44 protein-coding genes and 6 pseudogenes are annotated in these 46,557 nt (G+C 48.7%); 14 read left to right on the forward strand and 36 right to left on the reverse strand.

All coding sequences use genetic code 11. The features are described from left to right. Positions 1–171 precede the first annotated feature (171 nt). The 3 genes and pseudogenes from adhE to JCM11969_RS08770 form a co-directional block, all read right to left on the reverse strand. Positions 172–2,802, reverse strand: coding sequence for a bifunctional acetaldehyde-CoA/alcohol dehydrogenase (gene adhE, locus JCM11969_RS08755; protein WP_156319314.1), 2,631 nt, complete (start codon positions 2,800–2,802; stop codon positions 172–174). A gap of 316 nt (positions 2,803–3,118) precedes the next feature. Then, positions 3,119–3,643 carry a DUF1836 domain-containing protein gene (locus tag JCM11969_RS08765; RefSeq protein WP_054710563.1) on the reverse strand — a complete coding sequence of 175 codons (525 nt, stop codon included), beginning with the start codon at positions 3,641–3,643 and terminating at the stop codon, positions 3,119–3,121. Between the two features lie 322 nt (positions 3,644–3,965). After that, a pseudogene (locus JCM11969_RS08770) lies at positions 3,966–6,297 on the reverse strand (cation-translocating P-type ATPase). A gap of 148 nt (positions 6,298–6,445) precedes the next feature. Between JCM11969_RS08770 and JCM11969_RS08775 the strand changes: the two are divergent. Next, positions 6,446–7,300 carry an aldo/keto reductase gene (locus JCM11969_RS08775; RefSeq protein WP_156319315.1) on the forward strand — a complete coding sequence of 285 codons (855 nt, stop codon included), beginning with the start codon at positions 6,446–6,448 and terminating at the stop codon, positions 7,298–7,300. Between the two features lie 708 nt (positions 7,301–8,008). On the opposite strand, the gene JCM11969_RS08780 is transcribed toward JCM11969_RS08775, so the two are convergent. The 5 genes from JCM11969_RS08780 to JCM11969_RS08800 form a co-directional block, all read right to left on the reverse strand. Then, entirely contained in the window at positions 8,009–8,434 is a 426-nt protein-coding gene (locus JCM11969_RS08780) for an Hsp20/alpha crystallin family protein (RefSeq protein WP_054710568.1), read from the reverse strand. Positions 8,435–8,554: 120 nt separating this feature from the next. After that, positions 8,555–8,971, reverse strand: coding sequence for an Hsp20/alpha crystallin family protein (locus tag JCM11969_RS08785; protein WP_054710570.1), 417 nt, complete (start codon positions 8,969–8,971; stop codon positions 8,555–8,557). A gap of 584 nt (positions 8,972–9,555) precedes the next feature. Then, entirely contained in the window at positions 9,556–9,843 is a 288-nt protein-coding gene (locus JCM11969_RS08790; RefSeq protein ID WP_082409245.1) for a rhodanese-like domain-containing protein, read from the reverse strand. Positions 9,844–9,917: 74 nt separating this feature from the next. Next, positions 9,918–10,445, reverse strand: coding sequence for a MarR family winged helix-turn-helix transcriptional regulator (locus JCM11969_RS08795; RefSeq protein WP_054710575.1), 528 nt, complete (start codon positions 10,443–10,445; stop codon positions 9,918–9,920). Positions 10,446–10,545: 100 nt separating this feature from the next. Beyond that, on the reverse strand, positions 10,546–11,160 hold the full coding sequence (locus JCM11969_RS08800) for a TetR/AcrR family transcriptional regulator (RefSeq protein ID WP_156319316.1): 615 nt from the start codon (positions 11,158–11,160) through the stop codon (positions 10,546–10,548). Between the two features lie 103 nt (positions 11,161–11,263). Here JCM11969_RS08800 and JCM11969_RS08805 point away from each other — a divergent pair, with 103 nt between their 5' ends. Next, a complete protein-coding gene (locus tag JCM11969_RS08805) occupies positions 11,264–12,214 on the forward strand; it encodes an alpha/beta fold hydrolase (RefSeq protein WP_054710580.1) in 951 nt (316 codons plus the stop codon). Between the two features lie 141 nt (positions 12,215–12,355). Here the strand turns inward: JCM11969_RS08805 and JCM11969_RS08810 are convergent, their stop codons facing one another. Together JCM11969_RS08810 and JCM11969_RS08815 are read right to left on the reverse strand one after the other, a co-directional pair. Continuing rightward, on the reverse strand, positions 12,356–13,057 hold the full coding sequence (locus JCM11969_RS08810) for a TVP38/TMEM64 family protein (RefSeq protein WP_054710583.1): 702 nt from the start codon (positions 13,055–13,057) through the stop codon (positions 12,356–12,358). Positions 13,058–13,431: 374 nt separating this feature from the next. After that, positions 13,432–14,600: pseudogene (locus JCM11969_RS08815) on the reverse strand (iron-containing alcohol dehydrogenase). Positions 14,601–15,187: 587 nt separating this feature from the next. Here JCM11969_RS08815 and JCM11969_RS08820 point away from each other — a divergent pair. Further along, positions 15,188–15,562 carry a hypothetical protein gene (locus tag JCM11969_RS08820; RefSeq protein WP_054710587.1) on the forward strand — a complete coding sequence of 125 codons (375 nt, stop codon included), beginning with the start codon at positions 15,188–15,190 and terminating at the stop codon, positions 15,560–15,562. Positions 15,563–16,009: 447 nt separating this feature from the next. Next, complete coding sequence (locus JCM11969_RS08830; protein ID WP_054710591.1) at positions 16,010–17,392, forward strand: hemolysin family protein; 1,383 nt, start codon at positions 16,010–16,012, stop codon at positions 17,390–17,392. 144 nt (positions 17,393–17,536) lie between these two features. Here JCM11969_RS08830 and JCM11969_RS08835 read toward each other — a convergent pair whose 3' ends face one another. Beyond that, a complete protein-coding gene (locus tag JCM11969_RS08835; RefSeq protein WP_225353201.1) occupies positions 17,537–18,988 on the reverse strand; it encodes an aminotransferase-like domain-containing protein in 1,452 nt (483 codons plus the stop codon). A 36-nt stretch (positions 18,989–19,024) separates the two neighbouring features. On the opposite strand from JCM11969_RS08835, the gene JCM11969_RS19845 reads away from it, so the two are divergent. Together JCM11969_RS19845 and JCM11969_RS19850 are read left to right on the forward strand one after the other, a co-directional pair. Then, a complete protein-coding gene (locus tag JCM11969_RS19845; protein WP_263850038.1) occupies positions 19,025–19,321 on the forward strand; it encodes a LysE family transporter in 297 nt (98 codons plus the stop codon). Then, complete coding sequence (locus JCM11969_RS19850; protein ID WP_263850039.1) at positions 19,273–19,638, forward strand: LysE/ArgO family amino acid transporter; 366 nt, start codon at positions 19,273–19,275, stop codon at positions 19,636–19,638. The genes JCM11969_RS19845 and JCM11969_RS19850 overlap by 49 nt, the downstream gene beginning before the upstream one ends. A 582-nt stretch (positions 19,639–20,220) precedes the next feature. Here JCM11969_RS19850 and JCM11969_RS08845 read toward each other — a convergent pair. Then, entirely contained in the window at positions 20,221–20,784 is a 564-nt protein-coding gene (locus tag JCM11969_RS08845) for a TetR/AcrR family transcriptional regulator (protein ID WP_054710593.1), read from the reverse strand. A 155-nt stretch (positions 20,785–20,939) separates the two neighbouring features. Between JCM11969_RS08845 and nrdI the strand changes: the two are divergent. From nrdI to JCM11969_RS08865, 4 genes and pseudogenes are all read left to right on the forward strand, one after another. Continuing rightward, positions 20,940–21,406 (forward strand): annotated as a pseudogene (gene nrdI / locus JCM11969_RS08850) (class Ib ribonucleoside-diphosphate reductase assembly flavoprotein NrdI). Between the two features lie 12 nt (positions 21,407–21,418). Further along, positions 21,419–22,168, forward strand: coding sequence for an NADPH-dependent oxidoreductase (locus JCM11969_RS08855; protein WP_054710595.1), 750 nt, complete (start codon positions 21,419–21,421; stop codon positions 22,166–22,168). A gap of 335 nt (positions 22,169–22,503) precedes the next feature. After that, positions 22,504–22,716: a helix-turn-helix domain-containing protein gene (locus JCM11969_RS08860; RefSeq protein ID WP_054710597.1), complete on the forward strand. Its 213-nt coding sequence runs from the start codon at positions 22,504–22,506 to the stop codon at positions 22,714–22,716. Positions 22,717–22,725: 9 nt separating this feature from the next. Further along, positions 22,726–23,244 carry an IclR family transcriptional regulator domain-containing protein gene (locus tag JCM11969_RS08865; protein WP_082409242.1) on the forward strand — a complete coding sequence of 173 codons (519 nt, stop codon included), beginning with the start codon at positions 22,726–22,728 and terminating at the stop codon, positions 23,242–23,244. A 70-nt stretch (positions 23,245–23,314) separates the two neighbouring features. On the opposite strand, the gene JCM11969_RS08870 is transcribed toward JCM11969_RS08865, so the two are convergent. The 3 genes from JCM11969_RS08870 to JCM11969_RS08880 all read right to left on the reverse strand — a co-directional run bounded on the left by JCM11969_RS08870 (position 23,315) and on the right by JCM11969_RS08880 (position 25,986). After that, positions 23,315–24,118, reverse strand: coding sequence for an MFS transporter (locus tag JCM11969_RS08870; protein ID WP_054710601.1), 804 nt, complete (start codon positions 24,116–24,118; stop codon positions 23,315–23,317). Then, positions 24,085–24,492 (reverse strand): MFS transporter, encoded by a 408-nt coding sequence (locus JCM11969_RS18940; RefSeq protein WP_225353202.1) that lies wholly within the window; start codon positions 24,490–24,492, stop codon positions 24,085–24,087. Before JCM11969_RS18940 ends, JCM11969_RS08870 begins: the two co-directional genes overlap by 34 nt. 138 nt (positions 24,493–24,630) lie before the next feature. Beyond that, on the reverse strand, positions 24,631–25,986 hold the full coding sequence (locus JCM11969_RS08880; RefSeq protein ID WP_054710606.1) for an MFS transporter: 1,356 nt from the start codon (positions 25,984–25,986) through the stop codon (positions 24,631–24,633). A 191-nt stretch (positions 25,987–26,177) separates the two neighbouring features. On the opposite strand from JCM11969_RS08880, the gene JCM11969_RS08885 reads away from it, so the two are divergent. Continuing rightward, positions 26,178–26,420 carry a MarR family transcriptional regulator gene (locus JCM11969_RS08885; RefSeq protein ID WP_054710608.1) on the forward strand — a complete coding sequence of 81 codons (243 nt, stop codon included), beginning with the start codon at positions 26,178–26,180 and terminating at the stop codon, positions 26,418–26,420. Between the two features lie 842 nt (positions 26,421–27,262). Here JCM11969_RS08885 and JCM11969_RS08890 read toward each other — a convergent pair. The 3 genes and pseudogenes from JCM11969_RS08890 to JCM11969_RS08900 all read right to left on the reverse strand — a co-directional run bounded on the left by JCM11969_RS08890 (position 27,263) and on the right by JCM11969_RS08900 (position 29,757). Further along, positions 27,263–27,466, reverse strand: coding sequence for a hypothetical protein (locus tag JCM11969_RS08890; RefSeq protein ID WP_054710610.1), 204 nt, complete (start codon positions 27,464–27,466; stop codon positions 27,263–27,265). A gap of 4 nt (positions 27,467–27,470) precedes the next feature. After that, positions 27,471–28,632, reverse strand: a pseudogene (locus JCM11969_RS20705) (MDR family MFS transporter). Positions 28,633–28,731: 99 nt separating this feature from the next. After that, positions 28,732–29,757, reverse strand: a complete 1,026-nt coding sequence (locus tag JCM11969_RS08900; RefSeq protein WP_054710641.1) for a zinc-binding alcohol dehydrogenase family protein — start codon at positions 29,755–29,757, stop codon at positions 28,732–28,734. Positions 29,758–29,952: 195 nt separating this feature from the next. Between JCM11969_RS08900 and JCM11969_RS08905 the strand changes: the two genes are divergently transcribed. Both JCM11969_RS08905 and JCM11969_RS08910 read left to right on the forward strand, forming a co-directional pair. Beyond that, positions 29,953–30,291: a hypothetical protein gene (locus JCM11969_RS08905; RefSeq protein WP_054710612.1), complete on the forward strand. Its 339-nt coding sequence runs from the start codon at positions 29,953–29,955 to the stop codon at positions 30,289–30,291. 12 nt (positions 30,292–30,303) lie between these two features. After that, positions 30,304–31,131 carry an SPFH domain-containing protein gene (locus JCM11969_RS08910; RefSeq protein ID WP_054710614.1) on the forward strand — a complete coding sequence of 276 codons (828 nt, stop codon included), beginning with the start codon at positions 30,304–30,306 and terminating at the stop codon, positions 31,129–31,131. A gap of 769 nt (positions 31,132–31,900) precedes the next feature. On the opposite strand, the gene JCM11969_RS08915 is transcribed toward JCM11969_RS08910, so the two are convergent. From JCM11969_RS08915 to JCM11969_RS08980, 18 genes and pseudogenes are all read right to left on the reverse strand, one after another. After that, positions 31,901–32,698 (reverse strand): Ig-like domain-containing protein, encoded by a 798-nt coding sequence (locus JCM11969_RS08915; protein ID WP_054710616.1) that lies wholly within the window; start codon positions 32,696–32,698, stop codon positions 31,901–31,903. Positions 32,699–33,333: 635 nt separating this feature from the next. Then, entirely contained in the window at positions 33,334–33,588 is a 255-nt protein-coding gene (locus tag JCM11969_RS08920) for a hypothetical protein (RefSeq protein ID WP_054710618.1), read from the reverse strand. Position 33,589: 1 nt separating this feature from the next. Beyond that, positions 33,590–34,120 (reverse strand): shikimate kinase, encoded by a 531-nt coding sequence (locus JCM11969_RS08925; protein WP_054710620.1) that lies wholly within the window; start codon positions 34,118–34,120, stop codon positions 33,590–33,592. 3 nt (positions 34,121–34,123) lie between these two features. Continuing rightward, positions 34,124–34,990 carry a prephenate dehydrogenase gene (locus tag JCM11969_RS08930; protein ID WP_054710622.1) on the reverse strand — a complete coding sequence of 289 codons (867 nt, stop codon included), beginning with the start codon at positions 34,988–34,990 and terminating at the stop codon, positions 34,124–34,126. A gap of 4 nt (positions 34,991–34,994) precedes the next feature. Further along, a pseudogene (gene aroA, locus JCM11969_RS08935) lies at positions 34,995–36,289 on the reverse strand (3-phosphoshikimate 1-carboxyvinyltransferase). A gap of 519 nt (positions 36,290–36,808) precedes the next feature. Beyond that, positions 36,809–37,975, reverse strand: coding sequence for a chorismate synthase (gene aroC, locus JCM11969_RS08940; protein ID WP_054710624.1), 1,167 nt, complete (start codon positions 37,973–37,975; stop codon positions 36,809–36,811). 20 nt (positions 37,976–37,995) lie between these two features. Beyond that, positions 37,996–39,135, reverse strand: a complete 1,140-nt coding sequence (locus tag JCM11969_RS08945) for an MFS transporter (RefSeq protein WP_439709736.1) — start codon at positions 39,133–39,135, stop codon at positions 37,996–37,998. Between the two features lie 29 nt (positions 39,136–39,164). Continuing rightward, the gene (locus JCM11969_RS20710) at positions 39,165–39,503 is read right to left on the reverse strand and encodes an MFS transporter (RefSeq protein WP_439709737.1); all 339 of its coding nucleotides are present in this window, start codon (positions 39,501–39,503) and stop codon (positions 39,165–39,167) included. 960 nt (positions 39,504–40,463) lie between these two features. Continuing rightward, entirely contained in the window at positions 40,464–40,805 is a 342-nt protein-coding gene (locus JCM11969_RS19855; RefSeq protein ID WP_263850042.1) for a dihydropteroate synthase, read from the reverse strand. Beyond that, a complete protein-coding gene (locus JCM11969_RS19860) occupies positions 40,703–41,077 on the reverse strand; it encodes a dihydropteroate synthase (protein WP_263850040.1) in 375 nt (124 codons plus the stop codon). The genes JCM11969_RS19855 and JCM11969_RS19860 overlap by 103 nt, the downstream gene beginning before the upstream one ends. Before the next feature lie 8 nt (positions 41,078–41,085). Next, entirely contained in the window at positions 41,086–41,412 is a 327-nt protein-coding gene (locus JCM11969_RS19865; protein ID WP_263850041.1) for a dihydropteroate synthase, read from the reverse strand. Positions 41,413–41,601: 189 nt separating this feature from the next. Next, entirely contained in the window at positions 41,602–42,201 is a 600-nt protein-coding gene (locus JCM11969_RS08955; protein ID WP_054710626.1) for a non-canonical purine NTP pyrophosphatase, read from the reverse strand. Then, positions 42,194–42,742: a glutamate ligase domain-containing protein gene (locus tag JCM11969_RS18955; protein ID WP_225353205.1), complete on the reverse strand. Its 549-nt coding sequence runs from the start codon at positions 42,740–42,742 to the stop codon at positions 42,194–42,196. Before JCM11969_RS18955 ends, JCM11969_RS08955 begins: the two co-directional genes overlap by 8 nt. 32 nt (positions 42,743–42,774) lie before the next feature. Beyond that, positions 42,775–43,518 carry a bifunctional folylpolyglutamate synthase/dihydrofolate synthase gene (locus tag JCM11969_RS18960; protein WP_225353206.1) on the reverse strand — a complete coding sequence of 248 codons (744 nt, stop codon included), beginning with the start codon at positions 43,516–43,518 and terminating at the stop codon, positions 42,775–42,777. 6 nt (positions 43,519–43,524) lie between these two features. After that, positions 43,525–44,094 (reverse strand): GTP cyclohydrolase I FolE, encoded by a 570-nt coding sequence (gene folE, locus JCM11969_RS08965; RefSeq protein ID WP_054710628.1) that lies wholly within the window; start codon positions 44,092–44,094, stop codon positions 43,525–43,527. Next, the gene (gene folK, locus JCM11969_RS08970) at positions 44,087–44,590 is read right to left on the reverse strand and encodes a 2-amino-4-hydroxy-6-hydroxymethyldihydropteridine diphosphokinase (protein WP_054710630.1); all 504 of its coding nucleotides are present in this window, start codon (positions 44,588–44,590) and stop codon (positions 44,087–44,089) included. Before folK ends, folE begins: the two co-directional genes overlap by 8 nt. Continuing rightward, positions 44,587–44,994, reverse strand: coding sequence for a dihydroneopterin aldolase (gene folB / locus JCM11969_RS08975; protein WP_082409244.1), 408 nt, complete (start codon positions 44,992–44,994; stop codon positions 44,587–44,589). Before folB ends, folK begins: the two co-directional genes overlap by 4 nt. A 72-nt stretch (positions 44,995–45,066) precedes the next feature. Then, positions 45,067–45,558 carry a hypothetical protein gene (locus tag JCM11969_RS08980; RefSeq protein ID WP_156319318.1) on the reverse strand — a complete coding sequence of 164 codons (492 nt, stop codon included), beginning with the start codon at positions 45,556–45,558 and terminating at the stop codon, positions 45,067–45,069. A gap of 156 nt (positions 45,559–45,714) precedes the next feature. Here JCM11969_RS08980 and JCM11969_RS08985 point away from each other — a divergent pair. Next, a pseudogene (locus tag JCM11969_RS08985) lies at positions 45,715–46,217 on the forward strand (phosphatidylglycerophosphatase A family protein). Positions 46,218–46,557: the final 340 nt, after the last annotated feature.

Consider the following 46,557-nt stretch of genomic DNA (forward strand, 5'->3'; position numbering starts at 1 on the left):
GATCCATTCGAGTACTGCGCAGCAGGAATTGAATTAGCTTCATCGCAAGCCACTTCAGCGGAGTGCCAATTTGTGGAATGCAACGAACACCCCCACAACCCAAAAAGAACCACCACATCCATAAAACCTGATGTGGTGGCTCTTTTTAAATCCTAGTTAAAACGCAGCTAGTTATTTTTCAACGCCTTTACCGTCGTATTCATCGATCATGATCTGACGCAGTTCACCGATCAATGGTTCCTTAGGGTTGGCAGTCGTGCATTGGTCTTCGTAGGCCAGTTCAGCAAGCTTGTCGACACTAGCATCAAAGTGCTTCTTGTCAACGCCGTTTGCCTTCAAGCTCAAGGTCGTGTCAACGGAGTGAGCAAGGTCGATGATCTTGTTGACCAAGGCTTCTTTGAGTTCTTCCTTGTTCTTGCCAGTCAGGCCGATGTAACGAGCAATCTCAGCGTAGTCTTCATCAGCACGGAAGTATTCGTACTTAGGCCACATCGTGAGCTTGCGAGGTTCCTTAAAGTTGTAACGAATCACATGTGGAAGGGTGATGGCAATGGCTAACCCATGAGGCAAGCCGAATTCACCACCCAGTTTGTGAGCGATGGAGTGGTCAACACCCAAGAAGGCGTTGGCAAAGGCCATCCCGGCTAAAGTAGCCGCATTGTGCATCTTTTCGCGGGCGTCAATGTCGCCGTTGTATGATGCGGTCAAGTTTTCAAAGACTAATTTGATTGCTTGTAGTGATAATGGACGAGTGTAGTCTGACGCCATGTTTGAAACGAATGATTCGATGGCGTGGGTCAATGTATCCAAACCAGAGTAAGCAACGGTCTTCTTTGGTACCGTTTCAACGAATTGAGAGTCGACGATAGCAACGTCTGGGGTCAATGCGTAGTCTGCTAATGGGTACTTAACGTGGGTTTCTGAGTCAGTGATAACAGCGAATGGGGTGACTTCCGAACCAGTCCCTGAAGTGGTTGGAATAGCAACGAATTGCGCCTTAGCTGGCTTTTCTAACTGGTAAGTCCGCTTCCGGATATCCAAGAACTTCTGCTTTGCACCGAAGAAGCTTGCGTCTGGATGCTCGTAGAATAACCACATGCCCTTAGCGGCGTCCATTGGTGAACCGCCACCCAGTGCGATGATCGTATCTGGGTTGAAGTTGTTCATCTGTTCAGTACCCTTTTCTACTGTGTCAGTAGTTGGGTCTGATTCAGTCACTGAGAACAACTGGTATTCAATTTCGTTTGACCGACGCTTCAATTCACCAAGCACCTTGTCAACGTAACCGTGGGAGATCATGGCAGGTGAGGCCACGATGAAGACCCGTTGAACGCCAGGCATTGAGTTGAGGTAACGAACTGATGTCTTTTCAAAGTAAACTCGAGGTAATTTAATCCATTGCATATTGTTCCGCCGCTTTGCGATTGTTTTGATGTTTAACAGGTCAAATGATGAAACGTTGTGGGAGATGGAGTTCTTGCCCCATGAACCAGTCCCAAGGGTCAGTGAAGGAATCATTTCGTTATAAATGTTCCCGATCCCACCAATGGCTGATGGTGTGTTAACAAGCACACGGCTGGCCTTCATCTTGATCCCAAATTCAGTAGCGAGGTCATCGTCCATCGTATGGATGGCTGCGGTGTGACCGAGACCACCGAAGTGGAGCAGGTCGTTACAGATACTGAAGCCTTCCTTGTGGTCAGCTGACTTGAAGATTGAGATCACTGGGCAAAGCTTTTCAGCTGATAACCAGTTCTTAGGCCCAACTTCGTGAATTTCAGCAGCCAAGACTTTAGTGTCTTCAGGCACTTCAATGCCGGCTAACTTAGCGATTGCAACGGCTGACATCCCAGGAATAGGACCCTTAACACCGCCGCGCTTCGTATCAAACATCGCATCAGCAAGTGCTTGTTGCTGGTTCTTCTTAATGAAGAAGACTTTGCGTGCTTGCATTTCCTTCTTCACATCGTCGTAAATATCAGCATCGATAACCGCGCTGTTTTCTGAAGCACAAACCATCCCGTTATCAAACGTCTTTGAAAGGACGATATCGTTAACGGCCCGCTTGATGTTGGCCGTCTTTTCGATGTAGGCAGGACCGTTACCAGGACCAACACCCAAGGCTGGCTTCCCAGTTGAGTAGGCAGCCTTCACCATGCCGGGACCACCAGTTGCCAATACTGAGGCAACCATTGGATGGTTCATCAAGGCGTTCGTAGCTTCCAAACTAGGCTTGTCGATCCACTGGATAACACCTTTTGGCGCGCCGGCAGCAACCGCAGCATCACGAACGATCCGAGCGGCTTCAACAGATGACTTTTGTGCTTGTGGGTGGAAACCAAAGATGATTGGGTTCCGCGTCTTAACAGCAATTAATGATTTGAATAAAGTAGTAGAAGTTGGGTTGGTAACAGGTGTAACACCGGCTAAGATCCCCAGTGGTTCAGCAACGGTGATGAGTTGACGTTCGCGGTCATCATTGATGATGCCGACCGTCTTATCATTTTTGATGCTGTTCCAAATTTCTTCAGTGGCAAACATGTTCTTGATTGCTTTATCTTCGGTAACCCCACGGCCCGTTTCTTCAAATGCCATCTTGGCGAGCTTCATGTGGTTGTCCAGACCTGCGATTGCCATTTGGTGCACAATGTGGTCTACTTTTTCTTGAGAAAAATCATCCATGGCACAAAGTGCATCGTGCGCCTTGGCAGTCAACCGGTCGATCATTTGATCAACGGTTTCTTCTTTAGTAGTAGTTTTAGTTGTTTTTTGGTTTTTGTCTTGGTTCATTTCTTTTAACATTTTCCGACCTCCGTCATGAAAACTTCTTTGTTTTTTCTTTCACATGTATTACTATAACACCTATTTTTTGAATGTAAACAGTTTTTATAGAACTTTTTTTAGCGTCTTGCTCATCAATATGCAATACTGTTATATCAGCGATTACATCATTTTCATAGAAAAATAGGCAATGAAAGCGCTTTATATTTTTGATTGTGAATCGAATTACGAACTCAAAAATTATTTTCATTTTTTTGACTGTTTGATTTTCATTTTAAGTCATCAAAAAGACCCAACTAACGATTAAATTAGTTGGGTCTTAATTTTAGTGTTTTTGTTAGATTTTCTTCACGCGGCGAGCCGGTTTTTGAATCATCGTCAGTAATTTTTCGGATTGGATCCGGCTGATCACGGCATCAATTGCGACCTGCATCAGTTTTTCGTTCAGAGTCGTAGCAACTTTCACGTCGTGTTGTTCACCAATGTGTGCCAGCGCGTCGTTTAATGCATCCACGAAGTTATCGTAGGCCTGCTTAGGAAAATCGCCCGCCGTCACCTGATCGATTCCGTTGCGGATCGTATCTGTGCTAAAGAGCGGTTTTAACAGCCCAATCAGCAAAAGATCGGCCAGATGCATGGTCTGATACTTCTTTTTAACAGGCGACAAGATCACCTGATGCTTGACGTAATTGTTGATCATCGCTGGTGTCATTGGATCAACACCGAGTGGCCCCAGGGCGTCGTTTATAAACGCAATCACCTGGTCCATGTATAAATCAAATTTTGGTAATTCGCTCCAGTGCGGTATCCGCAGCTCGCGAATCTGGTTTTCCCAACGATGATACTGATCAAACTCAGCCATGTCTGTCACCCTTCCTGCTTCCTCTTTACTCAATATCTTAATGATAACACGACAATCTAGTTTTTAAAACTAGCTAATCCAAAGTTGTGACTATTTGGATAGAATCTGATACTAACAGAGTGTGCGCCTCTTTTAATTCTTTGCTACCTTAGTTGTTAAACTCACAGAATATACCAAAGCAGTTTTTTCATATGGTAGGGGATGGTCCGTTGCATTCCGCAATTTGGCATTGCGGAGCTACACTTTTACATTGTCGAAAACGTGTTCCGCAGACCAATCGCGCAACGCCACGAAATGGCTACCAGACCGTCCTTTTGCAAAGTTACCGCCATCTTATTCGACTAAACAGCCGCTTTCCAAGCAGTTCCTGCACCAGGTAAAAGAACGGATAAACCGACGCCAATAGTGGCAGATAGAACATTGCCAGTTGAAGATTGAAGATGGACGACAGTGAGAACAGGTTCCCAAAGAACACAAAGATCATGACGAAGCAGACCAGCATCAGGACTACCAGTCCCACCTTCAGTCGGTTCAGCGGTCTTGCGCACATGATCAGCGCCATGAAGCAGACCGCGCCCGTCATCATGACACTCAGCGTTGAGGTCTGGACGTACGGCATCTGAAGCTGCACACCGCCGACCAAGAAGATGAACATGATATAGGAAACAATACAGATTGCCGCTGGAGCTGCGATAACCATAACTTGCTTCATAAATTGGCCACTTAACCGTTGATGGTTCGGCTCCAGCGCCAAGAAGAACGACGGAATCCCCACCGTAAACATAGAGATCGGCGTCAGTTGGATCGGCTGAAATGGGTAGCTGCTGGCCATGAAGATGAAAATAATACTAAGCGCCACCGAATACATCGTTTTAATGAGGTAAAGCGAGGCCACACGTTCAATGTTGTTTACAACTCGACGTCCCTCGTTTAACACGTGCAGCATGGCATCGAAGTTGGAATCAATCAGCACAAAGTCCGCGATACTCTTGGTTGCCTCGCTCCCGCTAGCCATGGCAATGCCGCAGTCAGCCTGGCGCAACGCTAAGATGTCGTTGACCCCGTCACCGGTCATCGCAACCGTGTGATCTGCCCGTTGCCAAGCCTTCACCAACTCCCGCTTCTGTGTGGGCGTGACCCGGCCAAAAACGGTATACGTTTCAACTAAATGGTCGTAGTCGATAGGCTCTGGCAGCGTGCTCATATCAACATGGTGCTCGCAGCCCGCAATCCCTGCGCGGCTGGCGATATTTGCCACCGTTGTTGGATTATCGCCGGAAATGACCTTCAACGCCACATCCTGATTTGCAAAGTAGGCAAACGTGTTGGCGGCATTGGGCCGCAGTTCATCCGTGATCAACACCAACCCCATCGGTGTCACCGTACCCAGATCATCCGCAGACAGGTGACTCACACGTGCCACAAAGAGCACCCGGTAGCCCTCAGCGGCATATTGGTGCACACGTTTTTGAAGCGCGGGATCCGGCTGTGGCAGGATAAACTCCGGCGCACCCAGTACATAGGCCCCCTGCTCAAACGCTGCCCCGCTCCACTTACGAGCGGAAGAAAACGGCATGACCTGTGTGGCTGTCCAGTTGGGATTCGGCCAGGCAGTTTTGAGAGCCATGGCGGTTTCGTTATCGTCACCAATCGCGTGAATCAGCCCACTGGTAACGGTTTCAAGTTCCCCTTTAGTCGTTTGACCAAGTGGGACGACTTGGTCTAATTTCAATTTGCCGCTCGTAATCGTTCCTGTTTTATCCAGACAGAGCACGTCCACGCGGGCGAGGCCTTCAATGGCTGGTAATTCTCGCACCAGCACGTGGCGCCGCGCAAGATTCATTGCAGAAACGGCGAGTGACATGTAGGTCAATAACACGAGCCCTTCAGGAATCATCCCGACCATTCCGGCAACCGTTCCTAATATGGCGGCGTTTAATGAATTCCCGTTGACAAGTTTTGAAATAAAGAGTGCGGCCTCCAACGGCACAATGACGATCGTCAAAATTTTAATAATGCGGTTAATTGTTGCCAACAACTGACTGTGGCTGGCGTGCTCGGTCTTGACCTCACTCGATAGTTCGCGAATAAAGCTCTGACTGCCGACAGCTGTCACCTGAGCGACTGCCTGCCCGCTGACCAGAAAGCTCCCGGAGGTCAGTGAATCGCCGACCTGTTTGGCAATCGGCGTCGACTCCCCAGTAATTTGCGACTCATCGACTTCCAACCCCTTCGTTGAAACGATATGGGCGTCCACCGGCAGCTGATCGCCGCGGGTTAAAAAGATCAGGTCGTCTTGCACAATGGCGTCCTGATGGACTTGGATAAGTGCACCATCCGTTTAAGCTGATACGTGGCTTCCGACAACAGACTCATTTTATCGATCTGTCGTTTCGAGCGAATTTCTTGAAAGATTCCAATTGCCGTATTGAAAAGCGCAACCCCAAAGAACAGCATATTCTTATAGCTGCCGGTAAAGAACACTAAGGCTGCCAGTAAAATGTTAATTAAGTTGAACCAGGTCAGGAGATTATCGCTGAAAATGCGTTTCACTGACCGGGTCACGCGGGCGCCGGGTCATTCTGCTGACCCGCATCGATTCGTTGCTGTACTTCTGTCTTCGTTAAGCCCGTCTCTAAATTAGTGGGTGTCATCCCAGCGCCTCCTGTTCATTATTCATTACTTATATTGTAACTAAATTTCCCACCATTTGGCCGAAATATGCTGTCGTCTTAAATAAAAGCCAAGAAATGAAAGCGGTTTGATATAATGGAGAGGACGAAACAAATGGAGGATGAGGATATGACGACAAAATTAGACACAGTGAAACTCGCTGATGGCAATGAAATGCCAACGGTCGGCTTCGGAACTTACCTGATCGACACGCAAGAGTTAATGGATAGCACGATCAAAACAGCGTATGAAACGGGATATCGCCTCTTTGATACCGCGCAGTTGTACCGCAACGAGGATCTGCTGGGTGATACCCTGGCCAAACAAAGCATTCCACGAGATCAGATTTTTATTACCTCAAAGGTTGCAGAAATCAGCCAGGGCTTCGACAATGCGATTGCCAGCATTGATGATTCACTGAAACGTTTAAAAACGTCCTACTTAGATTTAGTGATGGTCCACTGGCCAGTTCACGATCATTTTTTTGAAACTTGGAAGGCGCTGGAACAGCTTAAAAAGGACGGCAAGGTCAAATCAATCGGTGTCGCAAACTTTGAGCTGTCCCACCTTGAACTACTAAAGACCCAGGCCGAAGAGATGCCCGTTGTTAACCAGATTGAGTGCCACCCTTACCTGAGTCAAAAACCACTTATTGAATTCGATAAGGAAAATGACATCGTCACGCAGGCCTGTAGCCCCCTTGGTCGCGGCGTTGTTTTGGATGACCCCATGCTCAAGAAGATGGCGGCTCACCATAACGTTTCCGTCGCGCAACTTGTCCTCCGCTGGCACACCACAAACGGCGTCACGATCATTCCAAAGTCTAAAACACCAGAACGTATCCAAGAAAATATCCAGCTGGACTTTGACCTCACCGAAGACGAGATCGACATGATCAACATCATGAACCGCAACCAGCGAACTGGCCGCGAACCTGAACTCGTTTATGAACTTGGGAAACAGTATAAACTGCGGAAGGATTAGTGCTTTGCAGTCGCTGCGTTGCGCCGGTCGGCCCTGCAGGCTGTAGTGGGTCGCTACGGAGCTATTGAATTTCTTTCAGAAATTCAAGGATCTCCTCCGTCTCCCGTGTTTGTAGGCGAGGAAAGGACCCTCACCAACAAACACCGACACTACTGCCTGCAATGCCGACCGGCGCCACTCCGCTTACTATTTGCGAAACGATTAAAATTCCGATGCACGGTTACATCAACTATCAGAACGTTGACCTCAGCATAGTCGCTTAATTCAAGCTCATACCGTATTGCATAATGGTTTACTGTCAGTGGTTAATCAGCAGTTGAGCGCGGATAATCTGCAAACTAGTTTTGACTGAATTTTTGATACTTAGCCGCTCTCAACAGTTAGCTCACAGTCAGTGGAATGGCGCGATTTGGCACGGAGTTGTGGTGTCGATATCACTTGGTGGGCGAGGTCTTCGGCCACCTAGTGATATGCGAGTCGAATGAGATCCACTCGAGAGCCGCACAGCGGAAATCGAGTTAGCTCATTCGCGAGCCACCACTGCGGAGTGCCAAATCGTGCAATGCAACGGACAGATACATCTCATGACAGCATCAGCCTTTAAAAGAAAGTGGCTGTAAAAAAACACCCCGACGAAACCGCCGGGGTGTTTTTGTGTCTTAGTTAGGTTAGATGAGTGTGTGTGTCTTGTTGATTAGCGCGAGTTGATTAGTCGATTTCAATGTGGTGGCTGTCTTTTTGATCTTCAGCAACCTTTGGTAAGGTCAGGGTCAAAATACCGCCATCGTACGTTGCTTTAACGTTATCCTGATCAACACCTGGCAGGTAGAAGCTGCGCGTGATGTTGCTGGAGCTGCGTTCTTGACGTAATACCCGGCCATCTTCGTCCTTGTCTTCCTTTGCAACGTCATGGGAAGCGTTGATTCTTAATGTGTCATCACGGTAGTCAAGGTGAATCCCATCCTTCTTGAAGCCTGGCAATTCAGCCTTTACTTCATAGCCCTTGTCTGTTTCGTTAATATCGGTCTTCATCGTGGAGTTGCCGTTGAAGAAGTTGCGGCCAAAGTTGCCCATGTCGTTGAAAATGTTCATTGGATCAAACTCATTGTTCCGGTTGATTAAATAACGTGCCATAATTAAAACCCCTTTTTTTAGTTTTTAATTTAGCAATCTAATATTTAGAGTGCTAACGTTAGTCAAAATTTATCCCGCCGCTCTTTTATCTGCGGGGGTTGTCGTTAAGTTGCTTAGTGTTTAGTTGATATCAATGTGGTGACTGTCTTCAGTTTCCGGAGCCCGCTTTGGCAACGTCAACTTCAGCAACCCACCATCGTAAGTTGCGGCGATCTTGTCAGCATCCGCGCCTGGCAGGTAGAAACTGCGGCTGATGTTACGTGAAGACCGTTCCTGACGCAACACGCGACCTTGTTCATCCTTATGCTCATGAGTCAGATCGTGGTTCGCGTTGATCCGCAACGTATCATTGTTATAGTCCAGGTGAATGCCATCCTTCTTGAAACCAGGTAACTCAGCTTTCACTTGGTAGTCGTTCTCGGTTTCTTTGATATCGGTCTTCATGGTGGTGCTGCCCCCAAAGAAGTCCTGGTCGAAGTCATCAAAAACGGTCATTGGATCAAATACAGTGTTTTCATTTGGTAAATAACGCATCATGTTAAAAACCCCTTTCAGCATCTTCATCTACGTTCGGTCGGTCATTGGAAATAACCCTTAACCAACCTTGCAAGATATATAATAGTCAGTATTGGTCAAAGTTTCAAGCATTTAGCACTCTTTTATTTAGAGTGCTAAAATTAATTTTGCTTGATTGCTTTAAAGCACTGTTATTAAGGCGTTTATACGCATAAATTATTTTCAAAGAATTAGTTAAATAAGGTGAAATTGGAATCGTTTAAAAAATAAAGGTCAATTAATTTATGCATCTGTTCCTGTATGAACGCATAAAAATGCCGATGCGTTTTTGTGCGCATCGGTCTTTTTATTTGCTTTATGATCTGTCTTTCTTGGCAACCGTTCCGAAATGAGCTCCACAAGGCACGGGACTAACGTGTAACGGACTCTGGCCAAAAAGTCAGGCCCGGACTTTTCGGCCAGAGTTGACTTTCTTTGCAACCGTGCCGAAATGAGCTTCGGAAAACTGAGGGCTACTGCCTAAGCCACTCTGGTAAAAATGCCAAACCCAGGCATTTCTACCAGAGTGGCTTAGGCTCCGCCCTCAAACCGTTTTCCTCCGCTCTCTAGATCTCTTCAATCGGTAAATTCATACCTTTCCAACCTTCCAAAGCGCCGGCTAATTCAAAGGCTTTGAATCCCGCAGACAGCAAGGTTAACAATGCTTCCTTACCTAGGGTCGTCCCAGCATTCCAATCGTACACGACGTAGGTCTTAGACTTATCCAATTCGTCTAAATGGTCGGCCAAATCCTTTGCAGCCAACGCAACAGCACCCTTGATCTGATTCTTCTTGACCTGAGCTGGCGCGTTACGGACATCCAGCACCACCATTTCAGGGTCAGCCTTCTTCATATCGGCTAAAACGGCAAAGTGACTGATGTACAAGCTCAAATACGTTTTTAAAAATTAATTTTCTGTTTCCATGGTTAAGACTCCATTTCTGTTTTCAAATTTGAGGTACCCTGATTGATCTTGTTCAACAACGACGCAAATGTTTTCAGTTCGTCTGGGGTCAACTGACCAAAGAGCGTCTTGACGGCCGCAAAGTTGGCGGGCAAAAATGCATCCAGGGTCGCCTTACCAGTTGGGGTCAACTGCATGTACGTTGCCCGTTTGTCCGTCTCGGAGGCTCTTTTTTGTACCCACCCATCAGCCGCCATTCCGCGCAGCAGCTTGCTGACGGTGGCTCTCGTGGCGCCCAGCTGATCCGCAATTTCAGACGGCAATAACTGTTGGTCTGTCGCTTCTGACAAAAACATCAGGATGATAAAACGTGATTCCGTTAAATGATGCTGCGTCAAAACAGCATCATATTGTCGCTGCATGCCACGGTAGGCCCACTGAAAATTGAGGAACTGTAATACGACTTCGGTATCAATATCCGACAGCGCACTGTTTTTCGTCAGTTCAATACGTGCCGCGTTCGGGCGGTTGTTAAAGTTAAATTTATCCATGTCGTCACATCTTTCAATCTAATTAGCCGGCTAACTATATTGGGTAGTATACGCCGGTCATCTTGAATGTCAATCTTTTTGGTTTTAAAAAATGACGAGCCTAATTTTCGTCGTTAGTCTTGGGTTGTGCCTCATGAGTTAGTCGAGTCCCCGCTTGCCGCATCTGGTCGAGGACTGGCGGCTCACCAAACAGGCCGTTCAACTCAGCGACCACTTCTGCCGGTGAATCGTCCGGAAAGACGGTCATAGCCACGCGTAAGCCGGTCATCATCATCGCCGACCGTACCTCAATGAAGTAGCGCCAATCCCGCTGGGCAATGTGCCCGCTCTCGCGTAGAAAGCCCAATTTGTCAGCTAACAGCTCCGCTACCATCTGCTGAAACTGATCAAATAATTTAGCCGCCATAAGTGCATTAAACAGCGGCTTCTGATCCAACCAGCCCTGCATTAAGGCCGTCATCACCGTCTGCGTACTCGTCTGCCATGAGGTTTGCGCCACGATGGCATCAAACTGCTGATTCATTTGGTACAACAACACGTCACCCTTATCATCAAACAACCTGTAAAAGGTTGCCCGGCCAACGCCAGCTCGTTGGGTCAGCATTGTGATCGTGATCGTTTCGAATGGGGTTGTCGCTAACAGATTCGTCATGCCTTGATAAATCAGCCTAGCTGATTGCTGTTTTCGTTTGTCATTACCAACGTGATACATCATCCCGCCTCCTGTTTCACTTCTTCTTATACGCTATAATTCATGAATTAAACGTGTTACGATACAAATGTATCATATCATAACCACTAAAAACGAGATGATTTTTATGACAAAAACAACCTTTAAACAACCACTTTTAGACCACAACTCGCCAGAATTCAAGACTGCCAAGCAAGCTGAAACGGCCCTCTTTAACGTGTATAACCTTACCGGGACTGACACATACTATCAGTTGCCGGATTCAGACATGCGCGTACGCGTGACCGAAATCGGATCCGGAACACCCATCTTCATCGTTCCCGGTAACACGGGCGACGGTTTCCCTTTCAGTAGTCTCATTGGTCATATGGGCAACCACCATTTCTACCTTTTTAACCGCCCTGGTGGCGGACTTAGTGACGGTATTGACCTGACGAAATTACCTGACATCCGCCAGTTTGTCGTCGACACTATCGATACCGTTTTAAACGACCTTCACCTAGACCGGGTGCCAATCATGGCCCACTCAATGGGCTGCCACTGGGCACTCTGGTACGCTCTGGCGCATCCGGAACGTGTCAGCAAGTTAATTTTAATTGGCAACCCAGGCCGCGTGATGCTGGGGAAGACGCCGGCGCCACTTAAGGTGCTTACACTGCCCGGTCTCGATAAAATCGTTTCAAAGCGCCTCATTCCTAAGAATCAAGATCAGGCATTCAACGGCTTGAAACTGATGGGCACTAACAAGGAAACTCTGGCAACCTTGCCGAATGAACTGCGTGAAGCCTACCTGCGCTTTGAGCACTTACCAAACTACAGTGTTTCTACGTTATCGTTGCTTAAGACCCTGACGGTAAACCCTAAGTATGAGATCAAGGCCGCCGATCTGGCTCAGATTCAATGCCCAACACTGATGTTATGGGGTGAAAACGATACGTTTGCCTCCGTTGATAAGGGACGTGAAATTGGAAACGCCCTGCCTGATAATCGGTTCCATCTAGTCAAAGATGCCGGTCATATGCCTTGGCTGGACCGGCCTGAAGAGTGTGCTGGTCAAGTTGAGTTGTTTTTACAATAATGAAGTTTAAATAAGCAGCCATATTAAAACCCCCAGATACAAATTCCGAATTGAATGTTGTATCTGGGGGTTTTATGAGTTATTGATAGGTTTTGTCGAAACACCTTTTGAGAAACTGAGGGTGACTGCCTAACCAACGCGCTATTCTGTGGCTTCACGTTTCTTGATCCGCTTTGTCAGCACAACTAACAGACAAACCGCTAGGATCACAATGATGCCAATCGTCATATTGCCGTTACTGATCAGATGGCCACCCATTGCGTAAATAATGGCAACTGGTAACGTGCCAACAAGCATTGGTAGTAAAATTTCACGCATGGTTAATTTTAAATTCACGGCTGTAAAATTGACGAACAGTGTCGGTAACATAGGTACCGCGTAGCCAATTGTCAGGCCCACGCGTGGTGCCCGCATATTGGAGATCCGGTCAATGAGCCGAAAATCATGTTTCTGCGTCCAACGGGAAAGTCCCCACCGTTGCAACACACTAAACGTGATCAGATTACCAGCTGCGATACCTAGTAGATTGATCAGCCAGCCCCATGAAGCCCCGTAAATGGCGCCAATCAGGACACAGGCTGCTGAAACAGGGAAACCAGGAACTGCCGACAACGTGGTAATGAGCAGAAAAACGAGTACCAGCGTGGAAGGCCTAGCTTGGTTGGCTCGAACTGTATTCCAAAACTGCTGACGCGTGGCCGTGTTAAAGGATTCGATTGCATGAATCTGGGGTGCAAATTGTACCAGGAGAAGATTGACCAACAGGACAATGAGGATGACGCCCAGCATAAACATGGTAAAGTGCACCCACCGTCGCCGGCGATGCCAGTACTTCGGCCGCATGGTGTGGCCTCCCTTCTGTGATGGAAATTATAGTATCTAGGATACTCGTGAAGTTCTTCTCACTCAACTAAAGGTAATTCATTTTGGGTATTTTGTTGGTATTTGAAAGTATGTTTGATTGGTTATGCTTTCTATGGGTCTCTTCTACATAGCCGAAACGCGCAAAAAGGGCACCCCCGGCCACGTATGCTAAATAAAAACAAGATCCCAAGTTCAGGGACCTTGTTTTTTACTGTGGTTCTCTCTCACATAGCCGAAACGCGCAAAAAGGGACAGCCCCCGGCCACGTAAGCTAAATAAAAGAAGACCCCAAGTTCAGGGGTCTTCTTTTTATTTAGCTTACGCTCTGGGGGCTAACCGTCCCTTTTTACGCTCTATTCTGCGTCATAAGCTTCCTGGAACAACTTCACAATTTCTTCTTTAGTCCCCTTACGAGGGTTTGAGAATGCGTTGCCGTCCTTCAATGCATTTTCAGCCATCAATTCAAAGTCTTCTGGCTTTGCACCGATTGCTTGATGCTACGTGGGATGTTGCAATCATCGGCCATTTGACGCATTGCCTTGATTGACAAGTCAGCAGCGTCGCGTGTTGATAAGCCATCGGTGTTTTCACCCATGTACTTAGCCAATTCAGCAAACCGTTCTGGGCAAGCCACGATGTTGTACTTTTCAACGATTGGCAACAAGATGGCACAGCAGACACCATGAGGGGCATCGTATTGACCACCCAATTGGTGAGCCATGGCATGAACGTAGCCTAAGTCAGCGTTGTTGAAAGCCATCCCACCGAGCATTTCGGCTTCGACCATCTTAGTACGGGCTTCAACATTGTGGCCGTTAGCAACGGCATCACGAAGGGCTTCTTCACAAAGCTTGATACCTTCGATACATTGACCGTCAGTGATTTCGTTACGGTTGGTTGACACGTATGGTTCGATCAATTGAACGAACGTATCCATACCAGTAGCAGCAGTTATGCCAGCTGGCACAGCCAACATCAACATTGGGTCGTTGAAGGATACCAACGGAATGTTACGCCATGAAACAACAACGAACTTCAGCTTTGTTTCTTCGTTCGTGATCACACAGTGACGGGTCAATTCTGAAGCAGTCCCGGCAGTGGTGTTAACAGCCATCAATGGTGGTAATGGGTTTTCCAAAGTTTCGATCCCGGCTAACTTGGTGATATCATCGCCATTAGTCAAAATGATACCGGTACCTTTCCCACAGTCATGAGATGAACCACCACCAACAGTGATGATACTGTCACAGTTTTCGTCTAAGTATACTTGTTTTGCAGCTTTAATGTTGCGAACTTTAGGGTTTGGTTCTACACCATCATAAATGGCGTAGGTCACACCGGCAGCGTCCAATGAAGCTAAGGTTTGGGCAACTGGGCCGTTATCCATACCGCGCAGGAATTTGTCCGTTACGATCAATGGCTTCTTCATGTTCAACATCTTGGCACGATCGCCAATCTTTTCAATGACACCTTTACCAAAGAAGTTAACACTTGGCATTAAGAAATCGAAGTTCTCTTTCATGGTATAAACGCTCCTCATAAAATGTTTGTTATTAAGTTCACACCAGAATCATACCACCGCGTTTGTGAATTGTAAACGTTTAATCGACTGATATCGTGCAGATTAATTAACCCGGTAAATCGTATTCTAACGGCGTTTTTAGTTATTTATTATACTTATTTCACAAAAATGTCCATTAGAATTCACTAAGGTTACTCGACGTAATGTGGCCACTAATTTCACAAGCATTTTGGCATTAACTGACCAGCAAAAACAGGTGACACCCTTTAATGAACCTCCTTTTGGGACGTTAATTGTTTTACTTATCGAGGCATTTATTTGTGATTTCTTTCTGAGGGTGGCATGTGATGGTTTCTGTGAGAAATGACGTTGCCTATGATATTTTATAAATTGGTCGCACAAGCCACGAATAAGGTTCTTATATTCAGACCTAGATTTGGCAAATTAGTGCTAGTTTTATAGCGTGATTTTGCGCAGCTTGTTACCGAGCCCCACCTGCCGATTTGCAGCCCTGAACTTTTATTGCGCTAGTATCCGCTTTCAGTGCTAAGATAAAGGTGTCTATTAAAACAAAGGAGATCTTATTTATGGCAGACAAAAAAGCAGAGGGCGCCACGGTTACTGAGCCGACCTACGACTTTTCCGATGAAACGATCGAGAAAGCTGCTGACCTGATTGCCAAGCAAGGCTACATCACACGCAACGATATTCCAGAGATGAAGGACCTGCAGTGGGCAGATGCGTTCGGCAAGAAAATGGACGAGTACTTCCTGGCAAAACAGGCAGACCGGTTCATCTACTACGAAGACTTTGACTACGTCGGCGGCGACATTGACGCAATCATCTTTGATATGGATCAAGTCAAGACAAGAGACGATGCCCTCCACGTGCTGGGCAAGGCGCTTGGGTTGAAGATCGTTGATGGTAGTTTGGATGAGATCGAGAAGAATATTACGAATTAGAGCGTGGAACAAGGCGTTTTGAGGGCGGAGCGTAAGCTAACTCTGGCAGAAATGCCCGGGTTTGGCATTTTTGCCAGAGTTAGCTTATGCAGTAGCCCTCAGCCTTGTGGAGCGCGTTTCCGCTACGATTCCAAGAAAGCCGTAGCCTCACCCTACTTCAAACAAATTACCACAAAACAAAAACCAGTTCAGTTCAAATAAAGACCTCCAGCCAATCTCAATCCCGAGATTACTGAAGGGCCTTTTTACATAAAAAACACCACACCAACAAAACCACCACCCAAATTTCACCCCCAACCCAAACACACCCCCAGCTATATGTTGGACTCCCCACTTCATCCCAAACACCCCATCAGTATTTTCCCTGATTAATGCAAACACTACTTAAAAAACAACTAACAACGCGGTATAATAAATGGTAGTTTTACAACTATATGCTTTTACGAAATGAGGAATGAATCTTTGGATAGTGGTCAGATAATTATCAATTTAATTGTTATTTTAATCACTTTCTGTTTTGCTGCGTTTTTCGTGGCTTGCGAATTTGCTCTGGTTCAAACCAGACCCAGCGCCCTTGAAGAGGCACTGGACAACGGAGAAGGCTCAAAAGCCCGTCTAAAGCGCTCGCTGAAGATGGTCACGAACCTTAACGAATACCTATCGACGACACAAGTTGGGGTTTCAGTAGCCGGCATTATTTTAGGTTGGCTTGGGGAATCCACACTTTCTGCCATTTTAATCGATCTGCTAAATATTACCCACACGAATCCAGGTGGCGCCACTGCTCATGCAATTGGCGCGGTCGTGGGGGTCCTCCTACTAACTTACCTGGAAGTTGTCTTTACGGAAATCGTGCCGAAGAACATTTCGATCGACATGCCAATGCAGGTGCTGTGCTGGGTCACAACGCCGCTGCATTATTTCCATATTCTGTTCTACCCGTTCGTTTGGTTGTTAAACGTCTCAGCCAGCGGCGTCGTCAAACTGTTAGGATTTCCCGTAGCGGACGAAAGTGATGAGGTCTTCTCACAGGCGGAAATTTTGAGCCTGTCGCGAAACGCCGTTGAAGGTGGGGAACTTGAGAAGAACGACTATGTTTACATGCAACGGGCCTTCGAATTAAACGACAAAGTGGCTAAGGATATCATGATCGACCGAACGGCGCTGGTGGTGATCGACATCACGACCTCCGTTAAAACGGCCATCAATGTCTATCTGCAAGAGAAGTTTAGCCGCCTGCCTGTCGTGGCAGACAACGACAAGGATAAGATCCTGGGTTACGTCTACAACTACGACCTCATTCGGCAACAACAAGTTAATTCTGACATTCACATTGATAAACTGTTGCGGAATATTTCGACAACGCCGGAATCAACGCCAATCACAGAAGTCCTGCAAAACATGATCCGTAAACGCACCCCAATCGTGGTCGTTGTGGATGAGTATGGTGGGACTTCCGGCATCATCACGGATAAGGATATTTACGAAGAACTCTTCGGGACTGTCCGGGATGAAATTGATGATTCGTCAACTGAAGATATTTTCAAACAACCTAATGGCAAGTACCAAGTCAGCGGGAAAATGACGACTTACGATTTCGAACGCTATTTTGATACCGATTTGAAAGAATTTGAAACAAACGACATCGTCACAATTGCTGGTTCCATGATTGATAATCACCCCGATTTGAAACAGGGTGACATCATCAAAGTCGCTAACTTCGACTTTAAAGTTCTCGATTACGAAAATTCGTTTATCAACTGGTTTGAAGTCACTGTCCATGATCCAAAGGACATGCCGCCAGAAGATGACGACGAGGATGACGATTAAAAACACCCAGTCAGTCTCAGCTGGCTTGGGTGTTTTTTGGTTGGTTGTAAACGTCACTCTTGGTTGGGTTGTCGTCCTTAGTATGCTGTTATGATTAACCACGCTCTCAATCAAATTAACCATGACACGAAAAATTTGGTTGGGTCAACGCAACTGTTGATGAATCAACTCAGCGATAATCGTCAGTCCCTCGGTGAACCGTTCCGAAGTTTCATATCCATATGACAGCCGAATCTGCTGGGTGGCATGACTATCGTAAACTACACCAGGATTAAGCAAGACCCCGGCTTCGACGGCATCGTTAAACAGTTTCGTGACTGATATCTCCGGTGTCAGCGTCACCCAGATATAAAAGCCGCCACTTGGTCGGTTCCAGGTCGCAACATCGCCGAGCTGCCGTTCCAATTCGCGCTGTGCATTATCGCGTCGAACCCGAATTGCAGCGCGCATTTCTGTAAGATAGGCTTCATAGTCAGCATCGGCGAAAATAGCGGTCAGCACCTGTTGGGACAGTGAACTGGCACCATAATCCGTCTGCATTTTAACATCCGCCAATCGTTTGATAATCGCACTAGAGCCAACCAGCCAGCCTAACCGCATCCCCGGCGCCAGCGACTTTGAGATTGACCCCAAGTAGAGGACATTTCCTGCAATGTCGTTTGCCTTCAAGGGTTGCGGTGGTCGCTCATCCAGCCAAATATCCTGGTAAGCTGTGTCCTCGATGATTGGCAGCTGATGCGTTTTAGCAAACTGCAGGAGGTCCTGCCGTCGCTGAGCATCCATCACGGTGCCGCCCGGATTATCAAACGTCGGGATCGTATACAGCAGTCGCTGGTGGGTCGTTGGCTTAATGTGCCAATATTGCGGCCCATTATCGTCGACCGGTAATTCCGAAAACTGGGCGTTCACCGACTGCAAAACACGCAAGGATTTCAAATAACTCGCTGGTGTGGTGTACACCGTCGCACCCTTTTCCAGCAGAGAAACCGCAATCAACTGCAAGGACTGTAACGATCCCGAGGTGATCAGCACGTTATCCGGTGTGGTCACGATGCCCCATTTACTGAGCCGTTGAACCAGTGCCTCCCGTAGTGCCTGCAATCCAAGCGGCGGCAAGTAGTTCAAGTTAGTAAGTTGGTCAGCCGCTTGGCGCATCGCTCGCTGGATAAACGCCTTGGGATAGAGGTCAGGCCCTAATTCGCCAGTACTCATCCGAATCAGGTCGCCACGGCCTTCCAGATCATTGATCCGCTGAATCACAGGCTGGTTGGCAACAAATTCGCCAGACGAAATATAATCCTGCCAATTCATGGGGTCATGTGCCATCATCACGGACCAACTGTTACTGGCGATTCGAGTACCAGCACCATGGTCAGTCGTGAGCACCCCATCTGCCAACAGAATCGTTATGGCCTGTGAAATGGTACTGCGATTAACACCAAACTGAGCTGCCAATTGCCGCTGTGTGGGCAGTTGGTCGCCAATCAACCAGTCGCCTGTCTGGATCCGCGCCAAAAAATAACTGATAATTTGCTGGTACATCGGAATAGTCGCCGTTGAATCCGGCACCCAATTCAGTTCAATACGTTGTCCCATTTTCCACACCCTTTCGTGTCTCATAAAGGAGTTCCTATGATCAATCTTATTAAGGGCCTATTATTTGGCCTTGCCTACGTGGCACCAATCGGCATGCAAAACCTCTACGTCATTAATACGGCGCTAAAACAACCACGCCATAAGGCTTATATCACAACCATTATCGTCATTTTCTTTGATATTTCGCTATCCCTCGCCTGTTTTCTTGGTGTCGGCCAGTTGCTGAAAGTCTTTCCCATTATCAAACAAGGCTTATGGCTCATCGGCGGTGGTCTCGTCGCTATATGGGCATCTCACTACTCAGGGATAAGGGCAGCGATAGCCAAACAATAAGCGAACCAGAATCCTTTAGTTATCGCAAGGTCGTCATCGCAGCCTTTACGATTGCGTGGCTAAACCCGCAAGCAATCCTAGACGGCACGCTGCTGCTAGGGGCCTTTCGAGCGTCACTGCCAGGAACCGCTGGCGACATCTTCCTAATTGGCGTGATGATTTCTTCATTCATTTGGTTCAATTCATTAACCACCATTTTCAACTTGTTGAAGGCAAAAATCAATCTCAGGATCCTGGTCATGATCAACCGCGTCTGCGGGGTGATCATGATTGGGTATGGGGTGAGGTTGTTGTGGGCATTTGTGCAGAGTGTGTAGCGAGTCGGTAAGGGGCGGTGTGTAACGGACTCTAACAGAAATGCCTGGGTTTGGCATTTTTGTTAGAGTCCGTTACACGTTAGCCCCTTGCCTCGCGAAACACGTTTAGTCTATGAAAACTAGAAGCACAGATCTAGCAGAACATTCCGAACCAAACTTAGGCGATATGGCATAAAAACGCCACAAAACTGCCGCCAATAAACCTTTAGCATCTCTATATAAACTCAAAAACGACCTCAGGCAAGATTCTATATAAAATCTTAGCTTGAGGTCGTTTTCTTGGTTATGTTTACTGGTTTGACGCTACATTATATTCATGAGATTACTGAAGCTATACCTTCTAGGCCTCGCAGCCTAAACGTGTTCGGCAGAGGGCTCCTGTGTAAGCAACTCTGGCAAAAATGCCATTGATTTTTCGCTAGATTTACCTTATTGGCATTACGCTTTCTCGGTGATATTGCCGAAACGTGCTCCGCAGGGCAAGGGGCGGCCATATAAGGGACTCTATCACAAATCCCAAAACCGGGGATTTCTGCCAGAGCCCCTTATATTCTGCCCCTTAACCGCCCTGCTCCACACTCTCTACGGATTCAACACAAACTCCTGCAACCGATCCCCAAACTGAATCACCGCATCGTTCTTCCCGTTACGCAGCTGCCACAGCAAAAACAACATCACGTTGCTTGAATACAGGTCACTCAAATATTCCAGTGGTAAGCCTGTCTTACCTGCCAGATCAATGTGATCGAAGTATGCCTGGGCCGTTTTACGTAAGATTTCTTGGAAGTTGCGCTCCAGATCAGCGGATTCCGTGTGGATATCAAAGAGTTGCAACAGAATATCCCGGTACTGGGTCAGAGCCAGAATCAAGACCTTTACCGTGTTGGACCCAATTTCTGGTGTATGTATACTGAAACGTTGGTTCACGATGTCTTCAAACACACCTGTATAATAATTCACGAGTTGTTCAAGGAGATCGTACTTGTCGTAATAGTGGCTATAAAAGGTAGAACGCCCAATTTTAGCTGTCTTCGATATGTCCTGAACGGTAATTGTTTTAAATTCCCGCTTCTTTAATAATAGGAAAAAGGCCCGTTCGATCTGTTCGTTTGTGCGACGAACCCGCAAATCTTGTTTTTCTGTCACTCTGGCTCACCCCGGCTTCTTGTTGTTATTAAGTTCCGCTAACACCTTTAATAATTTTAGAGTACAATAAAAATTGTAACACTAAATATAGTATCTCATATCATTAAGATCATATTTCAATCCACAATTTATCGACCCCCTGGAGGCTAACCAAGATGGACCCAATTCGTATTTTATACATTTCCATTGCGGGCAACACCCGTAACTTTGTTGAACACCTGACCCGGTATGCCATGGCGCAGAACCTTAAAAACAAGGTATTACCAACGATCGAAGCAACTGAAATTTCAGAAGAATCTGACTTTGCAGACGAAACGACCCCCTACTTCTGCTTTGTCCCAACCTACTTAGATGGCGGCAACGGCATCGACACCGGGGTCAAGGAACTCATGACCAACGTGATGGGCGAATACATTGCCTACCACGACAACGCTGACCAGTTGATTGGTGTTGTCGCAGCGGTAACCGAAACTTTAACGAGCAATATTGTTTAACCGCCCGCCGTTACTGTGAACAATTCGACGCCCCATTCGTCGCCGACTACGAGCTTCGTGGTGTTCCGGCCGACGAAAGCCGCATTTACAACAAACTCGTTGCCCGCGTGCAACTGCTCAACCTGTAGCGAGGTGCCATCTTGACCAACCCAATTCTAGACCAACTTAACAATCATCGCAGCATCCGCCAATTTACCGATGTCGCGCTGACTGATACTGAAATCAGCACGCTGGTCGACGCCGCCCAACATGCGCCGACCAGCACCTTTTCACAGCAGTATTCCATTATCAGTGTCACCGATGCTGAAACGATTCAAGCGTTGGCGTCTATTACTGGCCACGCATGGATGAAAAACAGTGGCCACTACTTCATCATGGTTGCCGATCAGTACCGCAACTTGCAGATCACGAAGTCAGCGGGTCGCGACACGGCACTATTGCACTCAACGGACAAGTTTCTTGCGAGCGTTTTTGATGCCGCAATCGCAACTGAAAACATTGTGGTCGCTGCCGAAAGTCTTGGCCTGGGCAGCACCATTATGGGCAGTATCTTAAACAACGCTGGCAAGGTCATTGCGTTACTGAATCTGCCAGAGTTGACCTTTCCACTACTCGGGATAGCGGTGGGTCACCCAGCAGGTATGCCCGACCTCAAACCGCGGATGCCGCAATCAATGATGCACTTTACAGATACCTACAACCTACCTGATGATTTTGCTGCTCAGTTGACCGCCTACGATGACGAGCTTACTGCTTACTACCAGCAACGCGATAGTCATACCAAGCAGGAAAACTTTAGCCACCACTTGGCGCGCGAGTTGTCTCGCGACCTTAATGTGCGTGCGGATCTTGCTACACTGGTTAAGCAGCAAGGATTTAAACTGGAGTAGCTGATACTTTGCAGTGATGTATAGGGCATTGCTGTGCGTGTTGGCTTTAGGCTTTTTGTTGATTGCTTTTTCGGTTTTATTGCTAAAACGTGTTTTGCAGGCAGAGGGCTCCTGTGTAAGCAACTCTGGCAAAAATACTATTGTTTTTTCCGCTTAATTTACCTTATTTGTATCGCGCTTTCTCGGTTATATTGCCGAAACGTGTTCCGCAGGGCAAGGGGCTAACGTGTAAGGGACTCTGGCAGAAATGCCAAGTTCAGGCATTTCTGCCAGAGTCCCTTACACACCGCCCCTTAACCGCCCTGCTCCACACTCTACTTTGGAGGACTCCCCACATGACCAAACCCATTCAATCCGTTGAGCGGGCCACCAGGATCTTGGATTATCTGGCGGACCGGCCGGAAACTAAAATTAGTGAACTTAGTGATCATTTAGGCATCTCTAAGACCACGTTGTTCGGCATTGCTGAAACGCTCTGTCAGACTGATATGCTGTATAAAAACCCACTTTCAAGCGGCTATTCAATTGGTTCAAAATTCATTCGTTAAGCTAAACCACTGTCTAACGACAAGCTCACGCGGGTGCTTAAACCTTACCTGCAGGTCGTTTGCAACGAGTTTGGCGAAGACATCTACTTAGCTATTCTTCAGGACCAGCACGTCCACTACATCGCTAAAATTCAGGCTGATCTGACGCAACATAAACAGGTGCCGACATCCACCGACGACTTTCTGTACAATACCGCCGCCGGGAAGATTCTCCTTAGCAGCTTTTTACCTGCCGAACTCTCGGTATACCTGGATCAACTGCACGAATCCAACAAACTTTCTGTCAGTCAGGTTCATGACCTCAATCGTGACCTGACCAAAACGCGCCAGGACAACTTGTCATACGATCTCGGCGGCCAATCCCCAGACATCAACTGTGTGGCTGTGGGCATTCGGAATTACCGGCACGATATTCTTGCCAGCATGGCCGTTTTGATGCAACGCAACGAAGATATTTCCGAACGCACGGCAGCGATTGCTGAACGGATGCAGGATATATCGACTGAGTTAGAAAAGCGTCTCATTTAACGCATTACCCTTAATTTCAAAATAAAAAAGCGCTCATCCAGCAAAGATGAACGCTTTTTTATTTTGCGTTTTAATCCTCATAGTTCACAGTCCGATGCATCACAAACGCAAAGCTGACAAGGAGTATGACCAGGAGCAGTACATAGAGCGCAACCGCACTTCTAAACAACCACGTGTAGGAAGTTGCTTCAATGATTATCCCGCCAATCAACGGTCCAACTGCCCGTCCAGCAGAAATCAATGCTTTGAGCATCCCCTGATACTTTCCTTTTCGTGACCCATCACTGAGTTGATTAACTAACGCCGGAATAGCTGGAAACATGGTCGACTCGCCAATCGTCAGTAAAATCATGGCGCTCACAAACTCAGCGTACTGGTGGGCAAAGGAGAGCACGATGAAGGATAGGATAAACATGACCATCCCAAAGGTAATCTGCATCCGTTCGGTGATCCAATGGCTCGGCAACAAGTTCAAGCCCATCTGAATCAGCACGATGCCCGCGGCATTGATCGTCCATAAAATACTGTATTGTGAAAGCGCAAACCCCAAGTGCGTCATGTAAACAGAGACGTTTGACACCCACTGCTGGTACATGACCCAGATCGTAAACAGCGTCAAAAAACCGATGTAGACCATGATCCGGTTGGCTCGCGGATACGCGGAAGGTTGCGCCACATTCTGCGCAGTCTCAAGGTGACTGGTCGTTTGACGATTGACGGGCTGAAAGGTCAGCTGCAAAATGATCAAGAAAATGACGAACAGCACGGCGGCCACCGCGAACAATAAGGCCACGTTGATATCGTACAGAAAGCCAACCATGGAACTGCCGATGACCACACCTAAATTTTGAAAGAGGTAGAGGGTGTTAAACACGCGTTTGGACGCCGTACTATGAATGCTTGTACCAATGGCGTTGATCTGCGCTTGAATCCACCCAGCCAGAAAGCCTCGATGGCTAACCACACGGGAAAGATTGGCCAACCGTGCCAGAGTGTCAGGCCAACCATGACGCCCAGCAAAATGATAGCGGCGCCCCGCAGCAACTTAAATGGGTTATGGCCATCGTAGAGCACGCCGCTCAACGTACTGCCAGCAACGCCCGTCAGCGAGTTCACTAACAGTACGACCCCAATAACCGTCAGCGATTGATGTAATTGATTATGCAGATACACACTGGTCAGCGGCCACACAAAACTCATTCCTAAATTATTGATCATGGCCGCCACGGCAAGCCAGCGTAATTTCATTTCCGACATCGTTTTCTCCTCGATCTTTTAGATAGCGAACCTTTAATTATAGCTACCCGTTAGACCGAGTGCAACCCAAATCGTGTGACGCGCTTTGCCGCTTGATCAGATTGCGCGCCAACGAAATGCCAACCGCAACTAAAACCAGGCGCTGCCCAACCAGTAGATCCACTGTTGCCCAGTGAGATACGCAGCCGCGTGGGCGCCGGTGAAGTTGGTGATATGAGCGTTAGTCAGATGACTCATGAAAACAAACAGTAGCGATGTCGCTAAGGCGTTTCCCAGCACCATCCCAAGGTTGCGCGCCAACGCGTTAACGCTGCCAGCAATCCCTAACTGGTTGCTTGGGACAGCGCCCATGATCATCGCGTTATTTGGCGACTGGAAAATGGCGTTGCCAAGACCAAGAAGGCCAATAAAACTACAGTAGCTGACGAGCATCGTTTGCAGTGTCACGTGGGCAAACAACACCTGTGTCACCAGAATGATGCCGAGTCCCACCACGGAAATTTTCAGCGCGCCAAACCGGTCTGACAGCCGGCCAGAAATCGGTGCAATGATCACCTGCACCAACGGGAGCGCCATCATCATATAACCGGCAATGTTCGGGCCAAGATGCCGCGCATTTTCCAGATAAAATGGTGTCAGCACCATGTAAAAGTTATTAGCGATAAAAATAAGAATGGCGGTGCCAACGCCGACCGAAAAGTGAAATGACTTAAAAATGCTAAGGTCAATCGATGGCGTGCTGGTGTGCCGTTCATAGCCAACAAAGCCCACAATAGCCAGCAGGGCGGCCACGAGGAATACAAGCAACGCCGCGTTTGCGTAGCCAAATTGCCGGCCGCCATACAGGTAGGTGAACACGCCAATGATGCCAACGCTAACCAGAATGGTGCCAAGACCATCAAACTGAGTGACTTGCATCGTTTTATTTCTGGGCAACACAATCAAGCCGAGAATCACCATCGCGACACCGATCGGCACGTTGATCCAAAAAATAGCCTCCCAGGGAAAACTGTTGAGAATCACGCCACCGACACCGGGCCCGGCAATCATGCCAAGCGCCACAAACGACCCGATCCAGCCAAGTGCCTGGCCGCGTTCCCCAGTCGAAAAGGTTTCAGTAATGATGCCGTTATTGGTGCTCATCGTCATCGCTGCGCCAACCGCCTGAATGGCCCGAGCAGTTAGCAGCATGCCAAACGCAGTACTAATGCCGCAAAGCAGTGATCCTAATGTGAACACCACCATCCCGATTTTAAATATTTTGATTTTACCTACTGAATCCCCCAGCTTGCCAAACGGCAGCAAACACACGCAGATGACAACAAGGTAAACGGAAATCAGCAGTTCCGATAAACTCATGGTAATGTGCAGCGACCGGTTGATCACCGGCAGTGCGACATTAACGATGCTAGCGTCCAGGTCACTCATGAACGTGATGACGCCCACGCAAATGAGCACCCACCACCGTTTTGAATTTTGTGCCAAATTAAAGCCTTCTTTTTACATTCATTTGAATACGTGTAGTATTATAGACATTAATAACATAAAGTCAAATATCTATTCACGTGAATAAAAAGAAAAGAGACGAAATTCATGATACAACCACATGCAAAAACGCTCGTCCAACAGGTCGGCCGACTATTAGACCACGACACGACTTACGATAATGAAAAAATATGGATGATCGCCCAATCAAAAAACGACCCTGGCCTGCAGCAAGCCATCAAGGGCTCAGCACCGCAGACATTCACGTCATCGCCCGGATTACGCAAAGTGACCAGGTCCGCATTAAATCCCTACCAGAACTGACCAAGCTTTCTCAACCGACCATTTCACGGACGATCACGAAGCTTGAGCAACGCAACCTCCTCGAAAAATACCGCACGGTGAAAAACGATAAGGGGATTCTGGTTCGCTGACGCCAACTGGCAAAGCCATCGCAACAATTCACAGCCAACTCGATGCAGAAATCGAACGCCAAGTTGCCGAACTATTAGCGCCCTATCCACAAGAAGAGATTACCGATTTCATCACGCTCATTGGCAAGCTAGCAGCCATAGACGTGCCTTACCAGAATTAATCGGCAATAAAAACGCCTGAACGCTATGGACGCGTTAGACGTTTTTGGGTTTTGGCTAAGCATGCCGCTTCGTTGCGCCGGTCGGCCCTGCACGTAGAAGTGGGTCGCTACAACGTGCAATGCCGACCGGCTCCACTACGCTACATAGTGTTAATAATCAACACCCAATGAGACTGCATCATAGTATTGTCCTGTAGCCTATTAATTGGTCGCGGTTACTTGCTTTAACACTGTACAAAGCATTGCTAACAATGAGCTTAGCAGCAGTCGAGGGCGGATTCTCTGCAAACTCGGGTTAACGCTATTGTGATGCTTCACCAGTGTAAAAAGGGAGCTCATAGTGAGTGGAATGCAGCAATTTGGCACGGAGCAGTGGTGTCGACATCAGTTAGCGACCGTTCTTGGGTCGGTTACTGATGTGCGAGTCGATGGAGATCCATTCGAGAGCTGCGCAGCAGAAATCGAATTAGCTTCATCGCGAGCCACTACAGCTCCGTGCCAAATTGCGGAATGCAACGGACTTATAACCTAAATATAAAAAGTGCTACCGTTGTTTATTATCCCCATAAAGAAACCGATAATAATGCCCAGCGCGATTAAAACTCGCGCGGACAAGTTTGGCTGCTTTTCGAGGATCCTTAGCGACCAGCATATCCTCATTGCTTTTAAGTAGGACACTGGTCATGGCTTCGTTGATGACAAATTCGGTTGATACGGTGTGAAATCGTATGCGCGGCCTAGCACCCGTTTGAGTTCCTGCAGAAAGCGTAACTTAAACTGCCGCTTACCCTGTGAATCGCCCCAGTCGCCATGAAATTGGAATCTGTGGTGCCAGACTTGGCCAATAAGTTTATGCATCGCTAGTTCACGCTTTTCTGGTGTCATTGTCTCACCTTCCGACTTGTAAATACCGCCCCATCAGCAAGAACAAGGCCACCGCAATCGCGAGTGTCGCTGTCAAAAATAAGGACTGGTAACTGAACTCGTCGATCATAATACCCCCAAACAAGGGGCCGACTGCCGACCTAGCGAAATCGCAACGTTGTACATGCCCTGATACTTACCCTTGCGCCCATTAACGGCCAGGGCGTCGATCCAGGCTGGCATGCCGGGGAACCCGATCATTTCACCAATTGTCAGCACCACCATGACAATGATGAACATGTAGTACTGACTGGTAAAGATCAGCAGGAAAAACGACGCTGCAAAAATAAACACACCGATGCCGATCTGAACCGGCAACTTTAAATTCTGGAACAGCCGGTTAACGAACGGCTGGCCAATAACGATCATAAACCCGTTTAGTGTCCATAATAAACTGTAGTTTCTAAACGGAATCCCAAGGTTGGTCATGTGAACTGAGATCACACTTTCCCAAAGTGCGTAACTGGCGTATATCGCAAAGACCATCAGGCACATCAGCAAAATGAGTTGCAGGCGGTGCGGTGCCACGTGGTCAGCCGTTTTCTCAGCTGGTTTCATGGCGTCCACATCCATCCGAAAGGCCGTTGCCATGATGATAAAGAGCGCCACGTAACAGACCGTTGTCACTGCAAACACCACAGTGACGCCAAGATCCAGCAGGTATCCAACGAGTAACGTTCCGATCACCACCCAACGTTGAGGGCAATGTATAGGACGTTGAACACCTGTCGCGTTTTATGGTGCGTAATGGTCGCGGCAAATGAGTTATCGATGGTCAGGCTGATACCGTCGCCAAACCCAACAATGACCAGCAGAATACCAAAAACCGGCCAGCTGTGAAAGAAGATCAGCAGCACCATGGCAATCAACGACATTCCGGCACCCACAAGTCCCGCCTTATAGGGTGACCAGCGATCGAACAGGATTCCGCCGACGTAGTTGCCGACCATCATCATCAGTGACATTACCAACAACGTCGTCCCGGCAGTCGTCAGCGATTTATGCAGCATTTTATTCATATAAATGGTGGTGAGCGGCCACATAAAAGCCGCTCCGGTATTCAACAGTAACGTCGCCCAGAAAACGGCTGCGAGACTGATTTGTTTCTTTTTGGCAAATAGTGACATTGGTTTCTCCCCTTATCGCATGTCGTGCTCAGGGCACACGGAATCAGCGGTCTGGCCTACTGACCGCCCTCATCCGTTCACTGTAACACGCGTGTTCAATTAAACGGTGCCGTTAAACGGCCCGCTCACCACCAGTTTGCCAAGCGTATGTTCGGCTTCAACTAACTGGTGGGCCTTGCGTAAATTGGCAGCGTTGATGCCCGTATCGATGTTGGTCGTTAACGTGGATTCAAGCACGTCTTGATCCAGCAGCCGACTAGCGAGTTGCAGGATCTTCCCCTGCGTGTGGACCCGATAATTAGCATCCGATTTAGCAAACATGTACTCCCAATCAAAACTAGCGGCCTTATTTTTAATCAGATATAACGGCAGATCAACAGTGCTGCCGACGATCGACCCAATGTGACCAAACGGTTTTACGAGGTCACTGGCCACTTCAAAATAGGCTTCTGGTGCGTACAGGATCGCAATCGCGTCCAGTTGCTGATACCCCAGGTAATGGATCTGTTCCAGGAGATCGTCGTGGTAGTCCAGCGGGTGGTCCACCCCGTGGGGTTTTAACCATTCGAAATTAGCCGGACTGCTGGTAGCCAAAACCGTCAGACCAGCCCAGTGGGCAAGCTGGCTCAATACCGAGCCAACACCACCGCTGCCGTTGATAATCAATAGCGTTTTATTTTGGTTTTGATTGCCTTTAGGAACGAAATGCATTTTTTCAAAAAGAAGTTCGTAAGCCGTCAGCGTTGTGAGTGGCATGGCAGCGGCTTCGGCGTCACTCAACGACTTGGGTGCCGTGCTGGCCAATCGCTCATCCACCAGTTGAAATTCCTCGTCGGAGCCGGCTACCTGGGTACTGCCAGCATAGTATAGCCGGTCCCCCACCTTGAATTTTTCAACGTCCGGGCCGATTTCAGCAACCGTGCCAACCGCATCATAGCCGAGGATCTTCGGTGCTGTTTCCGCCGTGACCGTGGTGCGCAATTTCGTATCAACGGGATTGACCGACACAGCCTTAACAGCGACCAGTACCTGCCGCCCTGTTGGCGTTGGTTTGTCCAGAGAAAGGTCAACTAAGGACTGCTCATCCGTAATATCAAGCGCTGTTTTTGCGCCAATTGCTTTCATTTTTGCCATATCGATTGCCTCCGTATTTTGTCTGTTAGCCCCATTGTACCTTAGTTAACGCTAATGGCGCCACCGTTGACTTGCAGGAATCGGCCTGGCCAGCGTGAATCTTGATAGTTTCGTAACTTGACGGCGTCGCGCGAGTCACGGATAATCAGTGTAGATCGTAGCGCAACACGCATAGGAGTGGTGACAATGACAACGCAGGACCATTTGGGAAACGATATTGAGCTGAACTTAACATTAGACGCGCAGCTGTACAGCCGCCTGACCGCCATCGCGGCGGATAAGGGACTGCCACTAAACGCCTATATTGTTAGTGTTTTAGAACAGGTTAAGGTCTCAGAGACGTTTGAAAAACGGCAGGTGATCGGCCAGCAAGTTACTGGTCGCGCCCTCGCTGCAGACGATCTCGTTTCAGTAGCCGGCATCTACTACCGGTATCAGCTGGCAGATCAACGACCCGTCGATCCATCGGCCAAATACGTTGTCATCGCCGCCAACGGCAACAGTTTGACGCTACGGCAATTATAGGGGGAAAACCACATGCCATTAGGACTCAAGATCGTACCGCAAAATAACCAGGGACTTGTTGAAACGCTGGGTAAATACAGCCACAGCGTTAACTCAGGCCTGCACTTCTACATTCCATTTTTCCAGAAGATTCGCCGTGTCAGCCTGGCCATGGAACCGCTGGCACTGCCGAACTACTCGATCATTACCAAGGATAACGCTGATGTGTCGGCAAGTCTGACGCTGAACTTCCATATTACGGACGCTGTGAAATACCAGTATGAAAACACCGACTCCATCGAATCAATGGCGCAGTTGGTTCGTGGTCATTTACGGGATATTATTGGGCGGATGGACCTGAACGAAGCGTTGGGATCAACTGCCAAGATCAACCAGGAATTGACGTTAGCCATCGGTGATCTGACCAACACGTACGGCGTCAACGTTGACCGGATCAACATTGACGAACTGACCCCATCTCAATCCATTCAGGAAGCCATGGACAAGCAACTGACTGCCGACCGGGAACGGATCGCCGCCATCGCCAAGGCTGAAGGGGAAGCCAAGTCCATCGAACTGACAACGAAGGCCAAGAACGACGCCTTAATGGCCACCGCAAAAGCGGAAGCCGATGCCACCAAGACTCGCGCCGATGCTGAACGCTACCGGATCGACACCGTCCAAGCCGGTCTTTCAAACGCCGATGACAAATACTTCCAAAACCAGTCCATCAACGCCTTCTCAGAACTCGCTACCTCACCAGCCAACCTCGTTGTTGTCCCATCTGACAGCGCTGCTGACTATGGGAAGTTGCCAGTTGTTGGACAGCTTTTGGGTAAGGGCGCTGATAAGAACGCTTAATGGATTTGCATTAGGAGTCCGTTGCGCTCCGTAGAACGGATTCTGGGTGCTGTGGTGGTTCGTGAGGAAGCTAATTTTCGTCACCGAAAAAATGGATCTCCCTCGCTCACATGGCTCTAAGCAGCCGAAAAATCATCGTCTGCTAAGTGCCATCGACACCACTGCACCGAGTCCGTTCTACTCCGCGCAACTCACATTCCTGACAGTTATTAAACGACTTAAGTATCAAACTACAGTTAACCCAAGTTCGCGAATTATCCGCCCTCGACTGCTAACAACGCCACGGTCAGTAACGCTGGCCGTTTCAGTTTGGATGACTGGCTTGCCCAGCCTCAGCCAACGTTTCGTTACCTCGGTGAGAGCAGGGCATCGAATGGATTCTCAATCTGTAACCTCCAGCGTCCCCTGACAATTGTCGAATTAGCAGTCGAGGGCGGATAATCTGCAAACTGGCTTTGACTGCGTTGATGATGCTTAGCTTGGTGTAAAAAGCAATCTGACTGTTAGTGGAATGGAGCGATTTGGCACGGAGTCATGGTGTCGACATCAGTTAGCGACCGTTCTTGGGTCGGTTACTGATGTGCGAGTCGATGGAGATCCATTCAGATGGCGCACAGCGACAGCTGAATTAGCTTCATCGCGAGCCACGATGACGGAGTGCCAAACCGCGCAATGCAACGGAGATACCCATCAAGCTTTCAAATTCAAAAAATTAAAAACGCCCAAGCCATTTCTGGTTTGGACGTTTTTTAGTGGCATGAATGCCGCATTATTTTTGTAAGGTGTAAGTGTAGTTTGCTGCAGGGGCCTTACCAACTGAAGCCTTGATGACTTGGTTCTTGCTGTTAACAATGACGAACTTGTTCTTAGCAGTAAACCGCATGTAGAAGGATGACTTGCTGCCCGTCTTAGGGGTAACATTGATCTTCCAGAAGGTTGGTGTCTTAGTAGTGACACTGTAAGTAGCGTACTTCACTGGGTAAGCAGTCTTCTTGCCGTAAGTCACCTTTTCAGTTAAACCGGTCTTTTGGCTGAAGGTGTATTGAATAGCCCAACCCTTGTAAGTGGCGCTCTTCCAAGTACCTGTAGGGGTAGAGATCTTGAAGCTAGCAGCTGAGCTCGTTGACTTGCTTGAGCTTGATGAGCTGGTGCTAGTGGTCTTACTTGAAGTAGAGGATGACGTTGTGCTGGACTTCGTTGAAGCAGCCTTAACCGTCATGATCCGGTAGAAGTAACGACCAGTCTTGTTGTTGTGGGCGTATACGTAGAGCTTAGTACCCGTCTTTTCAGTTGATGGTAACTTAACGCTGTAAGCACCAGTTGAAGATGAGGCAGTACCCTTAGCAATGGTCTTGTTCTTAGCATTGCGGATAACAACGGCAACACCCTTAGTGGCCTTACCAGTAACCTTGGTTGAGTTGTTGTAGATCGTGTTCACTGAGATGGTAGGACTCGTTGAAGTCGTAGCAGCATTAGCAGTTGTTTGTGAGGTGTATGATGCGGCACCCAAACCCATTAACCCAAACGCTGCAACCAAACTGGCAGTAACGACAGCCATTTTTTTCATTACTTAATCGCTCCTTTAATTTAAATGCCCAGTGGTCTGACCCACTAAACTAATTTCCGTTTGTTAGTGTAACGCTTTATGCTTTCAAAACCAAGGGTATTTTCAAAACTTTTACAAGTTTTTAACGCATTTTAAGAACTCGTTCGTTTTACATGTCAAAAATTAAGTTTAAGATACAAAACATTATTATTAAATATGTCCTTTATTTATCAAAATCATGTGAGTTTTCGCTTCCCCACAAATCGCTACCGGTGAAAGAAATTATTGATTGTTACCGTCAATTTTGAAAATAGATAACGTCGCTACACAGGTTCACAAGCCGAATGCAACAAGCAGTCGAGCGCGGATAATCTACAAACTCGTGTTGAATCTATTATGATGTTTAACCGACCTTTATAGTCAGCACACTGTTAGTGGAACGCAGCAATTTGGCACGGAGCTGTGGTGTCGATGTCACTTGATGGCCGTTCTTTGGCCATTTAGTGACATGCGAGACGACTGAGATCCACTCGAGAGCCACGCAGTGGAAATCGAGTTAGCTCAGTCGCGAGCCACCACACGGAGTGCCAAATTGCGGAGTGCAACGGACTATCACGACCATCTCCAAAATAAAAAAGGCCCCTCAAAAAGAGACCTCACGATTTAGGTTTCAATTCCAGTTCGAACGCCCCACCGTTGACTTCAAAGGGGTGGGAAATGAGTTGACCGGGATCGAAATAGACTTCAGTTTTATGATAAACTTTCCCGCGTTTGTCCAGCAGGTCCAAATGAACACCGTACTGGGTCGCTTCAAAAGGGTTGCGGGTAACAACGTAGGAGAGGCTGGTGCCATCGGCGTAACGCTGTTTAATCGCCTTGTTGAGCACCAGTGGCAACGTGATGTGTTCCATGTTAGCTAATGTCGGCTTGGTCGTCTAATTCAAATTGGTGAAATCGACGAATGGCGGCAACGACCTCTTCTGGTGTCAGGTTGTCCGTTTCAATTTCAACGTCACTCACGTTATGGTAGCGCGAGTCGCGTTGGGCCTTCAAACCAGCTAACCCGTCGAGCCCTAATTTTTTAACGAGTGGTCGAACGTTGTCGCCCGCTAACCGTGCCATGATGGTTTCTGGTTTGACATTTAACAAGATAACGGGCACATCACTCTCCTTGAGCAGCTCAAAGTTGGCCGCTTGAACCGGCGTGCCGCCACCCGTGGACAAGATGCCCTCGGTGTTGTTCAGTGCGTCTTCCAAAACTTCGTGTTCCATGCGGCGAAAGGCAAACTCACCGTCTTCGTCAAAAATATCTTGGATCGACTTGCCAGCGTGTTGGATCACGAGATCGTCCAAATCGCTCTGGGTCGTATGTAGCTGTTCTGCTAAAAGTTGGCCGACAGTGGTTTTGCCGCTGCCCATGAATCCTACTAGAATTGCTTTCATAAGTTACCCCTCCTCAGTGGTGTGGTCAAGGTGTTGGCGCGTGCGTTGCGCCTGGTCAAAAAAGTCGTGGATCGTCGTTTTATCTCCCGCTGCAATGGCGGCTTTGATCGTGGTTAAGTTAGTGATATAGGCATCTAATTGTGACGTGATGGCTTCGGTATTGCTCAGCATGATAGCGGTCCACATGGTGGGGTCGGACGCGGCGATGCGCGTGGTGGATTTAAATCCGCCAGCAGCTGCTTTCAGCCCAACAGGATCGTTTTTTAATTCATCTGCCGCCGTGTTGATCAGCGTAGCTGCCAGTACGTGCGGCACGTGGCTGATCTGGCTGACTAAACGGTCGTGTTCGTCAGCGTCAATAGTGACCCAGCGTAACTGTGCCGGGGCGAGGAGCCGTTGAAACAATTGTCGCTGTTCCAGCCGCTGCGTGCCGTTGACGATAAAGTAGACCGCACCATCAAACAAGTTGGCCCGACCAGCGCGACCCCCAGTTTCGTGGGAGCCCGCCATCGGGTGCCCGCCCATGAACGCAATCCCCTTATCCTGGACGAGTTTAGCAGCCGCCATGACCTGGCGTTTTGTGCTGCCGACATCCGTGACTAGTACCGATGACTTAAGTGATAAGGTTGCCAGTTCTGCAAGTTGTGTCGTGATAACGGAAACGGGTCCAGCTAGAATGATGACATCTGCTTGAACGCTGCCTTCAGCAAACGTTGTGCAGTCATCGATCACGCCCTGGGCCAGCAGAAACTGGCTGGTGTCGTCGTTCGGGTCGGCACCTAACACTGTCACGTCAGTGTCGCCCTGTTTAATAATGCGGGCCAAGGAACTGCCAATCAGTCCCAAGCCGCTGATAAATACCGTCGTCATCGCGTCACTCCTTTGGTAACAATGTGTCTAGGTCGTCGAAAAATTCAGGGTAGGAAATGCGGACACTGTCGGCACCGGCCAGTTCAAGTGGTTGGTCCACCAGTAAGCCAGCAACACCAAGCACCATCCGATTCGGTGGTCATCGTGGGCGCCTAACTGTGTGTCTGTGACGTGCCAAGGGGTTCGACCATCGATTACAAAACCGTCCGGCAGTTCTTCAATGTTGATGCCCAATTTCTTGAATTCCTGAACGATGGCGGCAATGCGGTCTGTTTCCTTGACCCGAAGTTCTTCGGCGCCGGTGATCCGGCTGACGCCATCCGCCTTAGCTGCCAGTAAGGCGACTAACGGCAGTTCATCGATCACAGCAGGAATCTCTGCCGCACCAATAGTGATGGGGTGCAGGTCAGCCGTTTCAATGGTCAGGTCGCCGATTGGTTCACCGTCCGTTGGTTCCGCATCAATGGTGACCTTGCCGCCCATCCGTTGCAGAATGTCCAACAGCCCAGTCCGTGTCTTGTTTAACCCAACGTCTTTGAGGGTGATCTTAGAGTTTGGTACCAGGCTCGCTGCAACCATAAAAAACGCTGCGGATGACATGTCGCCGGGCACCGTCATGGTTTGGCCAGTCAGATGTGGTTGCGGCTGAACGGTAATGGTGACGCCATCAGTAGCGGTGGTGATATCCCCGCCAAACTGCGTCAGCATCCGTTCCGTGTGGTCTCGCGTTGGTAGCTGTTCGACAAACGTGCTTGGCTGATCAGCCTGTAACGCAGCCAGGATCAGTGCACTTTTAACCTGCGCGCTGGCAACTTGCAGCTGGTAAGTCACACTGTGAAGCTGACTGCCGGTGATGGTCATTGGCAAATGGCCGTCAGTGGTTGCAATCTGCGCGCCCATCTCACCAAGCGGCACACTGACCCGTTTCATGGGCCGTTTTGACAGGGAAGCGTCACCAATCAAAGTACTGGTAAACGACCGTCCTGCTAACAGGCCAGAAATTAGTCGGGTAGTCGTCCCCGAGTTGCCCATATCTAGCGGTTGTGCGCTGGCTTGCAGGCCGTGCAGACCCACACCATGAATGGTCACTTCCTGATCATCACGTTCGATCTGCACGCCCAGTTGCTGGAACGCCGCTAACGTTGATAAACAGTCAGCTGATGTGAGAAAGTGCGACAGGTGCGTCGTTCCTTCGCTAATGGCACCGAGCATGATGCCCCGATGAGAAATACTCTTGTCGCCTGGCACCACGAGGGTCCCGTGTAAGCCAGCGCTTGGTTTTCCGTTCAGTGTTTTCAATCTGGTGCCTCCAATGAATTTAATTACTAGATTTTTTTCATGAGTTTAATTATTGCTTTAACTGCCGCTGCGTTGCGGACTAGTCAACATCTCACAGCACCGCAACATAGTGTTACGCTTCAAAAGTGGTATTTAGTTGGTAACACAGAGTGAAGCAACATCCGAAGCATTGCTATCAATGGGCTTCCCAGCAGTCGAGGGCGGATTCTCTACAAACCGTCTTTGACTGTGTTTCGATACTTAACTAGAAAACAAAGTTAGCTCACTCTGAGTGGAATGGAGTCATTTGGCACGGAACCGTGGTGTCGATATCAGTTAGCGACCGTTCTTTGGTCGGTTACTGATATGCGAGTCGAATGAGATCCACTCGAGAGCTGCGCAGCAGAAATCGAGTTAGCTCATTCGCGAGCCACAACGATGGAGTGCCAAATGACGCAATGCAACGGACTATTAAATCTATCTCAAACAAGTATTAATAGGTAAGATACCCCATCACCACTCGTTTGAACACCAATCTGCCTAGAAGTTTTTCAGTTCTTCGCGGTAGTCAGCAAGTTGTTTCTTCAAACGATCCATATTGCTACCATCAAACGTGTCGGTGATGGCTTTAGCGAGTTCGATAGCAACGACGCTTTCAATCACGATTGAAGCCGGCACAATGGCTGTGGTGTCCGAGCGTTCAACGTTGGCTTTCTTAACTTCTTTGGTTTCAACATCAACGGACTGTAACGGCTTGTACAGCGTTGGAATTGGCTTCATTGCTGTCTTGATAATGATTGGCATCCCGTTGGTCATCCCGCCTTCAAAGCCACCAAGGTGGTCGGATTCGCGGTCAAATCCATCGCCATCGTGCCAGTCGATCTCATCCATGACGTCGCTGCCGAAACTCGTCGCAGCGGTGAACCCATCACCGATTTCAACCCCCTTCATGGCGTTGACGCCAACGACGGCGGCGGCTAGCTTCGCATCAAGCTTCGTATCCCAGCTGATGTAACTGCCTAAGCCAGCAGGCACGTTGGTGGCAACCACCCGGATAATGCCGCCAAGGGTGTCGCCATCCTTCTTCGTCTTATCAATGAGGTCGTGAATTTCTTCAACCTTATCTGGTTCAACGATTCGTAAGTCGTTTGCTAAAATGGTATTTTCAATATCGGCCACGTTTAATGGGGATTGATCATCCGCCTTCACTGGCCCGATCTGTTGCACGTACCCGACAAGCTTGATGCCAAGTTGTTCAAGGAACTGCTTGCAGACCGCCCCGATTGCGACACGGATCGTAGTTTCACGAGCGGATGAGCGTTCCAGCACGTTTCGCAGGTCGCGGTGGCCGTACTTCATCCCGCCAACAAGGTCAGCGTGACCAGGACGTGGCCGTTCAACCTTTCGGACAGAGTTAGCAGCCGTTTCGCCAGCAATCGGATCCATGATCTCTGACCAGTGCGCGTGATCCCGGTTGTTGACGACTAGCGCAATTGGCGATCCTAACGTGATCTTATGGCGAACGCCGCCAACAATGGTGACTTCATCGTGTTCAATCTTTTGCCGATTACCACGACCGTAGCCGCCTTGACGGGCTGCCAATTGGGCGTTAATGCCATCGATATCTAGCGTCAGGCCAGCGGGTAAGCCTTCAATTATACCGGTCAGCTGTGGGCCGTGTGATTCTCCTGCAGTTAAGTAGTTCATAGTTGTGTGATCCCTTTCCGTTACTTATTTGTCAATTGGCTAGAAGCAGGCAACGGTTTGTCGTGCTTGACCGTGTCCTTGTCCTTCAGTGCCTTTTCAGTCGTCAATTTTGCTTGGTACTCACGCGAGTTACGTATGATGTGCGTGTAAATGTCTTGCATGTAGGCGCGCGTTTCCGGGTTTGGATCGTTTTCAGCGACGCGTTTGAGCACTTGGTCTTCGCGACCGTGATCCATTACCGGCAAATTTGTAGCACGCTTGGCCTCATTGACCATGGTGACAGCATCGAAGCGTTTTGCCAAGAGTTTAACGATATCTTTGTCCAAATGATTGATCTGCTTGCGGGCAGTTGCCAGTGACGCTTGCCGGCCAACGGTCATTGCAACCAGTAAAACGACAATGGTGCCGAGGATCCCAACGATGATGTCGGCGTCCATGGCGCGGGCGATGCTTTGTTTAGAAAGCCAACCGGTGACAACGGGCACGGTAAATGTGGCGATACTGCCAAACGTGAAGTAGGTCCCGGTAACCAGCCCCTTGTGTTTCGGGTAGATCCGCAAGAAGATGTTTAAGGCCACCTGCATCATACCGCCAGCGGCTGTGAAGCCAAAGACGAAGCAGACTGCGGCGGACAACCATTGAATCGATGTTGTACATAGAATAATCAGGGCAACGAGTGACAACGCGTTGTTGATCACCAGCAGACCCGTTTCAGAAACTTGCCGGCGCAGGAGTGCGAAAGTCACGATAACGCCAGAGATAGAACCGATACTGTAAAGTGAAAGCAGGCCGTGGCCAACCAGCGCGCTGTAGTTGAGCTCGTTGGTGGCAAACATCGTGATCCACTGGGTAAACAGGATCATGATGGCCATGCTGGTGTACCCGTAAATGGACAACGCTGCGGTGGCGATCCATTTCTTAGGCCGTGATAACTGTTCCTGGGTCAACTCAGCGGCTTCATCAACTTGATTCCGTTTCGGGAAGGTCACTCGATTTAATAAGAAGAAGTTAGCAGCTAAAATCACAGCAGCGACCATGAAGGACCAGCCAAACCACATTTTCTCAGTATCAAGCGTTGCAACCAGCAGTGGCAGGATGAATTCTCCCACTGACATGAAGGCCTTGATGAAGACGTTTGAAGCACTGGATTTGCCGCCCATTTCAACGAAGGTCGGGTACGTTCCAGAATCTAGCGCTGAGTTGGCGATCCCAGCATAATGGCAAACAGGTAAGCCAACTGAATGTTCTTCACGAATGGCATGCCCAGGAAGAAAATCAGGTAGGAGAAAACGCCAACGTAGATCAGAAACTTACGGCCAAACCGGTCTGAGAGGTAGCCAAACACGAAGTAGGCAAGCAGCCGGCCAATGCCGATACCGGAAACCACGTAGGATACCGTAGCAATCGGAACCCCCCAAAAGTGCCCGAGTGACTGCATATTTTGTGTAAGGATGATCAGCCCAAACCCGTGAACCAAGTAGTTCAGGTAGAGGCATATTGATAAGATACGTTTCTGAGAATTTGACATTTCCGCTCACTCCTTGTTTTTGGTAAAGAAAAAACCAGCTAGATGATATCCTAGCTGGTTAGTGTTTTATCCGTAAACGGAATAAATGACTAGTACCGGCTAGAACTTCACGTCTAGCTGGCTCGACAAATTGACGGCTTAGCTTTAGACGCGAACGCGTGGTTAGGCGTCCGCTTCTTGCTGCGGACGCTAACTAAAGTAGTAGCCGTAATAATACGCATTAACTTTGGTCAAAGTCTTTGTCATCATCATTCGTTCCCTTCTAGTAAATGTTGTTTACATTAAAACATATTAATCATAGTGCGTCAATACTAATTGTATTTTAATTTTAAGAGTGTGAAAGGATGCAAGTAGCACGTTTCGGAAATGTAATTCAAAAAACAGATGCCGCTCCGTTGCGCCGGTCGGCTCTGCAGGCTGTAGTGGGTCACTCCGGAGCTATTGAATTTCTTGTCAGAAATTCAAGGATCTCCTCCGTCTCCCGTGTTTGTAGGCGAGGACGGAACCCTCGCCTACAAACACCGACACTACTGCCTGCAATGCCGACCGGCTCCACTCCGCTACATTGTGGACTAGGGTAACATTGATGATTATTGTGCCATAGCAGACCCACACTACTAGTTAAATGCTGTTACTAACAAGTGGCACTGTGCCACGTTGAATGAAGCATTGCTATCAATGGGCTTACCAGCGGTCAAGTGCGGATTCTCTACAAACCGTCTTTGACTGTTTTTCGATATTTATCTAGCGTGAAAGTGAGCTCACAGTCAGTGGAATGCAGCAATTTGGCACGGAGTCGTGGTGTCGACATCAGTTAGCGACCGTTCTTTGGTCGGTTACTGATGTGCGAGACGATGAAGATCCATTCGAGTGGCGCACAGCGACAATCGAATTAGCTTCATCGCGAGCCACTACGACTCCGTGCCAAATTGCAGAATGCAACGAAAGAAGAGCACTATCCTAAGCTAACCAGTGCCCCTTCTCAATCTCATTCAAAAACGTAATCATCTGCCGCGTCTCTTCAACGTCATGAACGCGGATGATCCGGCCGCCCTTCAGCATCATTTCGGTTTCAGTGATGAGGGTCATTGGCAGCCGGTCGTCCTTTTCCAGGCCCAGCAGCTGCTTGTAGAAGCCCTTCCGTGACACGGCGACCATCATTGGCCGGTTGAGGTCGTTGAACTGGTCAACGTTGCGCATCATGACGAAATCCTGCTTGCTGTCAGGCAGTTTGGAGTAACCGATACCTTGATCCAAAGCGATGCGGTCAAAGGCCACTCCAGCATCCGTAATGGCTTTAATGTTGTCTTCAAAAAAGGTATGCATTTCTTCTGACAGGTTTGTAAAGTCGTTCCCGCGCCATTTAACATGGTGAGTAAACCAACCCGCTGCTGAGCTAAATAGGGCAGTTTTTCCGGATCATCCGTAAAGCTGTTCACATCGTTGATCACGTCAACACCAGCATCAATAGCGGCCTTCATCACGGGCAGTTTGTAAGTGTCGATACCAACGGCCATGTCTGGGTAAAGCTGTTTGATCTGTTTGATGTACGGAATCGTGCGTTCAATCTCCACTTCCGGCGTCACTTCAGTGTAGCAGGTCGGGTCGTTTGACCGTTTACCTCAATGAGGTCGGCACCCGCTTCGACCATTTCGGCAATGTGGGCACTAACGGCTTCTTCAGTCGTGTAGCGGCCGCCATCGTAAAAGGAGTCTGGCGTGATGTTCATGATGGCGTAGATCATGGGCTTTTCGCGCAGTTCAAATTGAAAATCATTGGCCTGCCAGCCAAGTTCATAACTTGCCAGCACGTTGGTCAGCTGCTTATCGGCTTCCTGTTCACCGGGGAACCACGTTAGCCAGTTGTCACTCAGCTGCTTGGTTGCTTCGTAGGTGAGCAGCGTGGTCACCGTCGTCCCCTTGTGGGTAACAGAAGCATCAAATTGGCGTAGCGACGCTCTAAAACGGCTGTCTGAGCACTGGTCACGTCACTGAATTGAAGTTGGATCAGCGTTTGCGTTTGGGCCAGTTTGAACAGCGCTTGGCTGGCAAAGTCGCCTGGGTACCTAATTCTTTGGTAAGGTCATGAAGTTGCATGGTCATTTTCCTTCTCTCTTTTGTAATGCCTGGGCAAGCTGTCTGGCAGCCTGGCCGCGGTGCGTGAGTGGCAACCGAACATCGTCAGTCAGCTCGGCTAAGGTTTGATGCCTAGCCGTGAGTTCAAATAATTTATCAAAACCTGATGAATACATCCCGCGTTCAGCTAGAGCAATCACCCCGTCAACTGAGCCGTTCGCCATGACCGGTTCTTTGTCAGGGAAAACGGCACAGAGCGTGCAGGTCATCGTGGCGGTACGCTCATTTTCTGGCGCATCGGTCAACGCCAGTAGCAACGTTTCGTTAGCGCTGTGCTGCGCATCCTGCTGGAGGTACCGCTTCGTTGTGACGCCTAGTTTGTCGCCAAGGTAGGGCACTTCAATGCCGCTATCATCCGCAATCACCGGTTCGCCGGTAACCTGGGCGAGAAACTGGGCTTTCAACCGGGCATTGTCCGCGTAACTGGCGGTGGTTTCAACGGGAAAGGTCAGCGGTGACCAGTCATCCGTGTAAGGTTTAGCAGTGATGCCTACCAGGTTAAGGCAGGCGATTAGGTCAGCCGTTTTATAGCGATTATTAGACGCAATCAACCAGTCAGTCATCTAGGGCCACCCCCATTTCAACGAGTTCGCGAACCACGTAAAAGGAGCCACTGACAACTATTGGCCCGTTTATTTTGGCTTGGTGAACTGTCTGCCAAGCAGTTGGCATATCCGGCATCACGCGAACGGAAACAGTTGGATACAAGGCGGCAATATCAGCTGCTAATTGTTGCGCCGGTAACGCCCGTTGCGGGTTGTCAGGTGTTACGGTATAGATTGCCCTTGCAGTAGGCAACAAACTAGTCAGCATAGACGCCACAGCCTTATCTGCCAGCACACCGAGAATCCACGTCACATCAGGTTTCGAATCAATTGCTCGAATACTATTGACCAGCCCAGTCATCCCGTCAGGATTGTGGGCGACATCTGCGTATACGAGTGGCGTTTCAGATAATCGGGTGAAACGGCCGGGCAAATGCACTGCCAATAAACCATCTTTAACCGACTTATCTGAAAGTCCTACGTGCTGCTGACGCAAGACCGCAATGGCGGTCAGAACCAGCGTTAAATTTTGATACTGAAACGTCCCAGTAACGTTCACTTGCAATGCTGGCCAATTAAAGACGTCACTGGTCAGCGTTGCTGAAGATTTACTAAGCCCGTTTTGGCATCAGTTACGGTTGTCTGAGGTGCGATCAGTTTCACGCCCTGTCGATCAGCCTCCGCCTGCAAGACCTGCATCGCTGCTTCATCCTGCGAGGCCAGCGTCACGACAGTCGTGCCCGGCTTAATGATCTTTGACTTTTGTGTTGCGATTTTGGTGATCGTATCGCCTAAAATGGCCATGTGATCTAATGCAATTTTGGTAAAGATCGTGAGTTGCGGCGCACTAATGGCGTTCGTCGCATCCGTCAACCCGCCTAACCCAGCTTCCAAGATGGCATAATCCACTCGTTCATTTTTAAACCAGATCAGGGTCACTAAAAACTGCCATTCAAAGATTGAAATGCCGTCCAGTGGAATCCCCATTCGGGTCACGACGGGTTTGATCTCCTCATAGCTGTCGATAAACGCCGCTTCACTGATCCACTCGTGGTTGAGCTGAATCTGTTCGCGATCGTTTAAAATGGCGGGACTGCTGAAACGACCCACCCGGTACCCCTGCTGTTCAAGGACGGCGCCCAACATGGCCCCCGTCGAACCCTTACCATTCGTCCCCGCAATGTGGATGATGTGGTAGGTCTGGTCGGGATGCCCAAGTGCAGCCACGATTTTCTTCAACAGCGGCACCCGGTTAGCATCGCCAACGAGCCGTGCCTGGTTAAACTGGTCGATCAGCTGCGTGTATAACTCATGAATTTCCGATTCTGTCGCCATGTGTGATCACCCGTTAATGCGTTGCAGAAATTCCTGTTTGAGCGCAGTATCCGTCTTGAACGTACCCGTGTAGTAACTGGATTCTGTTTGACTGCCGGTCTTTTCCACGCCGCGCATTTCCATACACATGTGACGGGCGGAAATCGAAACGGCAACCCCTTTAGGATCCAGTATCCGGGTTAGCTCCTTGGCAATGTTGACCGTCAGCCGTTCCTGAACGTTGGGCCGTTTAGCGCAGTAGTCGATCAGGCGTGGAATCTTGCTAAGTCCCATGACCCGATTGTGGTCTGGCACGTAGGCAACGTGCACCGTGCCAAAGAAAGGCAGCAGGTGGTGTTCACACATGGAATAGAACGGAATGTCCTTGATAAGCACCATTTCGGTCGTTTCTTCGACTGGAAACAGCTTATAGTTATCAAAAGCCGGCGCATTTAATGATGAAAAAATTTCGCCATAACTGCGCGCAACTCGCGCTGGCGTTTCTACTAATCCTGGGCGGTCCGGGTCCTCACCAACGGCTTCCAAGATCATCCGTACCGCCTTTTCAATCTTTTCCTGATTTGTCTTATCAATCATAAGCTATCGTCACACCTTCTAATTTTCGTATCCAACTCTCATCTGTCTTTTGAGCCAAGGCCTGCGCCACCCGTTGTGCCGTGGCAGTGTCGTCACCAGCGATTTCCTGAATCGGCAGCAACACAAAGTTGCGTTCAGCGGCGTGGGGGTGCGGGACCGTGAGATCGACAGTATGTATGTCACGGTCGCCCCAATAAATAATATCAAGATCCACGGTGCGCGGTCCCCAGTGAACGAGCCGTTGACGATGCAGCGACTGTTCGATGTCGTGCAGGACCGTCAACAGCGAGTCGGGGTCTAAACGAGTTGTCAGTGCCACTGCAATGTTGTAGAAGTTGGCCTGATCCCGCTTGCCCCACGGTTCGGTTTCGTAGACCGATGATACCGCGGTCACCGTAATATCTGGCTGGCCAGCTAAGCGCTGCACTGCGGCGTTGAGATTCGCCAGCTGATCACCCATATTTGACCCAATACTCAAATAAACCTGTTCCGTCATTTTTCATCACCCGAGGCAAGACTGCCTAATACCTGATTATTAACGACCTGATCGCCGGCGACCTCAATCTCAACGTCATCAAAAATACCCGGCATCGGCACGCTGTATTTACGAATCTTCAAGTTCACGTGCGTCGTTGTTGGATAATCCGTCAAAATTTTTTTCAACAGTTCATTGGCCAGCGACTCGATCAGCTTGTACGAGTGCGTGTTCACGAAGGTGTCGATGGTCTCGCGCACATCCGCGTAACTGATCGTTTCGTTCAGCTCATCATGCTGAACGCGCGCTTCGATCGGGTAGGTCAACGCCACGTCAATGGCGAGCTGCTGACCGTTGCGCCGTTCTTCCGGCAACACCCCGTTAAAGGTGTGAAAGCGTAAGTTATGAATTCGAATAACACCCAATGTTGATCCTCTTCTCTCATTAATTAGTACGGTCATTTTACCATGGTTACTTACCTAAGTTTAGTAACTACCTTATGAATAGTTTGACAAGCGGTTGATCGTTGCTTCATCCGTTAGCAGTGCCTGACGTGCCGTCGTGTACTGCTGAAGCGGAACCTTCAACGACTCATGGTGGCGACTCGCGCGGTCCACGTCCTGAGCAACCGTTACCAGCTCATCACAATCGTAGACAGCGGCTGTTCCGACCGTAATATTGTGGCCACGATAATCCTCAAAGTAATCGATCACGGCTTCACGCTCGTGGCTATAGTCATCCAGGTCATCGCCTAGACTTGCTGGCACCTGACTGTGATTGCTGGCATCGGCCACCAGCTGGTCGGTCGTTTGCATCGTTTTATTGAAGTTCGGCAACACCCATTGGCGCAACTTAATGCCATCAATATCACCGTGGGGGCGCTGTTGATGCTCATTTTGCTGATTAGCTGCGCCTGATGTATGCGGCGCATGACAGCCCGTTAAACTCAGCATTAATAGCGCAGCCACCAGCCAGTTTCCTCTTCTCATTCTCATTGCCCCTGCGTTCTCTAGTGGTAAATCTTAGCCTTAATGATACCAGATTTAATGCGGTATCGTTGGGAATTCATGGCTAAATTATTAAAAGCCCATGCCATTTTTCATAAATCATTGGTACACTGTTTATTAAAAGAAGGGATGATGAGTTTGAATAACAAAAACTTTAAGTACCCAGACACCGCCGCCTACAAATTCATGGTGGATTATTTTGAATCAAAAGCCATTCATATTGAAGACATTGCTGACATCACCTATTCGATGCAGCTGAAATACGAGCCGGAACTGACCCGGCCAGAAGCCGTCGACGCCGTGATCGACGTGCTCCACAAACGGGAAGTTATGAACAACGCCATGGTCGGCATCGCGCTGGACCAACTGGCAACGACCCGCCAGCTCCCAGAACCGCTGCAGTCCATCGTGGAAAACGACTCAGGCGTGTTCGGCGTCGATGAACTCCTAGCAGAAGGTGGTATCTCAGGGATATACGGCAAGATCGCTTCAACCAACTTCGGCTACCTGGACCGCGAAAAACAAGGCATCCTGAAGGAATTAGATACGGTTAAAGACGAAGGCGTCAATACGTTCCTGGATGACATCATGCTGCGGTGGCTGCGGCGGCAGGGGCTAAGATTGCGCATAAGTATGCGTAGAGTGCGGAAGGAGGCGTTTAAGGGGCGGAGCATAAGCCAACTCTGGCAGAAAATCCCGTTCCTGGATTTTTTGCCAGAGTTGGCTTATGCAGTAGCCCCTTGCCTCCTGGAGCACGTTTCAGCTATATGAGGGCAGCGAGCCTGCCCCAGAAAATTTTCCAAACATAAACCAACAAACCATAAACTCCCACAAGTGTACCAACACTAGCCTAAGATATATAAGTCTTATTTCTTAACGTGTATGATAGGGAATACCTATAACCGTACAAAAACAAGCGTCACCGGAAATGGTATCCAGGTGACGCTTGTTTTTTTGCGGCTATTTAATTTTTAAATCGAA

Origin of the sequence: Secundilactobacillus paracollinoides DSM 15502 = JCM 11969 (assembly GCF_001311135.1) — a bacterium.
Taxonomy (GTDB): domain Bacteria; phylum Bacillota; class Bacilli; order Lactobacillales; family Lactobacillaceae; genus Secundilactobacillus; species Secundilactobacillus paracollinoides.

What these genes read in the sequence shown, in the direction of transcription:
- JCM11969_RS18940 (WP_225353202.1), bottom strand. Translation starts at nt 24,492, where the DNA reads ATGAAATTACGCTGGCTTGCCGTGGCGGCCATGATCAATAATTTAGGA.
- folE (WP_054710628.1), bottom strand. Translation starts at nt 44,094, where the DNA reads ATGATTGATAAGACAAATCAGGAAAAGATTGAAAAGGCGGTACGGATG.
- JCM11969_RS08780 (WP_054710568.1), bottom strand. Translation starts at nt 8,434, where the DNA reads ATGGCACGTTATTTAATCAACCGGAACAATGAGTTTGATCCAATGAAC.
- JCM11969_RS08790 (WP_082409245.1), bottom strand. Translation starts at nt 9,843, where the DNA reads ATGAAGAAGGCTGACCCTGAAATGGTGGTGCTGGATGTCCGTAACGCG.
- JCM11969_RS08860 (WP_054710597.1), top strand. Translation starts at nt 22,504, where the DNA reads ATGACCAAACCCATTCAATCCGTTGAGCGGGCCACCAGGATCTTGGAT.
- JCM11969_RS08890 (WP_054710610.1), bottom strand. Translation starts at nt 27,466, where the DNA reads ATGACACCAGAAAAGCGTGAACTAGCGATGCATAAACTTATTGGCCAA.
- folK (WP_054710630.1), bottom strand. Translation starts at nt 44,590, where the DNA reads ATGACGGAACAGGTTTATTTGAGTATTGGGTCAAATATGGGTGATCAG.
- JCM11969_RS18960 (WP_225353206.1), bottom strand. Translation starts at nt 43,518, where the DNA reads ATGGCGACAGAATCGGAAATTCATGAGTTATACACGCAGCTGATCGAC.
- JCM11969_RS08785 (WP_054710570.1), bottom strand. Translation starts at nt 8,971, where the DNA reads ATGATGCGTTATTTACCAAATGAAAACACTGTATTTGATCCAATGACC.
- JCM11969_RS08915 (WP_054710616.1), bottom strand. Translation starts at nt 32,698, where the DNA reads ATGAAAAAAATGGCTGTCGTTACTGCCAGTTTGGTTGCAGCGTTTGGG.
- JCM11969_RS08955 (WP_054710626.1), bottom strand. Translation starts at nt 42,201, where the DNA reads ATGACTGACTGGTTGATTGCGTCTAATAATCGCTATAAAACGGCTGAC.
- JCM11969_RS08910 (WP_054710614.1), top strand. Translation starts at nt 30,304, where the DNA reads ATGCCATTAGGACTCAAGATCGTACCGCAAAATAACCAGGGACTTGTT.
- JCM11969_RS08800 (WP_156319316.1), bottom strand. Translation starts at nt 11,160, where the DNA reads ATGATGTATCACGTTGGTAATGACAAACGAAAACAGCAATCAGCTAGG.
- JCM11969_RS08885 (WP_054710608.1), top strand. Translation starts at nt 26,178, where the DNA reads ATGGATGATCGCCCAATCAAAAAACGACCCTGGCCTGCAGCAAGCCAT.
- JCM11969_RS08775 (WP_156319315.1), top strand. Translation starts at nt 6,446, where the DNA reads ATGACGACAAAATTAGACACAGTGAAACTCGCTGATGGCAATGAAATG.
- JCM11969_RS08945 (WP_439709736.1), bottom strand. Translation starts at nt 39,135, where the DNA reads ATGGGCGGCAAATCCAGTGCTTCAAACGTCTTCATCAAGGCCTTCATG.
- JCM11969_RS08835 (WP_225353201.1), bottom strand. Translation starts at nt 18,988, where the DNA reads ATGGGACAACGTATTGAACTGAATTGGGTGCCGGATTCAACGGCGACT.
- JCM11969_RS08925 (WP_054710620.1), bottom strand. Translation starts at nt 34,120, where the DNA reads ATGAAAGCAATTCTAGTAGGATTCATGGGCAGCGGCAAAACCACTGTC.
- aroC (WP_054710624.1), bottom strand. Translation starts at nt 37,975, where the DNA reads ATGAACTACTTAACTGCAGGAGAATCACACGGCCCACAGCTGACCGGT.
- JCM11969_RS08920 (WP_054710618.1), bottom strand. Translation starts at nt 33,588, where the DNA reads ATGGAACACATCACGTTGCCACTGGTGCTCAACAAGGCGATTAAACAG.
- JCM11969_RS19850 (WP_263850039.1), top strand. Translation starts at nt 19,273, where the DNA reads ATGGGCATCTCACTACTCAGGGATAAGGGCAGCGATAGCCAAACAATA.
- JCM11969_RS08980 (WP_156319318.1), bottom strand. Translation starts at nt 45,558, where the DNA reads ATGAGAAGAGGAAACTGGCTGGTGGCTGCGCTATTAATGCTGAGTTTA.
- JCM11969_RS08805 (WP_054710580.1), top strand. Translation starts at nt 11,264, where the DNA reads ATGACAAAAACAACCTTTAAACAACCACTTTTAGACCACAACTCGCCA.
- JCM11969_RS08830 (WP_054710591.1), top strand. Translation starts at nt 16,010, where the DNA reads ATGAGGAATGAATCTTTGGATAGTGGTCAGATAATTATCAATTTAATT.
- adhE (WP_156319314.1), bottom strand. Translation starts at nt 2,802, where the DNA reads ATGTTAAAAGAAATGAACCAAGACAAAAACCAAAAAACAACTAAAACT.
- JCM11969_RS20710 (WP_439709737.1), bottom strand. Translation starts at nt 39,503, where the DNA reads ATGTCAAATTCTCAGAAACGTATCTTATCAATATGCCTCTACCTGAAC.
- JCM11969_RS08905 (WP_054710612.1), top strand. Translation starts at nt 29,953, where the DNA reads ATGACAACGCAGGACCATTTGGGAAACGATATTGAGCTGAACTTAACA.
- JCM11969_RS08795 (WP_054710575.1), bottom strand. Translation starts at nt 10,445, where the DNA reads ATGGATAAATTTAACTTTAACAACCGCCCGAACGCGGCACGTATTGAA.
- JCM11969_RS08900 (WP_054710641.1), bottom strand. Translation starts at nt 29,757, where the DNA reads ATGAAAGCAATTGGCGCAAAAACAGCGCTTGATATTACGGATGAGCAG.
- JCM11969_RS08930 (WP_054710622.1), bottom strand. Translation starts at nt 34,990, where the DNA reads ATGACGACGGTATTTATCAGCGGCTTGGGACTGATTGGCAGTTCCTTG.
- JCM11969_RS08765 (WP_054710563.1), bottom strand. Translation starts at nt 3,643, where the DNA reads ATGGCTGAGTTTGATCAGTATCATCGTTGGGAAAACCAGATTCGCGAG.
- JCM11969_RS08820 (WP_054710587.1), top strand. Translation starts at nt 15,188, where the DNA reads ATGGCAGACAAAAAAGCAGAGGGCGCCACGGTTACTGAGCCGACCTAC.
- JCM11969_RS19845 (WP_263850038.1), top strand. Translation starts at nt 19,025, where the DNA reads ATGATCAATCTTATTAAGGGCCTATTATTTGGCCTTGCCTACGTGGCA.
- JCM11969_RS08810 (WP_054710583.1), bottom strand. Translation starts at nt 13,057, where the DNA reads ATGCGGCCGAAGTACTGGCATCGCCGGCGACGGTGGGTGCACTTTACC.